This is a genomic window from Limosilactobacillus fastidiosus (assembly GCF_014145505.1).
GTDB lineage: Bacteria > Bacillota > Bacilli > Lactobacillales > Lactobacillaceae > Limosilactobacillus > Limosilactobacillus fastidiosus.
The window spans coordinates 1-57671 of sequence record NZ_JACIUZ010000031.1; the positions used below are offsets into that span (position 1 = coordinate 1).

The 57671-nt window shown below is 39.6% G+C and carries 58 protein-coding genes, 2 tRNA genes and 1 other annotated feature (1 of these 61 running past the window's edge); of the genes, 51 read left to right on the plus strand and 9 right to left on the minus strand.

Going from position 1 to position 57671, the window contains the following annotated elements:
* Together H5R64_RS04210 and H5R64_RS04215 are read left to right on the plus strand one after the other, a co-directional pair.
* Nucleotides 1–1143: glucose-6-phosphate isomerase (locus H5R64_RS04210; RefSeq protein ID WP_182582921.1), on the plus strand; the 1143-nt coding region annotated here is incomplete at its 5' end.
* The gene (locus H5R64_RS04215; protein WP_182580661.1) at nucleotides 1143–1346 is read left to right on the plus strand and encodes a hypothetical protein; all 204 of its coding nucleotides are present in this window, start codon (nucleotides 1143–1145) and stop codon (nucleotides 1344–1346) included. The genes H5R64_RS04210 and H5R64_RS04215, both read left to right, overlap by 1 nt.
* 58 nt (nucleotides 1347–1404) lie before the next feature.
* Here H5R64_RS04215 and H5R64_RS04220 read toward each other — a convergent pair whose 3' ends face one another.
* Entirely contained in the window at nucleotides 1405–2247 is an 843-nt protein-coding gene (locus H5R64_RS04220; protein ID WP_182580660.1) for a DNA-binding domain-containing protein, read from the minus strand.
* A 300-nt stretch (nucleotides 2248–2547) separates the two neighbouring features.
* Between H5R64_RS04220 and argF the strand changes: the two genes are divergently transcribed.
* Nucleotides 2548–3555: an ornithine carbamoyltransferase gene (gene argF, locus H5R64_RS04225; RefSeq protein WP_182580659.1), complete on the plus strand. Its 1008-nt coding sequence runs from the start codon at nucleotides 2548–2550 to the stop codon at nucleotides 3553–3555.
* A 14-nt stretch (nucleotides 3556–3569) separates the two neighbouring features.
* The gene (gene arcC / locus H5R64_RS04230; protein ID WP_182582923.1) at nucleotides 3570–4502 is read left to right on the plus strand and encodes a carbamate kinase; all 933 of its coding nucleotides are present in this window, start codon (nucleotides 3570–3572) and stop codon (nucleotides 4500–4502) included.
* Nucleotides 4503–4606: 104 nt separating this feature from the next.
* Here arcC and H5R64_RS04235 read toward each other — a convergent pair whose 3' ends face one another.
* Together H5R64_RS04235 and H5R64_RS04240 are read right to left on the minus strand one after the other, a co-directional pair.
* Nucleotides 4607–4954, minus strand: coding sequence for a hypothetical protein (locus tag H5R64_RS04235; RefSeq protein WP_182580657.1), 348 nt, complete (start codon nucleotides 4952–4954; stop codon nucleotides 4607–4609).
* Between the two features lie 20 nt (nucleotides 4955–4974).
* The gene (locus H5R64_RS04240) at nucleotides 4975–5889 is read right to left on the minus strand and encodes an EamA family transporter (RefSeq protein ID WP_182580656.1); all 915 of its coding nucleotides are present in this window, start codon (nucleotides 5887–5889) and stop codon (nucleotides 4975–4977) included.
* Between the two features lie 254 nt (nucleotides 5890–6143).
* Here H5R64_RS04240 and H5R64_RS04245 point away from each other — a divergent pair, with 254 nt between their 5' ends.
* From H5R64_RS04245 to H5R64_RS04305, 13 genes are all read left to right on the plus strand, one after another.
* On the plus strand, nucleotides 6144–6599 hold the full coding sequence (locus tag H5R64_RS04245) for a DUF7679 family protein (RefSeq protein WP_182582924.1): 456 nt from the start codon (nucleotides 6144–6146) through the stop codon (nucleotides 6597–6599).
* Nucleotides 6600–6676: 77 nt separating this feature from the next.
* Nucleotides 6677–6749: transfer RNA gene (locus H5R64_RS04250), tRNA-Gln, on the plus strand.
* Between the two features lie 98 nt (nucleotides 6750–6847).
* A complete protein-coding gene (locus H5R64_RS04255; RefSeq protein ID WP_182580654.1) occupies nucleotides 6848–7177 on the plus strand; it encodes a hypothetical protein in 330 nt (109 codons plus the stop codon).
* Between the two features lie 49 nt (nucleotides 7178–7226).
* Nucleotides 7227–7299: transfer RNA gene (locus H5R64_RS04260), tRNA-Glu, on the plus strand.
* A gap of 264 nt (nucleotides 7300–7563) precedes the next feature.
* Complete coding sequence (locus tag H5R64_RS04265; protein WP_182580653.1) at nucleotides 7564–8391, plus strand: hypothetical protein; 828 nt, start codon at nucleotides 7564–7566, stop codon at nucleotides 8389–8391.
* A gap of 156 nt (nucleotides 8392–8547) precedes the next feature.
* Nucleotides 8548–9033 (plus strand): MarR family winged helix-turn-helix transcriptional regulator, encoded by a 486-nt coding sequence (locus H5R64_RS04270; RefSeq protein ID WP_182580652.1) that lies wholly within the window; start codon nucleotides 8548–8550, stop codon nucleotides 9031–9033.
* On the plus strand, nucleotides 9017–10759 hold the full coding sequence (locus H5R64_RS04275; RefSeq protein WP_182580651.1) for an ABC transporter ATP-binding protein: 1743 nt from the start codon (nucleotides 9017–9019) through the stop codon (nucleotides 10757–10759). The genes H5R64_RS04270 and H5R64_RS04275 overlap by 17 nt, the downstream gene beginning before the upstream one ends.
* Entirely contained in the window at nucleotides 10752–12581 is a 1830-nt protein-coding gene (locus tag H5R64_RS04280) for an ABC transporter ATP-binding protein (protein WP_372456593.1), read from the plus strand. Before H5R64_RS04275 ends, H5R64_RS04280 begins: the two co-directional genes overlap by 8 nt.
* A 120-nt stretch (nucleotides 12582–12701) precedes the next feature.
* Nucleotides 12702–13724, plus strand: coding sequence for a serine hydrolase domain-containing protein (locus tag H5R64_RS04285; protein ID WP_182582926.1), 1023 nt, complete (start codon nucleotides 12702–12704; stop codon nucleotides 13722–13724).
* Between the two features lie 228 nt (nucleotides 13725–13952).
* The gene (arcA, locus tag H5R64_RS04290) at nucleotides 13953–15182 is read left to right on the plus strand and encodes an arginine deiminase (RefSeq protein ID WP_182582928.1); all 1230 of its coding nucleotides are present in this window, start codon (nucleotides 13953–13955) and stop codon (nucleotides 15180–15182) included.
* A gap of 135 nt (nucleotides 15183–15317) precedes the next feature.
* Nucleotides 15318–15788, plus strand: a complete 471-nt coding sequence (locus tag H5R64_RS04295; RefSeq protein WP_182580647.1) for an arginine repressor — start codon at nucleotides 15318–15320, stop codon at nucleotides 15786–15788.
* Nucleotides 15789–15800: 12 nt separating this feature from the next.
* The gene (locus H5R64_RS04300) at nucleotides 15801–17222 is read left to right on the plus strand and encodes a basic amino acid/polyamine antiporter (protein ID WP_182580646.1); all 1422 of its coding nucleotides are present in this window, start codon (nucleotides 15801–15803) and stop codon (nucleotides 17220–17222) included.
* A gap of 43 nt (nucleotides 17223–17265) precedes the next feature.
* Entirely contained in the window at nucleotides 17266–18660 is a 1395-nt protein-coding gene (locus H5R64_RS04305; protein ID WP_231797905.1) for an amino acid permease, read from the plus strand.
* A gap of 45 nt (nucleotides 18661–18705) precedes the next feature.
* Here H5R64_RS04305 and H5R64_RS04310 read toward each other — a convergent pair whose 3' ends face one another.
* On the minus strand, nucleotides 18706–19413 hold the full coding sequence (locus tag H5R64_RS04310) for a type 1 glutamine amidotransferase (protein ID WP_182580644.1): 708 nt from the start codon (nucleotides 19411–19413) through the stop codon (nucleotides 18706–18708).
* Nucleotides 19413–20750 carry a Mur ligase family protein gene (locus H5R64_RS04315; RefSeq protein ID WP_182580643.1) on the minus strand — a complete coding sequence of 446 codons (1338 nt, stop codon included), beginning with the start codon at nucleotides 20748–20750 and terminating at the stop codon, nucleotides 19413–19415. The genes H5R64_RS04310 and H5R64_RS04315 overlap by 1 nt, the downstream gene beginning before the upstream one ends.
* Nucleotides 20751–20927: 177 nt before the next feature.
* Here H5R64_RS04315 and H5R64_RS04320 point away from each other — a divergent pair, with 177 nt between their 5' ends.
* The 27 genes from H5R64_RS04320 (at nucleotide 20928) to H5R64_RS04450 (ending at nucleotide 45170) form a co-directional block, all read left to right on the plus strand.
* Nucleotides 20928–21515: a thymidine kinase gene (locus tag H5R64_RS04320; protein ID WP_182580642.1), complete on the plus strand. Its 588-nt coding sequence runs from the start codon at nucleotides 20928–20930 to the stop codon at nucleotides 21513–21515.
* 9 nt (nucleotides 21516–21524) lie between these two features.
* Nucleotides 21525–22607, plus strand: a complete 1083-nt coding sequence (gene prfA, locus H5R64_RS04325) for a peptide chain release factor 1 (RefSeq protein WP_182580663.1) — start codon at nucleotides 21525–21527, stop codon at nucleotides 22605–22607.
* A complete protein-coding gene (gene prmC, locus H5R64_RS04330) occupies nucleotides 22600–23460 on the plus strand; it encodes a peptide chain release factor N(5)-glutamine methyltransferase (protein ID WP_182580641.1) in 861 nt (286 codons plus the stop codon). Before prfA ends, prmC begins: the two co-directional genes overlap by 8 nt.
* Before the next feature lie 5 nt (nucleotides 23461–23465).
* Nucleotides 23466–24485, plus strand: a complete 1020-nt coding sequence (locus H5R64_RS04335) for an L-threonylcarbamoyladenylate synthase (protein ID WP_182580640.1) — start codon at nucleotides 23466–23468, stop codon at nucleotides 24483–24485.
* A 77-nt stretch (nucleotides 24486–24562) separates the two neighbouring features.
* Nucleotides 24563–25198, plus strand: a complete 636-nt coding sequence (upp, locus tag H5R64_RS04340) for a uracil phosphoribosyltransferase (RefSeq protein ID WP_182580639.1) — start codon at nucleotides 24563–24565, stop codon at nucleotides 25196–25198.
* 145 nt (nucleotides 25199–25343) lie between these two features.
* Nucleotides 25344–27071, plus strand: a complete 1728-nt coding sequence (gene ptsP / locus H5R64_RS04345) for a phosphoenolpyruvate--protein phosphotransferase (protein WP_182582930.1) — start codon at nucleotides 25344–25346, stop codon at nucleotides 27069–27071.
* 106 nt (nucleotides 27072–27177) lie between these two features.
* A complete protein-coding gene (locus tag H5R64_RS04350) occupies nucleotides 27178–28287 on the plus strand; it encodes a YibE/F family protein (protein ID WP_182580674.1) in 1110 nt (369 codons plus the stop codon).
* A 1-nt stretch (nucleotide 28288) separates the two neighbouring features.
* Complete coding sequence (locus tag H5R64_RS04355) at nucleotides 28289–29062, plus strand: YibE/F family protein (protein ID WP_182580672.1); 774 nt, start codon at nucleotides 28289–28291, stop codon at nucleotides 29060–29062.
* Nucleotides 29063–29215: 153 nt separating this feature from the next.
* Complete coding sequence (locus tag H5R64_RS04360; RefSeq protein WP_182580671.1) at nucleotides 29216–30517, plus strand: solute carrier family 23 protein; 1302 nt, start codon at nucleotides 29216–29218, stop codon at nucleotides 30515–30517.
* Nucleotides 30518–30876: 359 nt separating this feature from the next.
* Nucleotides 30877–31584: a F0F1 ATP synthase subunit A gene (gene atpB, locus H5R64_RS04365; protein ID WP_182580670.1), complete on the plus strand. Its 708-nt coding sequence runs from the start codon at nucleotides 30877–30879 to the stop codon at nucleotides 31582–31584.
* Between the two features lie 29 nt (nucleotides 31585–31613).
* Complete coding sequence (gene atpE / locus H5R64_RS04370; RefSeq protein ID WP_003666561.1) at nucleotides 31614–31832, plus strand: F0F1 ATP synthase subunit C; 219 nt, start codon at nucleotides 31614–31616, stop codon at nucleotides 31830–31832.
* Nucleotides 31833–31881: 49 nt separating this feature from the next.
* The gene (gene atpF, locus H5R64_RS04375; protein ID WP_182580669.1) at nucleotides 31882–32400 is read left to right on the plus strand and encodes a F0F1 ATP synthase subunit B; all 519 of its coding nucleotides are present in this window, start codon (nucleotides 31882–31884) and stop codon (nucleotides 32398–32400) included.
* Nucleotides 32390–32932 (plus strand): ATP synthase F1 subunit delta, encoded by a 543-nt coding sequence (atpH, locus tag H5R64_RS04380; RefSeq protein WP_182582932.1) that lies wholly within the window; start codon nucleotides 32390–32392, stop codon nucleotides 32930–32932. The genes atpF and atpH overlap by 11 nt, the downstream gene beginning before the upstream one ends.
* Before the next feature lie 29 nt (nucleotides 32933–32961).
* Nucleotides 32962–34497, plus strand: a complete 1536-nt coding sequence (atpA, locus tag H5R64_RS04385; protein ID WP_182580667.1) for a F0F1 ATP synthase subunit alpha — start codon at nucleotides 32962–32964, stop codon at nucleotides 34495–34497.
* A gap of 31 nt (nucleotides 34498–34528) precedes the next feature.
* Nucleotides 34529–35455 (plus strand): F0F1 ATP synthase subunit gamma, encoded by a 927-nt coding sequence (locus tag H5R64_RS04390; protein ID WP_182580666.1) that lies wholly within the window; start codon nucleotides 34529–34531, stop codon nucleotides 35453–35455.
* Between the two features lie 23 nt (nucleotides 35456–35478).
* A complete protein-coding gene (gene atpD, locus H5R64_RS04395; protein ID WP_182580665.1) occupies nucleotides 35479–36903 on the plus strand; it encodes a F0F1 ATP synthase subunit beta in 1425 nt (474 codons plus the stop codon).
* 11 nt (nucleotides 36904–36914) lie between these two features.
* Entirely contained in the window at nucleotides 36915–37343 is a 429-nt protein-coding gene (locus tag H5R64_RS04400) for a F0F1 ATP synthase subunit epsilon (protein ID WP_182580664.1), read from the plus strand.
* Nucleotides 37344–37505: 162 nt separating this feature from the next.
* Nucleotides 37506–37730 carry a DUF1146 family protein gene (locus H5R64_RS04405; RefSeq protein ID WP_220476732.1) on the plus strand — a complete coding sequence of 75 codons (225 nt, stop codon included), beginning with the start codon at nucleotides 37506–37508 and terminating at the stop codon, nucleotides 37728–37730.
* Nucleotides 37731–37748: 18 nt separating this feature from the next.
* Nucleotides 37749–39065, plus strand: a complete 1317-nt coding sequence (murA, locus tag H5R64_RS04410) for a UDP-N-acetylglucosamine 1-carboxyvinyltransferase (RefSeq protein ID WP_182582934.1) — start codon at nucleotides 37749–37751, stop codon at nucleotides 39063–39065.
* A 70-nt stretch (nucleotides 39066–39135) separates the two neighbouring features.
* A complete protein-coding gene (gene mreB / locus H5R64_RS04415; RefSeq protein WP_182582936.1) occupies nucleotides 39136–40140 on the plus strand; it encodes a rod shape-determining protein in 1005 nt (334 codons plus the stop codon).
* Entirely contained in the window at nucleotides 40140–40379 is a 240-nt protein-coding gene (yidD, locus tag H5R64_RS04420) for a membrane protein insertion efficiency factor YidD (protein WP_182580628.1), read from the plus strand. Before mreB ends, yidD begins: the two co-directional genes overlap by 1 nt.
* Nucleotides 40380–40392: 13 nt before the next feature.
* Nucleotides 40393–40617, plus strand: coding sequence for a DUF2969 domain-containing protein (locus tag H5R64_RS04425; RefSeq protein WP_182580627.1), 225 nt, complete (start codon nucleotides 40393–40395; stop codon nucleotides 40615–40617).
* 45 nt (nucleotides 40618–40662) lie between these two features.
* Nucleotides 40663–41859 carry an FtsW/RodA/SpoVE family cell cycle protein gene (locus H5R64_RS04430; RefSeq protein ID WP_182580626.1) on the plus strand — a complete coding sequence of 399 codons (1197 nt, stop codon included), beginning with the start codon at nucleotides 40663–40665 and terminating at the stop codon, nucleotides 41857–41859.
* A 17-nt stretch (nucleotides 41860–41876) separates the two neighbouring features.
* Nucleotides 41877–42176, plus strand: a complete 300-nt coding sequence (locus H5R64_RS04435; RefSeq protein ID WP_182580637.1) for a glycine cleavage system protein H — start codon at nucleotides 41877–41879, stop codon at nucleotides 42174–42176.
* 124 nt (nucleotides 42177–42300) lie between these two features.
* Nucleotides 42301–42542, plus strand: a binding site (T-box leader).
* A 55-nt stretch (nucleotides 42543–42597) separates the two neighbouring features.
* Entirely contained in the window at nucleotides 42598–43650 is a 1053-nt protein-coding gene (locus tag H5R64_RS04440) for a methionine ABC transporter ATP-binding protein (RefSeq protein ID WP_182580625.1), read from the plus strand.
* A 46-nt stretch (nucleotides 43651–43696) separates the two neighbouring features.
* The gene (locus H5R64_RS04445) at nucleotides 43697–44326 is read left to right on the plus strand and encodes a methionine ABC transporter permease (RefSeq protein WP_182580636.1); all 630 of its coding nucleotides are present in this window, start codon (nucleotides 43697–43699) and stop codon (nucleotides 44324–44326) included.
* Between the two features lie 22 nt (nucleotides 44327–44348).
* Entirely contained in the window at nucleotides 44349–45170 is an 822-nt protein-coding gene (locus tag H5R64_RS04450) for a MetQ/NlpA family ABC transporter substrate-binding protein (protein WP_182582938.1), read from the plus strand.
* A 50-nt stretch (nucleotides 45171–45220) separates the two neighbouring features.
* Here H5R64_RS04450 and H5R64_RS04455 read toward each other — a convergent pair whose 3' ends face one another.
* Nucleotides 45221–46426 carry an MFS transporter gene (locus tag H5R64_RS04455; protein WP_182580623.1) on the minus strand — a complete coding sequence of 402 codons (1206 nt, stop codon included), beginning with the start codon at nucleotides 46424–46426 and terminating at the stop codon, nucleotides 45221–45223.
* A 163-nt stretch (nucleotides 46427–46589) separates the two neighbouring features.
* Here H5R64_RS04455 and H5R64_RS04460 point away from each other — a divergent pair, with 163 nt between their 5' ends.
* From H5R64_RS04460 to H5R64_RS04490, 7 genes are all read left to right on the plus strand, one after another.
* Nucleotides 46590–47720, plus strand: a complete 1131-nt coding sequence (locus H5R64_RS04460; RefSeq protein ID WP_182580622.1) for a D-alanine--D-alanine ligase family protein — start codon at nucleotides 46590–46592, stop codon at nucleotides 47718–47720.
* 264 nt (nucleotides 47721–47984) lie between these two features.
* The gene (locus H5R64_RS04465; RefSeq protein ID WP_182580621.1) at nucleotides 47985–48830 is read left to right on the plus strand and encodes a helix-turn-helix domain-containing protein; all 846 of its coding nucleotides are present in this window, start codon (nucleotides 47985–47987) and stop codon (nucleotides 48828–48830) included.
* 425 nt (nucleotides 48831–49255) lie between these two features.
* The gene (locus H5R64_RS04470) at nucleotides 49256–50683 is read left to right on the plus strand and encodes a sugar porter family MFS transporter (RefSeq protein ID WP_182580620.1); all 1428 of its coding nucleotides are present in this window, start codon (nucleotides 49256–49258) and stop codon (nucleotides 50681–50683) included.
* Nucleotides 50683–52302 carry a xylulokinase gene (locus H5R64_RS04475; protein ID WP_182580619.1) on the plus strand — a complete coding sequence of 540 codons (1620 nt, stop codon included), beginning with the start codon at nucleotides 50683–50685 and terminating at the stop codon, nucleotides 52300–52302. Before H5R64_RS04470 ends, H5R64_RS04475 begins: the two co-directional genes overlap by 1 nt.
* Before the next feature lie 9 nt (nucleotides 52303–52311).
* Entirely contained in the window at nucleotides 52312–53040 is a 729-nt protein-coding gene (locus tag H5R64_RS04480; RefSeq protein WP_182580618.1) for an L-ribulose-5-phosphate 4-epimerase, read from the plus strand.
* A gap of 54 nt (nucleotides 53041–53094) precedes the next feature.
* Nucleotides 53095–54516 (plus strand): L-arabinose isomerase, encoded by a 1422-nt coding sequence (gene araA / locus H5R64_RS04485; RefSeq protein ID WP_182582940.1) that lies wholly within the window; start codon nucleotides 53095–53097, stop codon nucleotides 54514–54516.
* 129 nt (nucleotides 54517–54645) lie between these two features.
* Nucleotides 54646–55215, plus strand: coding sequence for a sugar O-acetyltransferase (locus H5R64_RS04490; RefSeq protein WP_182580616.1), 570 nt, complete (start codon nucleotides 54646–54648; stop codon nucleotides 55213–55215).
* A 56-nt stretch (nucleotides 55216–55271) separates the two neighbouring features.
* On the opposite strand, the gene H5R64_RS04495 is transcribed toward H5R64_RS04490, so the two are convergent.
* The 3 genes from H5R64_RS04495 to H5R64_RS04505 form a co-directional block, all read right to left on the minus strand.
* Nucleotides 55272–56114: an aldo/keto reductase gene (locus H5R64_RS04495; RefSeq protein WP_182580615.1), complete on the minus strand. Its 843-nt coding sequence runs from the start codon at nucleotides 56112–56114 to the stop codon at nucleotides 55272–55274.
* 9 nt (nucleotides 56115–56123) lie between these two features.
* Nucleotides 56124–57218 (minus strand): GntR family transcriptional regulator, encoded by a 1095-nt coding sequence (locus H5R64_RS04500; RefSeq protein WP_182580614.1) that lies wholly within the window; start codon nucleotides 57216–57218, stop codon nucleotides 56124–56126.
* 89 nt (nucleotides 57219–57307) lie between these two features.
* On the minus strand, nucleotides 57308–57671 hold the 3' portion of the coding sequence (locus H5R64_RS04505) for a universal stress protein (protein WP_182580613.1). Its footprint extends 122 nt past the window's final position; only the last 364 of its 486 coding nucleotides appear in the window; the start codon falls outside the window, past its right edge — the gene reads right to left on this strand; the stop codon is at nucleotides 57308–57310.

The window sequence follows — 57671 nt, forward strand, 5'->3', positions numbered from 1 at the left end:
TCTGACATCCTAGTTGTTATCGGGATTGGGGGATCTTACCTTGGAGCACGAATGGCCATTGATTTCTTACACAATACCTTCTACCAAGCTCAAAAGGCAGCTGATCGGAAGTTCCCTCTGGTTCTGTTTGCTGGTAACTCTTTGAGTTCGACTTACGTTCATGACTTGATTGAATTGATTGGAGATAAGGATTTCTCTGTGAATATTGTTTCCAAGTCTGGAACCACGACTGAACCTTCAATTGCTTTCCGGATTTTCAAGAACCTCTTAATCAAGAAGTACGGTGAAGAAGAAGCTAATCAGCGGATCTACGCTACTACGGATAAGGCTAAGGGGGCTTTGAAGACCGAAGCGGATGCCCATGGGTACGAAAGTTTCGTTATTCAAGACGGTATCGGTGGTCGTTACTCGGTCCTCTCACCAGTTGGTCTGTTGCCAATTGCCGTTTCGGGCGGGGATATCGATCAATTAATGGCTGGTGCAGCTCAAGCGGAAAAGGACTACACTGATCCAAAGTTGGAAAACAACGAGGCTTACCAATACGCAGCCTATCGGAACATCCTTTACCGGAAGGGCTACGAAACTGAATTGCTTGAAAACTATGAACCAAACATGACCATGTTTGCCGAATGGTGGAAGCAATTAGCTGGTGAATCCGAAGGGAAGGATCACAAGGGCATTTACCCATCCAGTGCTAACTTCACTACGGACTTACACTCTTTGGGTCAATACATCCAAGAAGGTCGCCGTTTCTTGATGGAAACCGTGGTTAAGCTCGATAAGCCCAACTATGACGTGGAAATCCCAAGCGAACCAGATAATCTGGATGGGTTAGGTTACTTGGAAGGCAAGACGATGGACTTTGCGAACACTAAGGCTTACGAAGCGGTAGTCGCCGCTCATACTGCAGGTGGCGTTCCGGTAATGACGGTTCACATTCCAGAAGAAAATGAATACACGCTGGGTTACCTGATCTACTTCTTTGAAGTGGCGATAGCAATATCTGGTTACCTCAACGGGATTAACCCATTTAATCAACCAGGGGTTGAAGCATATAAGGTAAACATGTTTGGACTTCTCGGCAAACCAGGATACGAAGAAGTCGGCAAGAAGTTGCGGGCGGAAATGGACGAGGATAAGTAATGAATCGTCATCAATTAATTAAGCAGCGCCAGCGCGTTCAGTTGCGAGTTGCTGTTTGGTGTGTATTAACAATTTGTTTTGCAATCTTAAATCTAATTAAGGTCTTGCCATTTCTTCAATGGATTGTTTGGTTAGCTGCCTTATATACGTTGATTTTGATTGTAATTTGGATTTGTTTAACGATTCTACTATTCAAAAAATAATTAAAACAGGCTCCAGAGTTCGAAATTTTCGCGCTTGGGAGCCTGCTTTTGTGTTACTTTAATTTTGGACGCTTTCTTGTACTAGTCCATTGAAGAAGTGTTTTACTGAAACTTGACCACCATGGTTGGCCTTACCATTGATGATTTTCATTTCATTATGGACATTCTTATATTCGAAGAGGTTATTAGCATATTCAAGAATAATGTCATTTTCTGGATAATCGAGGCACATGTGAGCAAGGTTATTCAACCCTGTCTTAAGGTCGCGGCGAATCCGCTGGAGAATGATTTTTTTACCATGATCGTCACAACGGAAGATTTCGTGAAAACTAACCTGTTCAAAAGTCACCTCTTGTTCAATCATCACATTAATGATCCGGGTGATATCTTGCGCTCCAGAACCGTTAGTAATTCCCAAAAAACGCATAATTGATTTAACGTTTTCTTTCTCCTTACTCTTAAAGTTGACGTTAATTGTGTTGTGGTTAGCAGCGCCACTGACTAGATCGAGGATTTGTAACATACGATGGGACATATTGATGTTTTCGCCAATGAGCTTGATAATCGTCTTGACCTCAGCAACGTTCAATGGTTTCTCAATACAAAAATCAACACCAGCATTATAAGCATTCGTGCGTCCAGTAGGATCAAAAGCCTGACTAACCATGATAAAGTGAGGGTGATGGTTACTTTGTTGAATCCGTTTAATTAAATCGATTCCATTAATTTGAGAAAGTGATGGATTGACAAACATTACATCAATACTCAGGCGGATAACATCTTCAAACGCTTGCTCAGGATTAAAGGTTGTCCCAACAACTGAATTATTAAAGTCGTTTTCGATAATATCTTTGAGAAGTGATGTAGCGTTATTATCATCATCAACGATGTAGAAATTCATTTTAACACCTCGACTATTTTTGAATCATCTTGAGTTTATTTGAAGCTAAGTGGAAAGTCAATAATAATACAACCAATATTGAATATTAAGAATAGTGATTAATAAAACACTTGTGAAATGTATATTATTAGCTTGAATAATGTTTGAATGATGATGGATCCGCTTTCTTTAAATGTATATTTTAGTTGATTGTGAAAATGAAATTAATTTTTTAATGGATCTTCTTGAAGTAAAATGAGTTTTTTTGAAAGTGCTTACTATCATATATACCGTAAAGAATTTCAAGGAGGAATTTTAATTATGGCATTCAATTTACGTAACCGTAGTTTTTTAACACTTTCAGACTTTAACAAGCGTGAAATGGAATACATGCTTAATCTTGCTGAAGATTTAAAGAAGGCTAAGTACTCTGGTACTGAAGGTAAGAACCTTGAAGGTAAGAACATTGCCTTAATCTTCGAAAAGAGTTCAACCCGTACTCGTTGCTCATTCGAAGTTGGTGCTAAGGATGAAGGTGCACACGTAACTTACCTTGGCCCATCAGGTTCACACATTGGTCACAAGGAATCTGTTAAGGATACTGCCCGTGTTCTTGGTGGTATGTTTGATGGTATTGAATACCGTGGTTTCTCACAACGTAATGTTGAAACTTTGGCTAAGTACTCCGGTGTTCCAGTTTGGAACGGTTTGACTGACGAAGATCACCCAACACAAGTATTGGCTGACTTCTTAACTGCCCATGAAGTATTGAAGAAGCCTTACGAACAAATTAAGTTTGCCTTCGTTGGTGATGGTCAAGACAACGTATCTAACGCTTTGATGTTAGGTGCTGCCGTTATGGGTATGGAATACCACGTTGTAACTCCTAAGGAATTGAACCCAACTAAGGAAGTTCTTGACAAGGCTAATGCTATTGCTGCCGAAACTGGCGCTAAGATCGTTGTTTCAAACGACGTTAAGGAAGGCGTTAAGGGCATGGATGTTATCTATGCTGATGTTTGGGTATCAATGGGTGAATCAGATGACATGTGGGAAAAGCGGATCAAGCTTCTCAAGCCTTACCAAGTTACTAAGGAAGTTATGGACGCTACTGAAAACCCTAACGCTATCTTCGAACACTGTCTTCCAGCATTCCACAACCTTGATACTGAAGTAGGTAAGGAAATCTACAAGAAGTTCGGTCTTAAGGAAATGGAAGTTACTGACGAAGTCTTCGAAAGCAAGCGTTCAGTTGTATTCCGTGAAGCTGAAAACCGGATGCACACTATCAAGGCTGTTATGGTTGCAACCTTAGGTGAACAAAACTAAGGAGGGCGCTTTAAATGGCTAAAGTAGTTGTTGCCTTGGGTGGTAACGCCCTTGGCAAGTCTCCTGAAGAACAATTAAAGTTAGTTAAGAACACTGCTTCTTCTTTAATTGGTTTGATCGAAGCTGGTAATCAAGTTGTTATCAGCCATGGTAATGGGCCTCAAGTAGGTGCCATTAATCTTGGAATGAATTTTGCCGCTGAAAATGGTAAGACCGCAGCCTTCCCATTCCCCGAATGTGGTGCAATGAGTCAAGGTTACATTGGGTACCACTTACAACAAAGCTTTCAAAATGAATTGCACCGTCGTTGGATGAACAAGAATGTAGCAACTATTGTTACTCAAATTGCTGTTGATCCTAAAGACCCTGCATTCCAAAATCCTTCTAAGCCTGTTGGTGACTTTTACACTAAGGAACAAGCCGAACAGATTGAAAAGGAAAAGGGCTACACTTTCAAAGAAGATGCTGGTCGTGGATACCGTCAGGTTGTTCCTTCCCCACTTCCACAAAAGATTATGGAATTGAACAGTATTAAGACCTTGATTGAAAACGGTGATCTTGTTATTGCTGGTGGTGGTGGCGGTGTTCCCGTTATCATGACTGACGATGGCCTCCAAGGTGTTCCAGCGGTTATCGATAAGGATCGCTCTAGCGCCTTGCTCGCTGACAAGATTAATGCTGATACTTTGATCATCTTAACTGCTGTTGACTACGTATACGTAAACTACGGTAAGCCAGATGAAAAGGCTTTGAAGACATTGAATGTTGCCGAAGCTCAAAAGTACATGGATGAAAAGCAATTTGCCGCTGGTAGTATGCTTCCTAAGATTGAAGCTTGCTTATCCTTTGTTAAGGGTCATCCAGAACGAAAAGCTTTGATCACCTCACTTAACGGCTTGGACGATGCACTTGCTGGTAAGGTTGGTACTGTTATCAGTGATAACTAATCAAGAGATGTTTTTCTCAAAAAAAGAACCATTCAGGAATTCCTGAATGGTTCTTTTTTGATCGAATTATGGAGCGAGACAGAAGTCATTTGAGTTATACCCCATTATTCTTCGGGCTTATCGTCTACTTTGACCGTGTAGTTATCGGCTTGGTCTTCATTATACCTAACAAGAAGGATTTGTTGATCCTTATCTTTAATTAAGTTCTCAAGAGATTCATCAGTCTTTAGCTCAGGCTTTTCCTTAATAATTTTATCCAGGACTTCTTTAGAGAAGGAGAACTCTGGCTTGATTGCAGTATCGCCATTTAAGACATCAATTGTTTCATCATAAGAGAGAACTTTTAGTTCACGAGCTGAACGATCAGCATCAGGTTGGTGAAGAACATCTGGGTTATTTTTAAGATCCTCGCGAAAACCATTTTCATCATATGGATAACCATCTTCTGTCATGAATGAATTACCTCCTATTTTTACTTACTAGTATTTTTTTGATGGGGACGAACATTAATTGCACAAACCGCGACAATAACTAAAATTGAACCAATAATATCAGCACCAGTTAGATAAAGGTGGAAGACTAACACCGAACCAACTGTTGCGGAGAGTGGTTCGAAAGCATCCATTAGGCTAAAGGTGGTTGCATCGATATACTTTAGCGAAGTGTTTGCTAAGTAGAAGGGGATGATTGTTCCAATAATCAGGATACTTGCACAATCAATCCAGACGCTTGGAACATTTGGGATTGCGGGTTGTTGGGGATGAATGGCTAAGAGGACGATTCCAGCAAAGAGGAGTCCCCAGGCTGTAACATTAAGGGCAGGAACCCGACCACTCTTTAACATTTTTTGAGGGATTAAGGTGTTCGTTGCTACTCCAATTGCCGAAATGAAGCCCCAAAAGAGGACAGCTGGAGTAACGGCCAAATGATTTAAATGACCGTGAGTAGCAATAATAAAGACCCCTAAGAATGCAATAATCGCGCAAATAATTTCAATTCGTCGTGGTGGTTCGTGCCGGAATACTGCTAAGTAAGCGATGATAAAGAACGGTCCAATAAATTGCAGGATCGTTGCAATTGATGCATTTCCCTTCTGTACAGCCATGAAATAGGCAAACTGAACGGGAACTAAACCAATAACCCCATAGGCGAAGATTACCCAAGTATCATGGAGGTTATGAAAAATTCCAAATGGGTGGTTACCCAATAGCTTACTGATTACAATCATAAGCAATCCACCGAAAATTAGCCGCCACTGGGTTAGCCACAGTGAGGTAATTGATGGACTAACATTAAAAAGTGCCTTGGCAAACAAGCCGGAAATTCCCCAAAAAGTGGTTGCAGTAATTACCATGGCAAGGCCAAGAGCTTTTTTATTTGAATTCATTGATAAATTACCCTTTCCTTAAAATACACACTATTTTATTTTAGCATGAAATATTTAGAGAAAGGCTAATTATTGCGAGAAGAGTTGGACATCCCCACTGCAAATTCAATGATAGCTTTTTTGTAATTCAATGATATTTTGAGTGTGGAGTTGTGCTCTATGATTTGAGATTTTAAACTAACTTTTGCTAAGAAATACCTAGTGGTGGAGAATTGCGGTAAAATGGTAGTAGCGATATTATGAGGGGGATCCATATGGTTAAGGCATTTAAACTCCATGTTAAATTAAGCTGGGGCGAGGAGAGAGATTACCTATTAGCAAATGACGTTGAGCCTGGTTTGGAGCATCGTTATCAAACAAGAGAGAACTGGCAAGAGGTTATGCGGAATGCCTTGATTAATGTTCCGGTTGGCCCATATATTAAGGGAAATCGGGTGCTCCCCCCAATTGCGACGGCTAAAGTAATTGATGTATTTGCTTGTGAGGAGGTAGATCCACAGTTGCAACGGACACGTAGTCAGTTCATTATGGCAGCGGTTTGGCAAAAGCAAACTGATGAGCAGGACTATAATTTTATGCATCATGATTATTCAAGGTGGTCACAGCGACAAATCAAAGCAGATGTTGACCATTGGAATAATGGAACCAAGCATCCTTGGATTAACTTAATGACAAAGTGGCGAATTTGGTTACAAGAACACCGTCATTAGGGTAGTTATTTAAGTTTATTTGCAGAAAATAGTTGACTAATTAATGATCCCCGTGTATATTATTATTGTTATCTTATTGGGCATTCGCCAAACTGGTAAGGCAGTGGACTCTGAATCCATAATTTACTGGTTCGAGACCAGTATGCCCAATTTATTGAGGCCCCGCAGTGTTCGGGGCCTTTTTATTTTATAATGTATAAGTATTTATTTCTTGGTAAAATATTCTGAGAGACTGAGGAGAAGAGAAAATGGCAAGTAATTCTGATTCGATTTATTATGTATTAACCAAGATTAAACATCACCCAGAACTAGTAGTTGGCGAAAAAGCACAATATATTAATACCATTTCGATTTTTATCAAGGATTCATTAAAAATCGCTGATGCTTCTTTTTATTTTCCGGATAATCGTTTAATGGTAAACCGGCTTTCGTATGATTTCGTAGCTAAAAATGGTGATTTGTTAGAAGGATTTTTTGCCAAAACACATGCGGATAAACAAAACTATCACGATGTTTGGGCAACAACTTCGCATGTTCCCCAGTTGAGAGTCTATTTGTTAGAGTTATCGTTTGAATAAATGATTGACAATCAGGACGAAAATCTGTATACTACTCTTGTATTGTTATTGCCCGCTGGTCAAATTGGTTAAGACGTCGCCCTCTCAAGGCGGAGTTACGGGTTCGATCCCCGTGCGGGTGATTTTTTAGTTTTAAATAGTTTTCGATGGCGCTTAAACATTGATATAAAGGTGTTTGAAAACTGACTAAAACTGATTTTTATAAGAAATTGAGTCAAAATAAATCAGTTAGCATGACATAAAAGGGTCCCCTTACTTATTGGGGGCTCTTTTTTATTTTCAGGTTAAACAATTATTTTAATAAAAAGGATTAAGAATCTAGCTCAAACATGTTACACTAAGATAGTGTGATTTTTAAATTTTGAAAAATAAATGGTGTTTTAATTATGAATTTGAAAAATGTACTTATAATTGTTGGGATAATTGCTTTAATTTTGTTGATTATCCAGTATGTTGGTCAAGTTAAGCGGATGCGTCGGGGGGACACGTTTGTTAGCCGTGGACGGGCATTCGTTAACTGGTTGTTGTTGTTTATTATTATTGGAAGTATCGGTGGGACCGTTTATGCGGATCATCACTCAAAGTCGGATTCTGAGGATATAACCGAGACGAAGGCAATCACTAATGATAACGATGAAGAAGCAGACGAGGTCTACATCAACTTCGATAAGAAGAAAGCTCAGTTAAACAGTGATGGTGTTGCGCCGATGAAGATTATTGTTTCACCGAACACAAAGGTGAAGATTGTTGGCCATGATACTGGGAAGGTTTATAAGACCTTTAAGCCAAAGAAGAGCGATGGCCCGGTAACACTTAAGTATGACTTTGAATACGCTGCGAAGTATGATATTATCGCTACTCGTGGTAGCAAGAAGCTTAAGAAGACAATTACGATTAAGGATCAAGATGATAGTTCTTCATCTTCCTCATCTAGTGTTACTAGTTCTAGCTCTTCAAGTTCGTCTAGTTCATCATCTAGTCACAGTTCATCACACTCATCAAGCAGCAGTGCTGATAATAGTGGTAGCAGTAACCGTGGTGGAAATAGTAACTCAGGAACTTCATATAATGGTGGTGGAAGTAGTTACCATGGTGGCTATACTCCATCTCACCAATACACTGGTGGCGGTAATGGTGGTGGTCACTCAAGCAGTAGTGCTCCGATCAGTAACCAGCCAACAATTAGTACGCAACCAACAATTGGTGATCAATAATATTACTAAATAAAACTCAGGAATTCGCGTGGACGAGTTACCTGAGTTTTACTTTTTTAAATTTAAATCTTAATCGTTGCTTTTTCTTATTAAGATCGTTATTATGAAATAGTTATGCACCTAATGATTCTGTACCTAACGATAGGAGATGAAAAGATGATTACTGATAATGAAGTTTTTCCCCGTTTGTTTGGACTGATCAGGCAGATGCACAATTTATCGATGAAAAATGCCAAAACTTCGGGGATGTTTCTTGGTCGAGGACGGATTATTCATATTTTAGCGCTAAGCGATCGTTCTTTATCGCAACGTGAGCTCGCGGATATGGCCAAGGTTAAGCCCGGCTCCTTGAGCGAAGTCCTTGAGCGTCTTGAGCGAGATAACCTTGTTAAACGAGAACGACTTGCTAATGATCGGCGGATAATTCATGTTCGGTTGACGGCCAAGGGAAGAGAAAGCTATGAAAAGATTGTGGAAGAACGACATCGCTTTGGTAGTCAGCTTCTTGCAGGAATTAACCAGAACGACCTGGAAAGTTTTATTAAAGTAATAAATATGATGGGGGAAAATCTTCATCACTACTATGGAGATCAATTACCAAAAGATGGAAAAGAGGGTGAACAATTTGATCAAAATTGCTAAAAATAACCTTGTCAAATGGGCAACGACCTTAGCAGTCCTGTTCTTATTGGTTCAGGTAGCTTGTGACCTATATTTACCAACGATCACGTCTGATCTAGTGAATAAGGGGATTGTTAGACAGGATCTTGGTTATATTTGGCATGCTGGTGTTTTAATGTTAATCATTGCCGGAGTTGGAGTGGTTGCCGCTGCGGGGAACGTTTACTTTGCGGCAACCCAGTCAATGCAAGTTGGTGAAAAGCTGCGGAAACAAATATTTAGCCACGTAATGAAGTTTTCTAGCCGGGATATGAGTAAATTTGGTGATTCATCATTGATTACCCGATCAACAAATGATATCGTGCAGATTCAAAATGTGATGATGCAGGTTTTGCGGATGATGCTTCAATCGCCAATTATGTTAGTTGCTGCCTGTGTTTTGGCGTATGTTCGGGAGCCACGGTTAACAAAGGTTTTCCTAATTAGTTTGCCAATTTTGGCGGTAGTTGTTGGGCTTGTGATGTACTTTGCAGTGCCGTTATTTAAGAGTATCCAGTTTAAAACAGACCGGATTAACCTTATATTCCGTGAAGGACTTACTGGGGTACGGGTAATTCGAGCATTTCGTCAAGATAATCGTGAACAGGAACGATTTAAAAAGGCTAACGCTGACTATACTAATACAGCGATTAAGGCTTTTACATTAGTATCCTTCCTGTTTCCCGTAATGACCTTAATTCTGAGCTTAACTAATGTTGGAATTATCTTGTTAGGGAGTCACTTGATTGCTGATATGACGATGCAAGTCGGTAACCTAATCGCCTTTATGACTTATGCTACTCAAATTATGATTAGCTTTATGATGCTCTCGATGGTCTTCGTATTCGTTCCCCGGGCTTCAGCATCTGCTGCACGGGTAAACGCTGTTTTGGAACATCAACCAAGTGTTGAAGATCTTCCTAAAGCAGAACAAGAACATCTTTTAAAGGATCACCCAGCTTCATTGAGCTTTGATCATGTTAATTTCCGCTATACTGGCGCTGAACGACTAGCGTTAGAGAACCTTAATTTTAAGGTAAAAGCTGGTCAGACTCTAGCGATTATTGGGGGGACTGGTTCTGGAAAATCGACACTGGTGAACTTAATTCCCCGTCTTTTTAATATTGAGAGTGGTGAAATTAAAGTTGATGGGGTACAAATTGAAAAGCTCAGTCAGAAGGAATTGCACTCCGTAATTTCGATTACGCAGCAAAAGGCAATTCTTTTTACGGGAACAATTCGTTCAAACCTTCAATTTGGGAACCCACGTGCAACGGAAAAGGAAATGTGGCACGCTCTGGAGATTGCTAAAGCAGCTGACTTTGTTAAGGAAGCGGGCGGACTAGATGCCAAGGTTGAACAATCAGGAAGTAACTTTTCTGGTGGTCAACGTCAACGGTTAGCGATTGCTCGAACAATTATTAAGCCTGCTTCAATTTACATCTTTGATGACTCATTCTCTGCTCTTGACTTCAAGACTGATGCTGAATTACGGCAAGCCTTGAGGAAAGATCAGCAGGTTCAAAGTGCAGTGAGTGTAATCGTTGCTCAACGGGTTTCAACTGTTGCTGATGCTGATCTAATTATTGTGTTGGATGACGGAAAGGTTGTTGGTCAAGGAACTCATGAGCAATTGATCAAGAATAATCCAGTATATCAAGAAATTGTTTACTCACAAATTGAAAAGGGGGATGATCAGAATGCATAATGGACCACGCGGAAGGTTAAAAAAGGCCCAACACTTTTGGCCAACAACCAAGCGTCTGTTTGCTTACTTGAAGCCGTGGTGGATTGGAGTAACTGTATCAATCATTATGGCGATCGTCTCTGTTATTTTATCAATTCTTGCACCAAAGATTTTAGGTGAAGCCACTACAATTATTTATGATGGAATAATGCGTGGCTATGCTGAGATGAAACACGGGATCCACTTGACAAGCCTCCCAATTGACTTTCACCGGATCTTCCAAATCGGTTTAATCGTTATCTTGTTGTATGTTTTCTCGGGGTTATTTAGTTTTGCCCAACAAATTATCATGACGCGGATTTCTCAGAAGGTTGTGTATAATCTTCGTGAAGATTTGAAAGAAAAAATGGGACGGGTTCCGGTTAAGTTTTATGATACCCATAGCAACGGTGATATTATGAGCCGAATGGTGAATGATATGGATAACATTGCGGGGACACTTCAGCAGAGTTTAATTCAAATTATAACGAGTATTATAACTTTCGTTGGGGTCCTAATCCTGATGATTACGATTAGTTGGAAGTTAACCTTAGTTGCATTGATTACTCTTCCTCTAAGTGCATTGATTGTTGCTTTTGTTGCGCCGACAGCTCAGCGTCTTTTCAGTAATCAACAAGCGGAACTAGGGGAAATTAATGGACAAGTTGAAGAAGTTTATGCTGGTCATACAATTGTAAAAACCTTTAATAAGGAAAAGGACGAAGAAAAAACATTTGCTAAGAAGAACCACAATTATTACGAGGCTGCCTGGAAGGCCCAGTTCTTCTCAATCTTGATTTTTCCACTAATGAACTTTGTCCGGAATTTAGGTTATTTGATGGTTGCTGTTGTGGGAGCAATTGAGGTAATCCATGGACAGATTACTCTTGGTAATGTTCAAGCATTCCTTCAATATACTAATCAGTTTTCACAACCGATTACCCAGATTGCCAACTTAAGTAGTACGATTCAACAAACGATTGCTTCCGCAGAACGGATCTTTGAAGTGCTGGATGCTCCTGAATTACTTCCTTCTGATGCGGATCCCACCCCAATTGATGAAAAACCGTTACCAAAGATTGAGTTTGCTAATGTAGATTTTAGTTATACTGATGAACCATTAATTAAAAACTTTAACCTTAAGGCAATGCCAAACGAGATGGTAGCGATTGTAGGCCCTACTGGTGCTGGAAAGACAACGATTATTAACCTCTTGGAACGGTTTTACGAGGCTAAAGGTGGTAAGATTTATCTCGATGGACAGGATACTAAGTCGATGTCACGGGATAAGTTACGAAGTCATATAGCGATGGTTCTTCAGGACACTTGGCTGTTTACGGGAACGATTTTTGATAACATTAAATATGGGCGAAATAATGCTAGTGATGATGAAGTTTATCGAGCTGCTAAACTGGCTCATGCGGATAATTTTATTCGGGAACTTCCGGATGGGTATAACACCATTTTGGATGAATCAGCTTCTAATATTTCACAGGGGCAACGACAATTATTAACGATTGCCCGTGCTTTCTTGGCGAACCCTGAAATCCTAATTCTTGATGAGGCGACTAGTTCCGTTGATACGCGGACTGAAGAGTTGATCCAAGAAGCAATGGATGAATTACAGAAGGGACGGACAAGCTTTGTTGTTGCTCACCGGTTATCGACAATTCGTAATGCTGATAAGATTATTGTCCTTAATCACGGTCACATCCTTGAAACTGGGAATCATGAATCATTAATGAAGAAGAATGGTTTCTATGCGGATCTTTATAATAGTCAGTTCGTGGGAAATAGTTTATAGGGTAATTAAAAGATATTTAAAGAAAATCGTTCAGTTTTCACTAAGATGACTGGACGATTTTTTGATTGAATTATTATTGCGGTACAATAGGTTGCATTAATAATATGGAGGAAATAATTAATGAAGCAACAGTATCAAAAAACAATTGCTGGCTTAAATGCAATGGTGGATCAGGAAATTGTGCCGGGAATCAGTTATGTTCTCTTTGATCATGATCAGGAATACCGAAAAGTGAAGGGGCTAGCGGAAGTTCGGCCTGACAAGGAACAGTTGCGTGTGGGAATGCAATACGATCTAGCATCCTTGACAAAGGTGATCGGGACAGTGCCGGTAATTGCGATGGCGCTTCAAACAGGTGAATTAACGCTCAATGATCCTGTACAGAAATATTTAGCGGAGTTTAGTGATCCTCGTCCAACGATTCGCCACCTTTTAACCCATACATCAGGAATTTGTGGTTATATTCCCCATCGTGACGAATTATCGGCAACCGAATTAAAACGGGCTTATTTGACACATCAGCACGTTGATGAGAGTTTTAACAGACAAATTAGATATGCAGATGTCAATTTCTTGTACCTCGGCTGGATTGCAGAAAAAATTTTTAAAAAGCCGATCCAACAGTTAATTACCGAGAAAGTATTAGAACCCTTAAAAATGGTGGGGGCCACCTTTAAGCCTTTTCTTCCCAATACGGTTCCTACTGAAATTCAACCGCAGCGGGGGTTGATTCGAGGAGTAGCTCATGATCCAAAAGCTTACATTCTTGGCGAAAAATGTGGTTGTGCTGGATTATTTGCGAGTTTGGATGACCTAGTGATGTATAGCAGGGCATTGATTGAAACCAATCTGAATGACCTATTAGAAGTAAAAATAATTGACCAAATGTTTAAAGATCAAACGTTAATTCCCGGAGAACATAGTCGTTCCCTAGGGTGGAAGTTACTTCATGCAACTAATGATCGTCATTTGATAATTAGTCATACTGGTTTTACGGGAACGTGGTTAATCCTTGATAAGAAGGAAGACCAGGGGATGATTGTCTTAACAAATCGGGTTCATCCGCATGCGAAAAATGATGATTATTTATGGGCGCGAGATCAACTTTTTGCAACGTACCTTCATGAGAAGGAAAACGCTTAATTAATTTCAAAAAACTTTGTGAAATTATTATTCAACTTTATGCAATCTTATTGAACAAAATATGTATTTTACGGAGGTTAATTGCATATAAATTTGTATAATTTTAGTCAAAATTCATCTAGGAGTTTAATTGCACAAATCCGCGTAAAACTGATTTGACAACGGTTTCAAAAGTGACTATTATTATACACGTAATCAAATGAAAGCACACAAAAGGAGTGAGTGTATATGCAAAGCCCAATTCACGTAACGTCTGAAATTGGTAAGCTTAAGACAGTTATGCTTCATCGACCTGGTCATGAAATTGAAAATGTCTACCCAGACATTCTTCACCGCATGCTTGTTGATGACATTCCATATCTGCCAATCGCACAAGAAGAACATGATTACTTTGCTAAGACTTTAAGGGACCAAGGAGTCGAAGTGCTTTACTTCGCTAAATTGGCTGCTGAAGCTTTGGCAGATGATCAAGTAAAGGATGAATTCCTTGAAAAGATGTTGGCAGAATCTGGTCATGCTACTGGTGCTGTTCATGACGCTTTGAAGGAATATTTGCTTAGCATGGATACTCAAGCAATGGTTGACAAGATTATTGCTGGGGTACGGAAGGATGAAATTCAGACTAAGTTCGTTTCACTTGCTGAAATGGCTGAAGATGCTGACTACCCATTCTTCATGGATCCAATGCCAAACGCATACTTCACTCGTGACCCACAAGCCTCAATCGGTGATGGGATTACCATCAACCATATGACGTTTAAGGCTCGTCAACGTGAATCACTGTTCACTGAATACATCATCAAGCACAATCCTCGGTTCGCTAACAAGGGTGTTCATGTATGGCGTGATCGTTACCATGACACTCGGGTTGAAGGTGGGGATGAATTAGTTCTTTCCGACCACGTATTTGCCATTGGTCTTTCACAACGTACTTCAGCAGATGCTATCACTGATATTGCACGGAATTTGTTCAAGGACTCCAACTACGATACTGTGGTTGCTATCCACATTCCACATAACCACGCTATGATGCACCTTGACACGGTCTTCACAATGATTAACTATGATCAATTTACTGTTCATCCGCAAATCATGGATGGTGGTAAGATTGACACTTACATTCTCCACCCAGGTAAGGATGGCGAAATTGAAATTCAACACCGTACAGACCTTCAAAAGGTTCTTGAAGAAGTACAGGATAAGCCAGAAATTGACTTGATTCCTACTGGTAATGGTGACCCAATCGTTGCTCCACGTGAACAATGGAACGATGGTTCTAACACGTTAACAATTGCACCAGGTGAAGTTGTTACATACGACCGTAACTATGTATCTAATGATTTGCTGCGGAAGCACGGAATTCTCGTTCATGAGGTTCGTTCAAGTGAATTGTCTCGTGGTCGTGGTGGTCCACGTTGCATGTCCTGCCCAATTGTACGTGAAGATCTTAAAAACTGATTAGTTTGAAAAGCAGCAGATGCACTTTAAAACTGATTTGAAAGTTCAGTGGTAAGTGTTTTAGCTGCTTTTATTGTACTAAAACAGCATTGTTGTATAATAAAATTGTTAAATTGTAATTAGGGGTGAACGAGGATGAATCGTAAAGCGCGACGAAAGGTGATCGAACAATTAGTTAGTGATCACAAGATCGAGACCCAGGATGAATTGCTGGATTTATTAACCCAACAGGGGATTGATACGACTCAAGCGACGATTTCTCGTGATATTCATGCGCTTAATATTGTTAAGGCTAACGATGGCGATGGTCATACCTATTATGTGCAGCTGCAGCTGAAACCAGAACATGATTTTAGTAGGCTTTATGCGGGAATCCGTGATAATGTTCGAACAATCGAAACCGTGCAATTTATCAATGTTGTAAAGACAGCGTTGAACTCAAGTTACGCAACAATTCTTGGCGGAATGTTTGACGAATTAGATATTCCTGAAGTTGTGGGGACAATTGCGGGTAATGATACGTTAATTATCATTAGCAAGAATAATAGTGATGCACGTGTAATTTACAATTTAATAATGAAACATATTAGCTCACATTTAGACTAAAGGGGTGTAAAGATGGAAAATGAAAAGAAAGGAATCGGTAAGGGTGAATTAATTGCCCTAATCGTTAGTTCCTGTATTGGTACTGGTATCTTTGGTATTACCAGTGATGTTTCAGCCGCTGCTGCACCGGGTCCTGCCTTATTGTCATGGATCTTTGTTGGTATCGGCTTCTTAATGTTAGTTCTGTCACTGAACAACTTATCTGAAAAGCGTCCAGACTTAACGGCTGGGATTTTCTCTTACGCAGGTGCTGGTTTTGGACCAATGGGTGAATTTATTTCTGGTTGGTCATACTGGCTTTCTGCTTGGCTTGGTAACATTGCCTTTGCGACAATGTTGATGAGCTCAATTGGTACTTTCTTCCCAACTTTCAAGGGTGGTCAAAATCTACCATCAATCATTGTTGCAATTGTTTTCTGCTGGCTTTTGACAATCCTTGTTAACAATGGTGTGGAAAGTGCTTCCTTTGTTAATATGATTGGTACCATCTGCAAGGTTTTACCACTTGTTATCTTCATTATTATCATGATAGTTTGCTTCAAGGCCGGAATGTTCACTGCTGACTTCTGGGGCCGTGTTGCTAATAATGCCTCAAAGGGAACCACTACTGGTTCTGTTTGGGAACAAATGAAGGGTACTTTGATGACACTGATTTGGGTATTTATCGGTGTTGAAGGTGCTTCTGTTATGGCCAGCCGTGCTAAGTCATTGACTGCTGCTCGTGAAGCTTCACTTATTAGTTTTGGTCTCTTAGTTGTTATCTATGTATTGATTTCAATCTTGCCTTACGGTGCATTGGATCGGGCACAATTGGCTTCGATGGGTCAACCAGCTATTGGTCATGTCCTTCAAGCTACTGTTGGTACTTGGGGATCAGTTTTGATTAACGTTGGTTTGATTATTTCAACTATTGTTTCATGGTTATCATGGACTATGCTACCAGCTGAAACTACAATGTTGGTTGCCGATGATAAGGCAATGCCGAAGATTTGGGGAAAGGTCAATTCAAGAAACGCACCAACTGCTTCCTTGATGATTACTGCTGTATTGCAAACAATCTTCCTTTTTTCACTTCTTTTCACTGAAAAGGCATATGAATTTGCATACTCACTTTGTTCTGCTGCTATTCTATTCTCCTACTTATTCGTTGGTCTTTACCAAATGAAGTACAGTTCAGCACATAAGGAATGGGGTCAATTCATAATTGGTTTACTTTCAGCCGCATTCATGTTTGCATGTATGTTCTTAGCTGGCTGGCAAGAAGTATTACTTGTTTCCATCAGTTTCATCCCTGGTTTCATTATTTACTACCTTGCTTGCCGTGAAAACGACCGCAAGATGTCAACCGCTGAAAAATGGGTTATGGTATTAATTCTTATTTTGAGTGTTGTTGCTATTTGGCTTGTTGCCAATGGTACAATTGTTGTTGGTTAATGTGTTATAATAATCGAATAAAAAAACAAGTGAGGTGATTAAGGTGAAGGAAAAGAAGTTAAATCTATTCCTCTTAATCACCTTAATTGTTGGAACAATAATCGGCGGTGGTATCTTTAACAGTCCCACCGACCTTATTTTAAAGGCAAACCCATTAGCTGCGTTTATTGCTTGGCTAATTGGTGGAGTTGGGATCTTAATGTTAGCGTTAGTCTTTTACAAGCTAACGATCGTTAAACCTGACCTTAATGGTGGTATTTATACCTATGCAAAAGAAGGTTTTGGTAACTATGTTGGCTTTAATTCCTTTTGGGGTTATTGGTTAGGGGCAATTTTTGGTAATATTGCCTTTATTTCCTTATTTTTCAAAACCTTGAATAGTATGTTGCCATATCCACTATCACCTTTGGGGTGCTTTATCGGTGGCTCGATCATTCTTTGGGTTTACACTTGGATTGGTTGGCGGGGTGTGCGAAAAGTCAGTATCCTAAATGCTGTAATTACCATTACTAAAGTGTTGCCGTTAATTCTTGTAATCATTATTGGAATTGTTTTATTCCAACCACATGTCTTTAGTGTCCCACAATGGTCACATGTATTGGTATCGACTGGTCGACCAGAGAGCCTTTCACACCAAATTGGACAGGCAATGAGTACGATTGTGTGGTGCTTTGTCGGAATCGAAGCAGCGGTTTCAATGTCACGACGGGCGAAAAAACATTCAGAGGTTGGCTTAGCAACGGTGATTAGCTTCGTCATTGTCTGGTGTCTATACGTTCTTGTTTCATTGCTACCAATGGGAATTATTCCGGCACACGAATTGAGTACTTCTTCTGTGCCTTTAGCAACTGTCCTTAGTAAAAGTGTAATTGGCATTTGGGGAGCCTTGATCATCAAAGTGGGATTATTGATTTCTCTTCTGGGAGCCCTGTTAAGTTGGTTCATGATTGGCCCAGAGATTGCTTACGTTACAAGTATGGATGGAGCAATGCCGAAGCCGTTTAGGGAGGTTAATCGGCATAATGTTCCGGGATTTGCCTTAATTGTCTATACTTTAATCATGCAGGTTATTTTAATTGTTTTGCTTTTACCACAATTACAAACTGCATATACAATTGCTTATACGTTAGCTACCACAACAACGTTAGTAGCTTACTTATTGTCCTCCTTGTACGGGCTTAAGTTAGCGTTTAAGGAGTCCTATAGCGCGGGCTTCAAATTAGTTGCTTTGGTTGCTTCAGCATATGCAATCTATACACTATTTGCTACGGGAATTGAATATGCTTTTGCAAGTGCAATTATCTTTGCATTGGGGATTCCGGTTTATTTATTAGCCGCTCCAAAAATGAGAAGGTTTGAAAAAGCGATTGCGTTAGTTATTGGTGTGGCAGGGATCCTTGCTATTGTAATGATTATCCGTGGTGGAATTAATTTTTAATAGCAAAAAGGGACTGGCGAATTTTCGCCAGTCCCTTTTTTGTTATTAAAATGTGGGGTTAACTACTAAGCTTTCTTGTTGACTAAAGTCCTCATCAGGGTACTTGTTGTGGAGTGCAGTGATTAAAAGATGCTTAGCAATTTCACCATTTCGAGTAAGGATCGGACCATGGAAATAGGAGCAATAAACTTCTTTATAGATGGCTCCTTCAGTGTGATCTTGACCATTATTACCGTGACCTGAAATCACTTTTCCAAGTGGTTGTTCGCCTTCTCCTAAGAAGGTCATTCCGTTGTGATTTTCAAAGCCGTGATATTCATCGCCAGTTTGTTCGTTTTTAATAGTGATGTCCCCGATAAAACGGTTATGATCCTGGCTAAGAGTATAATGGGGAAGGATACTTAATCCGGGAATCTTTTCACCATTAGCCCCAACGTAATATTTACCAAGTAATTGGTAACCGCCGCAGATTGCCAGAAGTGGTTTTTGATCATCAATAAACTTCTTAATTCCGGCATGCTTATTTGGTAAGTCCTTTGAAATAACGAATTGTTCATAGTCTTGACCGCCACCAAAAAGAGCAATGTCAAATTTTTTCGGATCAAATTCTTGACCAATACTAATAACCTTGACTTTGATATCAGCATCCATCTGTTTAGCGTAATAACGCAAGGCAATGATATTACCTACGTCACTATACGTGTTTAGGAGATTTCCGTATAAATGTGCAAGATTAAGATGATATTTTGCCATTAGTCCATTCCTCCCTTAATATAGCCCTTTTCAGCGAGTTGCTTTCGTAGCTGAAGAACAGCAGTATAAGTAGCTAGAATATAAACATGTTTTGTTGGCATTTCTTTAATTTTATCAATTACCTGAGTTAAGTCAGGCTCGTTCCACATATTGTCTACTCCCGCCATCTTAAGTCGTGTCGTGATATCCTTGTAACGTTCGCCACCAGTCATATATTGTGGAATATTATGTTTAACCAATTTTTCAAAGTCTCCATCCCATATCCAGCTAGTATCAATTCCGTCCGCGTAATTAGCATTAAGGAGAAAAGCAAAACTAAATGGTTGGGGATCAGTTTCAATCATATCAAGAACTTGGTTAAGACCAACGGGATTCTTAACCAAGATTAATGTAACTTCTTTACCATCTACGTTAATGACTTCTTGACGACCAAAGACTCGTTCATCAGATTCAAAGGCATCTTTGATTTGGGACTGGCTAACCCCAAGAAACCTTCCAAGAGCATAGGCAGCTAAGGCGTTGTAAATATTGTAAAGGCCACCAATGCCAATAGTGTATTGTTCGCCATCGAGTTCAAAGGTTGAACTAGTGGGCGTTAGGCGGTCAATCTTTGTGACAGCATATGTTAATTTAGGCCGCTCAAAGCCACAGTTTGGGCAGAAGTAATCGCCGAGGTTCGCGTAGGTCCGCATTCGATACTTTAAGATATGCTGACATTTGGGACAGAGAAGACCATCCGTATTAGCTGGAGCATCAAATGGCTCCTGGTGTTCATGGTTAAAGCCGTAATAAATAATTGGGTTAGGCAAATCTTGACTATTAAATAGCTGTTCGTCACCGTTAGCGATAATTGTTGCTTTAGGGGCAAGTTTAACCCCGTTAAGAATCTTCTTGTAGGTTGTGTAGATTTCACCGTAGCGATCCATTTGGTCACGGAAAATATTAGTGAAGATAAAAGCAATTGGTGTGATATACTTAGTAACTTTTACCACGTTTGCTTCATCGACTTCAAGAACTGCGAGTCCTTTTTTCTTTGGACGAGGGGCAGTAATAAAGGTGGTAACAATTCCTTGTTCCATGTTAGAACCAGTAGGGTTAGTTAACACCTGATCGTACTTTTCGCGAAGAACCCGAACGCTTAAAGAAGTAGTAAGGGTTTTTCCGTTAGTACCAGTAACAATTACTAAATCATATTTTTTACTGAATGCTTGGAGAATGTTAGGATCAAGCTTTAATGTTAATTTCCCGGGTAATGAACTACCACCATTCATAAAGGTATGGAGAAACCAATAGCTTGAACGACCAGCTGTTTCAGCAAGTGAACTGCGTAATGACATGTATTTAAAATCCTTTCACCGAAATTAGATTACGACTAATTTTAATCTTTAATTAGTTAAAAGAAAAGTGTTTCGGATTAATATTAAGAAACGATTAGTCGTCAGCTAAGTATTTAAATGAAAAATGCTTTCAGATATAATAGGTTTATCTATGTGTATAAAAAAGGAGTGCGAACTGTGGCGCAACTATTTTTTAAGTATGGCGCAATGAATTCTGGAAAATCCATTGATATTCTTAAGGTTGCTCATAACTATGAGGAACAAGGCAAGAAGGTTGTCTTGATGACAAGTGGTGTGGATGACCGATCAGGGATAGGGGTTATCGCAAGTCGGATTGGCCTTTCGCGAAAAGTTCAACCCGTAATGTTAGATACCAATATTTATGATTATGTTCGACAAATGGGTGAAAAGATTTATTGTGTTCTGATTGATGAAGCACAATTCTTAAAGAAAAAACATGTTCTTCAATTGATCAAAATTGTTGATGAACTTCACATTCCGGTAATGACGTTTGGCTTAAAAAATGATTTTAAAAATGAATTATTTGAAGGCTCAAAATATTTACTAATTTATGCTGACAAGATTGAAGAAATGAAGACAATCTGTTGGTTCTGTGGAAAAAAAGCAACGATGAACTTACGGGTTCATGATGGTCAACCGGTTTATGAAGGTAAACAGGTACAGATTGGTGGTAATGAATCATACTATCCGGTTTGTCGTTACCATTATTTCCATCCGGAAATACAGGAAAAGGGAGAGAGATAACCTATGGAAATGGCTGAAATTTTTGATAAGCTGCAGGCTGTGGCAGATCGATATGATGAATTAAACGAATTAATTAGTGATCCTGAAGTTATTGCTGACTCGCAACGGTTTATGAAACTTTCGAAAGAAGAGGGAAGTTTACGGGAAACGGTTGAAAAGTATAACGAATATAAAAAGGTTACGCAGACAATCGCTGATGATGAGGAAATGTTGCGGGAAAGTGATGATCCTGACTTAACGGCATTAACTAAGGATGAATTAAATAACGCTAAGGAACAACAAACTAGGCTAGAAAAGGAATTAGAGATCCTCTTGATTCCTAAAGATCCAAATGATGACAAGAACATTATTATGGAAATTCGGGGAGCTGCCGGTGGTGATGAAGCAAGTCTATTTGCCGCCGATCTTTATAATATGTATCTTCATTATGCAGAAAACCAAGGCTGGAAGGTTGAAGTTGTTGATAAAAGTGAAACCGAAGTTGGTGGCTTTAAGGAAATTGCCTTGATGATCACTGGTGATAAAGTTTATTCAAAGCTAAAGTTTGAAAATGGTGCGCACCGGGTTCAACGAGTTCCTGTTACCGAATCAGCTGGACGAGTTCATACTTCAACGGCGACTGTTGGGGTAATGCCGGAAGCAGAAGACGTTGACGTTGATATCGATCCAAAAGATATTCGGGTTGATGTTTACCGTTCAAGTGGTGCTGGTGGACAGCACGTTAACAAGACGTCATCAGCTGTCCGGATGACCCACCTACCAACAGGAATTGTTGTTGCAATGCAGGATGAACGTTCTCAGCAACAGAACCGTGCCAAAGCAATGCGAATTTTAAAGTCCCGGGTTTACGACTACTACCAACAAAAAGAACAAAGCGCATATGATGCTAAGCGGAAAGATGCTATTGGTACTGGGGATCGATCTGAACGAATTCGAACATATAATTATCCACAAAACCGGGTAACTGATCACCGGATTGGTTTAACATTGAATAAGCTTGATAAGATCGTGTCTGGTGATCTTGATGAAATCATTGAAGCGTTGATTGTGGCCGATCAAACCAAGAAGTTGGAACAATTACGAAATGAGTAGTCAAACTTATTTTGGGGCTCAACGTTGGGCAAAGGAGCAGGTAAGTCAAAGTGAGGTTGATCCGAATGCTCCACAATTTCTTCTTAAGGAACGGCACGGGTGGGATGATACTCACTTATTGGTACATAATCGAGAAGTAATGCCGACTGATGAATGGGAATGGTTTCAGCAAGCAGTTGAGCGGTTGTTAAATAGCGAACCTGCCCAGTATATTGTTGGAAGTGCGCCCTTTTATGGAAGAACATTCATGGTTAATCATAATGTCCTAATTCCAGAAGCTGAAACGGCAGAACTAGTTGATTGGGTTTTAGAAAAAATGCCATCAGAACCATTAAAAGTTCTTGATCTAGGAACGGGAAGTGGTGTAATTGGGATTACGTTGGCTCTCGAACGACCAGCATGGGAAGTGACCCTCAGTGATGTTTCTACAGCGGCACTCAGGGTTGCACAAAAGAATATGGAAAACTTTGAACTAAAGCTAAATCTAGTAAAGAGTGATTTGTTTGCTAATTTAGCTAACGAAAAGTATGATCTGATTGTTACTAATCCACCATATATTGCCATGGATGCTACGGATATGATGGATACTGCTGTTTTGAAGTTTGAGCCAGATTTAGCCCTTTTTGCAGACGAGAATGGTTTAGGCTTTTACCACCGCTTATTCAAAGAAGCGGCTGAACATTTAAATTTACATGGACAATTATTTGGTGAAACTGGTTTTGATCAAGAGAAATCAATTCAGAAATTGTTGAAGCAGGTAGATAGTGCTGCACAAATTGAGCCACGACATGATGTTGCTGGAAAAATGAGGATGATACACGTATGGGATTTTTCAAACGTAGGAGGAAATTAGAAAGAATGGATACAAGGATTTTCCATTTAGATGAAATTAATCAAGCAGCAAAAGCCATTCAAGAAGGCAAACTGGTTGCGTTCCCTACCGAAACTGTCTATGGATTAGGGGCAGACGCAACTAATGAAAAAGCAGTCAAAAATGTTTATTTGGCAAAAGGACGACCAAGTGATAATCCCTTGATTGTTCACGTTGCTTCAGTTGAGATGGTTGAAAAATACGCTAGTGAAATTCCAGAAAATGCGCGGAAGTTGATGACTAAGTTTTGGCCAGGCTCCCTTACTATCATTTTGAACATTAAAAAGGGAGTCCTTTCGAAGACTGTTACGGGTGGCCTTTCAACAGTTGCTTTTCGTTTTCCAGATTGTCAACCAACCCTTGATTTAATTAAGAAAGCGGGAGTTCCAATTGTTGGTCCTTCAGCTAATACGTCGGGGAAGCCCAGTCCGACGACCGCACAGCACGTTTATCATGATCTTCACGGTAAGATCGCGGGGATTATTGATAATGGTCCGACCCGGGTTGGAGTTGAATCAACAGTCCTCGATATGTCGACTAATCAGCCAGTTATTTTGCGACCAGGGGCAGTTACTAAGCACCAAATTGAAGATGTGATTGGTTCGATCGACTTGAATCATCATCATGTTGGTAAAAATGAAACACCGAAAGCACCCGGAATGAAGTACAAGCACTACGCTCCAAATGCGCAGGTTTATATTGTTGACGAGGGGACTGATTGGAAGCAGGTTGTTGACTGGATTAAGCAACAGCCATTCGATGTCGGGATGATGGCAGAAGAAAAGATCCTTCAGCAAGAGAGTTTGCCAATGAACGCTATTCAGTTTTCATTGGGTAAGAATGTTGCTGATGCGAGTGCTCGCTTATTTGACGGGCTTCGTCAATTTGATGACCAGCCTAATGTTAAGGCAATTGTAACCCAAGCTTTCCCGATAAAGGACCTAGGACGGGCATATATGAACCGACTAAATAAATCAGCTGGTGGCGAGCATTTTGCAATAAAATAAAAAAATACCTATTTATTTATTAAAATAGGCCTTTTTTTTGGTAAAATAGGAAAGAAATTTAAAGGAGTGTATTAGGCATGGGTAAATTTGAAGTGATGGATCACCCATTGATTCAACACAAATTAACAATGATTCGGGATAAGAACGTTGGGACTAAAGCTTTCCGTGAAACAGTTAAGGAAATCTCAACATTGATGGCGTATGAAGTTGCTCGCGATATGCCATTGAAGGACGTTGAAGTAGAAACACCAATTGCTAAGACCACTAAGAAGGAATTGGCAGGGAAGAAAGTTGCAATTATTCCAATTCTTCGTGCTGGTATCGGTATGGTTGATGGAATGACGGATCTTATTCCAGCGGCTAAGATTGGTTTTATTGGGATGTACCGTGATGAAGAAACCTTGAAGCCACACGAATACTTCGTTAAGTTACCAAATGATATTACTGAACGGCAACTGTTTATTGTTGATCCGATGTTAGCTACTGGTGGTTCAGCAATTATGGCAATTGAAGCGTTGAAGAAGCGTGGATGTTCCGAAAAGAACATGAAGTTTGCGTGCTTAGTTGCTGCTCCAGAAGGAGTTAAGGCTGTTCGTGAAGCCTACCCAGATGTTGATATTTATGCTGCTGGGCTTGATGATCATTTAAACGAGGATGGTTATATCGTTCCTGGATTAGGTGATGCTGGGGATCGGCTATTCGGTACAAAGTAAGTAATTAAAGAGGCTAAGAAAAACTTAGCCTCTTTGTTATTTTAAAGTTCATTAAACTAACAGTGGTACTGAGAACTGGTCAGTTACAGGAAATTCCCTTATAATAAATATAAACCGTTTTCTTTAAAGAGGGTAAACTGCTAAAATGACATTGAAAATGACAGGGACAGCGGCAAGTAATGGTGTAGGTATCGCACCAGTATATATTGTCGATAAACCAGATTTGAGTTTTGAAAAGCAACGGATTAGTGATTCATCTGCAGAGATTGAGCGATTTAAGAATGCTTTACTGGCAATTAGTGATGATCTTAAAGAACTAAAAGAAGCAGCGACAAAAAAATTGTCAAAAGATGAATTAGCGATCTTTGATGTTCATATTGAAATTTTAAACGATCCTGAAATGTTTAATCAAGTAATCACCCGGATTCGGAGCCAACGGATAAATGCTGAAACCGCTTTTGAAGAAGTTATTTCCCGGGTTATCCGTGAATTTGAATCAATGACGGGAAATAAGTACATGCAGGAACGGGCAACAGATTTTGCAAGTATTCGTGATCAAGTTCTTGCTAAGCTTGAAGGAAAGACCCTTCCTAACTTACGGGCTCTTGATCATCCGGTAATTGTAGTTGCTCATATGATTGGCCCATCAGATACATCCCAGATGAATGCTAAGTTTGTTAAGGGAATTGTGACTGAGGTGGGGGGACGAACAAGTCATGCAGCAATTATGGCTCGTTCTTTGCAAATTCCTGCAATTGTTGGTTGTAAGGGAATTGCCCACCAGGTAGAAAATGGGGAACGGGCAATAGTTGATGGTTTTTCGGGAACAACCATTATTGAGCCAACAACTAATCAAGTTAAGCATTTTCAGCAAATTGCTAGTCAATACGCTGCAGAAAAGCTTGAATGGGCAAAACTAGTTGACAGCCCATCCCTTACTAAGGATGGACAACGATTAACGATTTCCGCTAATATTGGTTCCTCAAATGATATTCCGGCAGCGGTTAATAATGGTGCAGATGAAATTGGCCTTTTTCGGACCGAATTTCTCTATATGAAGAGTGAACACTTACCAACAGAAGAAGAACAGCTGCAAGCATACAAAGAGGCTGTTGAAAGTCTTGGTGGGCGAACATTGGTGGTACGAACGCTTGATATTGGCGGAGATAAACCCTTAACGTTTATGCCACTACCCCATGAGTTAAACCCATTTTTAGGTTACCGGGCAATTCGGATTTCATTAGATCGCCCGCAAATGTTTCGCACCCAGCTTCGGGCTTTGATTCGGGCGTCCCAATTTGGCCGAATTAATATTATGTTCCCAATGATTACCACTCTTGAAGAATTACAAGCAGCTAAAAAGATTTATTATGAAGAGCGAAAAAAGCTTCGTCAAGATTACCCTAAAATTGGTGCAAACATTAAGTTAGGAATTATGATCGAAGTTCCCTTGGCTGCTTTGTATGCTGAAAGGTTGGCTAAGGAAGTTGACTTTTTCAGTATTGGGACAAATGATTTGATTCAATACTGCTTTGCTGCAGATCGGGGGAATGCTTCAGTTTCTTACCTTTATCAACCACTAAATCCCCCATTCTTAAAACTAATTGCCCACATAATCAAGTCGGGTCATCAACATAATACGACGGTTGCTATGTGTGGTGAAATGGCTGGTGATCGGCTTGCATTACCATTGTTAATGGGAATGGGATTAGATGAGTATTCAATGAGTGCTACATCTATTCTCCGCACTCGTTCAATGATGAGGGGGCTTAATATTAAGGAGTGTCAGCAGCTTTATCAACGTGCAGTTACAGAATGTGAAACAGCAACTCAAGTCCATGATTTAGTCGAGAAGTGGTTAATAGCTCATTAAAGAATCATTTAAAGAGGTTGCGATAAATATAAGATTTATCGTGCCACTTTTTTTGCTTTAAATGAATAGTAAGATAAACTATGATTGCAAACATGAGGAAGTGAATATCGTGACGTTCAAATGGTCGCGGCAAAAAACATATCTATTAATTGGAATGGCTATTTGCGGGATATTAGCAATGATTTTTGTTACTCACAATCAGCGGCTTTACCGCCAACCGATTGCTCGAGTTGTTAGAGTGACAAATGGAAAAGCTCAACGAACAGAGGATGAGTTTAAAAACGTTGATCATCAAACCGAACAGCAAATTACTGCAGTGTTGATGAATGGAAAGTATCGGGGGTCAAAAGTAACCATTAAGAACACCTTTAGTGACTCTCAGCCAATGGACCAGCAGTATCATATTGGGGATCAGCTCTTTCTTTCACAACTGGTAAAACATGGCGGTGGTTTAATAGCTAACCCAGCTGGACAAAAACGAGACACGGTAGTTGTTTTCCTTAGTTGGCTTGTTATTACGATCCTCCTTTTAACGATGGGGCGTGCCGGAACGTTTGCCCTAATCAGTGTGGTTTTTGATATCATTTTATTTATGATTGCTCTTGCCCTTGATCTTCATAATCAAGGAAACCATGCTTTATTAATCTTTTCGATCCTCGCTTTGATCTTTACAGCCGTTAGCCTGCTTCTGGTGTTAGGGCCGACGAAAAAGATGCTGGCAACTTTTGGGTCAACCATTGTGGGGACAACGATTGCAATTTTAGTAGGAGTCCTTGTATTATCCTTAACGAATAACCGGGGTGTTTACTATGAGTCAATGCAATATGTTACCCAAGTACCACGGCCGCTATTTATTGCCGAAATCCTGCTCGGTTCTTTAGGAGCAGTAATGGACGAGTCAAGTGATATTGTAGCGACGCTTTTTGAACTAAAACGAATTGATCCTAATGTTTCCCGAATGCAATTATTTATGTCAGGAAAAAGTGTTGGTAAATCAATTATGGGACCGCTTGTGAATGTTCTTTTTTTAATTTTTATGGCCGATACCTTTACCAATAGTTTGCTGTACTTGAAAAATGGAAATAGTTGGGGATATACGTTTAATATGAATATGAGTTTAGGAATGGTGCAGAGTTTAATTAGTGGGATTGGAATCGTTCTTGCCGTTCCAGCCGTTAGTGTATTTGGTTCATTATTATTGGGAAAGAGGAAGTAGAATGAGTTCAATCAATGCTTTAGGATTAGTACTACTTTTTGTAATGTTTCTTATTGGCGGTAAGCAAGGATTCCGGTCATTCGTTAGTTTGTTGCTCAATTTTTGCTTTCTCTTTTTTGGAATTGTTTTAATTGAATTCCATGTTCCCCCAATATTTGTTGCAGTGGTAATTGGGGTAATAATTTTATCAATTACGATCTTCATGGGTGAAGATGACTTACGAACAACGGTAACTGCTTTTTATGCTTCATTAATTGTTTTGACCATTCTTCTCTTTTTAATTTTCTTTATTAGTCACTGGGCAATGGTTCAAGGATTTGGAACAGAAGATAGTGATGATCTAGAAGGAATGTCGATTTTGATCGGGATTAGCTATTTGAAAGTGTCAGTAACGGCTATTGTTCTCAGTACTTTAGGGGCAATAGCTGAAGCCGCAATGGCTATTTCTGCAGGATTAACAGAAATCCTTGAAACTCACCCAGAGATTAGTAATTCACGACTAGTAGAGGGTGGAATGGGAATTGGACAACAGATTATTGGAACCACCCTGAATACTCTGTTTTTTGGTTGTTTTGGTGGTGTCCTTTCATTGTTTATTTGGTTTGCCGGACTTCACTATTCGTTCGGAACAATTATGAATAATAAGATTTTTGTGGCTGAATTAATTGAAGTTTTGATTTCATTCCTTGGTGTACTTCTAACTGTTCCCATTACTTCACTAGTAATGGTTAAGCGACGAAAACAAGTCATTGACAAAACGATAGAAACAAAGTAAACTAACAAACAAATATTAAAACCTTTAAAGGAGGTCCCGTGAGGCCTCAAAGGTGCGCAGAAAATACCCTACAAGATTATTGTAGTAGCATTAAAAGCAGCTTTGAGATCTCACTCGAAGCTGCTTTATTTTCTTAGGGGAGGGAAAGTATTCATGGCTCATCGTGATGATGTCGTTTTAGACGTTAATGAAAAGCCCAAAACAAGTCAGTGGATTGGGCTTTCACTTCAACACATGTTTTCCATGTTCGGTTCCACCGTCTTGGTACCGATTCTGGTTGGGTTAAATCCCGGCATTGCACTTTTTAGTTCTGGTGTTGGTACGTTAATGTACCTATTAATTACTAAGCATAAGATTCCAGCTTATATGGGATCAAGTTTCTCATTTGTTGTTCCAATGATGGCACTCATGAAGACAACAGGGTATCCAGGAATCGCGCAAGGAACAATTGCAGTTGGATGTGTTTATCTAATTGTTGCTTTGGTTGTTAGTTTAATTGGTTCTGACTGGATTGATAAGATTTTACCTCCAATTGTGGTTGGACCAGTTGTTGTTGTAATTGGTCTTTCCTTGGCAAGTACTGCTGCTAAAGATGCAACAATTAATTCTATAACCGGTAAATATGACTTGAAGTTCTTTGCGGTAGCAATGATTACAATGCTTTTAACGATCGCCTTTAACATGTACTTTAAAGGATTTATGGGTTTGATTCCAATCTTGATGGGGATTGTTTTTGGCTATATTGTTGCTTGCCTATTTGGGATAGTTGATTTTGCTCCCGTAGAAAAGGCACATTGGTTTAGCCTTCCTGCATTCCAAATTCCATTTATCAATTATCATCCCCAGTTTTATTGGGGGGCAATCTTGAGCATGGCACCCATTGCCTTTGTAACAATGACAGAACACCTTGGTCATATTATGGTGTTAAATGAGTTGACTGAACGAAACTACTTTAAGAATCCTGGCCTTAGTCATACATTGGCCGGGGATGGGACCGCATCAATTATTGCTGGATTTGTTGGTGGCCCCCCAGTTACCAGTTATGGTGAAAATATTGGTGTGATTGCGATCACCAAGGTTCAATCCGTTTACGTTATTGCTGGGGCAGCAGCCTTTGCGATCTTCTTCAGCTTTATCGGAAAACTTAGTGCGTTGATTGAAACGATTCCAATGCCTGTAATTGGTGGGATTTCCTTCCTGCTCTTTGGGGTAATTGCTTCTAGTGGGTTACGGGTAATGATTGAAGATCAGATTGATTTCAATAAAAAACGGAATTTGATGATTGCTTCAGCGATTCTTGTGATCGGGATTGGGAATGCCTACCTTCAATTAGGGCAATATCAATTCTCTGGTTTAGCAGTTGCTGCCGTCTTAGGAATCCTTTTAAACCTTGTTCTTCCACAGAAAGCTCGGAGCGAAAAAGAAATTGCGGCTAAGGTTAACCAAGCAAAATAAAATCTGAGTAAAGAGACTGGAAATCAATCCAGTCTCTTTAATACTTTAAAGATAAGTAATAATGTAATAGCAAACTAGCAGTTGAAGTGCTGAGAAATCGATATTTTAATAAATTGGTCAAGTTTTCCATTCATGTACGTGGAAGAATGATTAAAAAGCCATACTTGAAAATGAGCAAAAGACTGCTAAAAATAAGGCTTTATTAGCGTTTTGTTCCCCTAAAAAATTAGAAATTTTTTTGAATGTTCCCTCAAATGATGATATATTAATATTCGTATATTGGGCTAGTTCGTATGGTATACGACGTTCATCCAATTTACAGCCAAATTATTGTTATTAAGGAAAGAGGTGAAATATGAATGGGCGGTGATGCTTTTACTTTTAAGTTTCTTGGTTTAACTTTTAATGCGACAAACATTATTTCGGGCCTTGTTATTTATGCGATTGTATTCTTCGTGTTATTTGGCATGTCCCGCAAGATTCAAATGAAGCCTAAAGGGGCGCAAAATGTTTTGGAATGGTTGATTGACTTCACAAATGGAATTGTTCGTAGCCAGATGCCAAATGAAGAGACTGGACATTATAGTTTCTTTGCTTTTGTTCTCTTTGTCTTCATTTTCTTTGCAAACCAATTTGGGTTGATTTTTAACCTTAGTTGGAATAACCAAGAAATTCTTAGAAGTCCAACGGCGGATCCAGTTGTTACTTTAACATTCTCACTGATGGTAATCGTTTTGGCACACTTTGCGGGAATTGCAAACCAAGGCCTTGGTGGTTACTTGAAGGGGTATGTAAAGCCATTTGCATTGATGTTGCCAGTCAATATCATTGAAGAATTGGCTAACTTCTTAACTTTGGGTTTGCGGATCTTTGGTAACATTTTTGCCGGTGAATTGCTATTGAAGTTGGTTGCTGGAGTTGCCTTCTCACATGGTGCTTTGACAATCATTCCAGGATTCTTGCTTGAATTGCTTTGGCAAGGTTTCTCAGTATTTATCGGTTCAATTCAGGCATATGTTTTTGTAACATTAACGACGGTTTATATTTCTCGGAAGGTTTCCGAATAATAATCTATCTCTCAAGGAGGAATTTAAAAATGGCATTAGGAGCAATTGCTGCAGGACTCGCGGCTATGGGTGCCGCTATCGGTGGTGGTATCGGTGATGGTATCTTGATTGGACACACTGTTGACAGTATCGCACGGCAACCAGAATTACAAAGTAGATTACAAGCAACGATGTTTATTGGTGTTGGTTTGATTGAAGCCATGCCTATCATCGCTATTGTTATCGGTTTCCTTGTTATGAACAAGTAATTATTTTGATTAATAATTTTTATTTCACAGAACAAGGAGGTGTCAATAGATGTTTGTGAACAGTGTTTTAGCTGAATCTAATAGCTTATACGTTGGTGATTTGGTATTTTACATCGTTACTTTCATTATTCTGATGCTACTTATCAAGCACTTTGCTTGGAAGCCAGTTACAGATATGATGAAGAAGCGTGCAGATAAGATTGCTAGTGATATTGATAACGCTGCTAAATCACGTGAAAACGCTGAAAAGATGGCTGCTAAACGACAAGCTGAACTCCAGAACTCTCACCAAGAAGCTGCTGACATTATTAATAATGCTAAGAAGTCTGGTGAAGCTCAACGGGCTCAGATTGTTGAAACTGCACAAAATGACGCTCAAGCACTTAAACAACGCGCACAAGAAGATGCTAAACAAGCTCGTCGTGACGCGTTGAATGGTGCAAAGGATGACGTTGCAAACTTATCTATTGAGATTGCTTCCAAACTCATCCATAAAGAATTGAATGCGGATGATCAAAAAGAACTGATTGATTCGTATATTGAAGGGTTGGTAGATCATGAGTCTTGATAAGCAAACAGTTGCAAATCGTTATGCGAAGGCACTGTTCGAGTTGGTCGATGAAAACAATACACTCGATCAAACTTATCAAGAATTGACTGCTTTACGTCAAGTCTTTGAGGACAACGCTGCACTGGCCCCTGTATTATCAGGAGTCCAATTATCAATCAGTGAAAAGAAGTCCCTTATTGATGATTTGAAGAAAGGCTTTTCTCAACCGGTTTCAAATTTAATTCAAATGACTTTTGATTACGGCCGGATTAATGATCTAGTTGCAATCATTGATGAGTTTGAACGACGGTATGACGCTAAAATAAAACGTGTTCATGCTGACGTTGTTACAGCGATCCAACTTGATAAACAACAACGCGATCAACTTAAGGCTAAGCTAGCCCAACGTTTTGGTGCTAAGGAAGTTGTTCTTCATGAACAAGTTGATCCCGAAATTTTGGGCGGAGTTATTGTTCGTCTTAATAATAAGACATTAGATGGTAGCTTAAGTTCAAAAATTAAGCAGATTCGTCGTTTACTAGTTAGATAATAATCTTATTTCGAAGAGGTGAGACCTTTATGAGCATTAAAACTGAGGAAATCAGTTCACTCATCAAGAAGCAACTTGCCAACTATCAAGACAAGGTATCTGTCGAAGAAACGGGTACTGTTACCTATGTTGGTGATGGTGTTGCTCGTGCTGACGGCTTGGAAAATGCCATGGCTGGTGAGTTGCTCGAATTTAGTAACGGTGTTTACGGAATGGCACAAAACCTCGAAAGTAACGATGTTGGTATCGTTATTTTGGGAGATTTCTCTGGCATTCGTGAAGGTGATACCGTTAAGCGGACGGGTCGAATCATGGAAGTCCCCGTCGGCGATGCATTGTTAGGACGGGTTGTTGATTCACTTGGTCGTCCAATTGATGGACTTGGTGAAATCAAGACTGATAAGACACGTCCAATTGAAAAGAAGGCTCCAGGTGTTATGGAGCGAAAGAGTGTTAGTGAACCATTGCAAACTGGTATTAAGGTTATTGATGCTTTAGTACCAATTGGTCGTGGTCAGCGTGAGTTGATCATTGGTGACCGGAAGACTGGTAAGACTGCCATTGCATTGGATACCATCATTAACCAAAAGGGCAAGGACGTTATTTGTATTTACGTTGCAATTGGTCAAAAGGAATCAACTGTTCGTGCGAACGTTGAAACCTTACGTCGTTACGGAGCATTAGACTACACAATTGTTGTTTCAGCTAGTGCTTCTAACCCTGCACCAATGCTTTACATTGCCCCTTATGCTGGTGCTGCAATGGGTGAAGAGTTTATGTACGGTGGTAAGGATGTTCTGATTGTTTATGATGATCTTTCAAAGCAGGCCGATGCCTACCGTGAACTTTCATTAATTCTTCGTCGGCCTCCTGGTCGTGAAGCTTACCCTGGTGATATTTTCTATACTCACTCACGGTTACTGGAACGTGCTGCGCGGTTGTCTGATGATCTTGGTGGCGGTTCAATGACTGCATTACCAATTATTCAAACTCAGGCTGGTGACGTTTCTGCTTACATTCCAACCAACGTTATTTCAATTACTGATGGACAGATTTTCTTGAACGCTGATGAGTTCTATGCAGGTCAACGTCCAGCTATTGATGCTGGTACATCAGTTTCTCGGGTTGGTGGTGATGCCCAGATTAAGGCAATGAAGAAGGTTGCTGGGACATTACGTTTGGATATTGCGTCATATAACGAATTGGCTTCATTTGCCCAATTTGGTTCTGATTTGGATGAAGCAACCCAAGCTAAGTTGTCACGTGGTAAGCACACAATGGAACTTTTGAAGCAGGGCTTGCATCAACCGCAACCTGTTGAACAACAAGTTGTAACCTTGTTTGCCTTATCAAACGGGTTCGTTGATCAAATTCCAGTGGATGATGTTTTACGTTATGAAAGTGAACTTGCTACATTTATGCATGCTAATCACCAAGACCTTTATGACACGATTAAGTCAACTGGTAAATTACCAGAAGGTGACGACTTAAAGAATGCTGTTGCTGATTTTACAAAGTCATTTCAAACCAGCGATGACAAGAAGAAAGCCGCACAAGAAAATTAAGAATGACTAGTCGAAAGGACGGTGAGATTTAGTGCCAGCTTCACTTGCTGCTGTTAAGCATAAGATTGAATCCACGAAGAGCACGCGCCAGATTACTTCTGCCATGCAAATGGTTTCAACTGCAAAATTGAATCAAATTCAACATCATACTCAGACATATGAAGTATATGCTGAGAAGGTTAAGAATATGTTGTCCGATCTGGTTAAATCTCACAACGCATCTGCAGCTAGTGCCAGTCATGACGCCTATGCTGCGTTGTTTGAGAAGCGTCCAGTTAAGAAGACTGGAATTTTAGTTATTACATCTGATCGTGGCTTGGTTGGTAGTTACAATAACAATATTATCAAGCAAACTTTACAATTGATGACGGATAAGAATTTGACCGCTGAAAACACGGTATTCTTAACGGTTGGTAAAACAGGAACTGAATTTTTTAAGAAACGTGGGATGAACGTTGTCTACCAATATTCAGGAATCAGTGATGTACCAACCTTCCGTGAAGTTCATCAAATTGTGAAGACAGCAGTTCAGATGTATGACGATGCCGTATTCGATGAGATGTACCTGGTTTATAGCCACTATGTCAATCGAATTACGTCCCGAGTACGGGTTCATGATGTATTGCCAATTACGGCGGAATCATTGATGGATGATGAGAAAAAATCTGCTGAATCCAATAAGGATGAATCACCAATTACGGCGGAATACGAATTCGAACCTTCGGATACGGAAATTATTGCAGAACTTGTCTCACAATATGCTGAAAGTTTATTGTATGGGGCAATCCTTGATGCGAAGACATCCGAGCATTCTTCAAGTGCTAACGCTATGCGGTCTGCAACTGATAATGCTGATGACATTATTTCATCATTAGAATTGCAATATAACCGTGCTCGTCAAGCTGCGATTACCACTGAAATCACTGAAATTACTGGTGGTATGACAGCACAAGAATAAAATTTAACTGAGGAGGAAACAACATGAGTTCTGGTAAAGTTGTCCAAGTTGTCGGACCAGTTGTTGATATTGAGTTCCCCTTAGATGAAAAACTACCAGAGATTAACGACGCGTTAAAGATCAAGGAAAGTGATGACAAGACTTTGACTACCGAAGTTGCCCTTGAATTGGGTGACGGTGTAGTTCGGACGATTGCCATGGACGGTACTGATGGTCTTCAACGGGGAATGGAAGTCGAAAACACTGGCGCACCTATTAGTGTACCGGTTGGTGACGACACTCTGGGACGTGTTTTCAACGTTTTAGGTGAACCAGTTGATAATGGTCCTAAGTTTGGACCAGATGCAAAGCGGATGCCTATTCACCGTGATGCACCTAAGTATGATGAATTAAATAACAATACTGAAATCCTTGAAACTGGGATTAAGGTTATTGACTTGTTAGCACCATATGTTCGTGGTGGTAAAATTGGGTTATTCGGTGGTGCCGGTGTTGGTAAGACCGTTTTGATTCAGGAATTAATCCACAACATTGCTCAAGGTCACAATGGTATTTCTGTCTTCACAGGTGTTGGTGAACGGACCCGTGAAGGTAACGATATGTACTATGAAATGAAGGCTTCAGGAGTTCTCGAAAAGACTGCTATGGTTTATGGTCAGATGAACGAACCTCCTGGTGCTCGTATGCGGGTTGCCTTAACTGGATTGACTATTGCGGAATACTTCCGTGATGTAAAGGGTCAAGATGTACTATTGTTCATCGATAATATTTTCCGGTTTACTCAGGCTGGTTCAGAAGTTTCTGCCCTCTTGGGACGGATTCCTTCTGCTGTTGGTTACCAGCCAACGTTAGCTACTGAAATGGGTCAATTGCAGGAACGGATTACTTCTACTAAGAAGGGTTCAATTACTTCAATTCAAGCTGTTTATGTTCCAGCCGATGACTACACCGACCCTGCTCCAGCAACGACATTCGCTCACTTGGATGCCACCACTAACTTGGAACGGCGGTTAACGCAAATTGGTATTTACCCAGCCGTTGACCCATTAGCTTCAACTTCTACAGCGTTAACTCCTGAAATTGTTGGTAAGGAACACTATGAAGTTGCTACTGAAGTTCAACATGTTTTGCAACGGTACCATGAATTACAAGATATCATTTCAATCCTTGGGATGGATGAATTATCCGATGATGAAAAGGTTATCGTTGCTCGTGCTCGGCGGATTCAAAACTTCCTATCACAAAGTTTCAGTGTTGCCGAACAATTTACTGGTACGCCAGGTAAGTATGTTCCGTTAAAGGATACTATTAAAGGATTTAAGGGTATTCTTGAGGGTAAGTACGATGACTTACCAGAAGAAGCATTCCGGTTGGTTGGTACAATCGACGATGCTGTTGAAAAAGCTAAGAAAATGAAGGCTGATGCTGCTAAAGAATCTGCAGATTAGGAGGGATAATTATGGCTGATACTAAGTTTAAAGTCACCATTATCACTCCAGATGGTACGGTTTATGATAATGATAATGCCACGATGATTGTTATGAACACTGCTAGTGGTCAAATGGGGATCATGGCTAATCACGTACCTGTATTGGCATCATTATTAATTAGTGAGTTGCGAATCAAGCATGAAGAGGGTACTGACGAAATTGCTGCTGTTAACGGTGGGATCATGCAATTTGATGGTCACACAGCCCTAATTACAGCAGACAGTGCTGAGATGCCAGAAAAGATTGACGTCGAGCGTGCCCAACATGCGGTAGATCGTGCTAAAGAAGAAATTCAGAAGGCAAAGAAAGCTCATAAGCAAAATGATCTCGCTCGGGCTGAGGTTCATTTGAAACGGGCTGTTAACCGTCTGAAAGTTTCTAAGTTCAAACATAAGTAACTGATTTTTAACAAAGTAAAAAGGGTATTTAATGAGCTTTATCTCATTAAATATCCTTTTTTGATTATTAACATAGTCTAAAGGTTGTTAATGATGACTGATCACCGTTGAGTTGGTATGATAAGATTGTAGTTGGTTTTAAAGAAGGTGAAATTGGTGCAAATGTCTGGAATAAAAGCTTTAGTAGAAATAGTTATCCAACTCGGAATGATCTGGTTAACGTTTACCGCAATTCAGGGATTTCGACTTGAACGATTCTTTCGTCAACCACCGAAAACATTACCGTTAGCCATTGTCTTACTTTCTACAGCTATTGGTTACTTATGTGCCAATTTCTTTATTGGATTTATTAATGCGGTTAGCCAACTACCCGGTTTATTGCGTTGATTTAATAAGGAGTAAGTTATGGAAAAGATAATTATTAAGGGTGGTCATCGTTTGTTGGGGCGCGTCGCCGTTGAAGGAGCAAAAAATGCTGTCTTGCCACTTCAAGCAGCTAGTATTCTTGCTTCTACCGGAACTTTTCATTTAACTAATGTTCCGGTATTATCAGATGTCCTAATGATGAATGAATTATTAAAATTCTTAAATATTCGGGTTCAATTTGATCAAGAAAAACATACTATTAATTTGAATGCGAGTTCAAAGCTTTCTTCAGAGGCACCCTTTCAATACGTAAGTAAAATGCGTGCTTCGATGGTGGTAATGGGACCATTGTTAGCAAGAACTGGTTATGCGAAAATTGCGCTCCCTGGTGGTTGTGCGATTGGTTCGCGGCCAATTGATCTTCACCTTAAGGGACTACGCCAGCTTGGGGCGACGATTGAACAACATGATGGATATATTGAAGCACATGCAGATCGCCTAGTTGGGGCAAACATTTACCTCGACTTCCCAAGCGTTGGCGCAACGCAAAATGTTATGATGGCAGCAACTTTAGCTGAGGGAATCACAACGATTGAAAATTGTGCTCGTGAGCCGGAAATTGTTGATTTGGCAAATGCCCTAAATAAAATGGGAGCACGAGTTCATGGTGCTGGAACCGATGTTATTCGTATTCAAGGGGTTAATTTTCTCCATGGTTGTGATTATCGGGTAATGTCTGACCGAATTGAAGCCGGAACATTTATGATTGCTGCTGCTGCGACTAATGGTGATGTGGTCGTTGAGAACGCAGAAAGTAAGTATAATGAACCACTAATTGCTAAGCTACAGGATATGGGAGTGACGGTAGTTGATCAAGATGACGGGATCCGTGTTCTTGGTACCTCAGTCTTGCTACCATCAGCGGTCCAAACAGCGCCTTATCCTGGTTTTCCAACTGATTTACAGCCACAGATGACCGTTCTACAATTATTAGCAAACGGGACAAGTACAATGAATGAAACGGTCTTTGAGAAAAGATTTATGCATCTTGAAGAATTACGGCGGATGAATGCTGATTATCAAATCAAAAACTCGACTGCGGCATTAAGTGGTCCAACTAAATTTAGTGGGGCAGAAGTTGCTGCCACCGATTTACGTGCTGGAGCTGCTTTAGTAATCGCTGGATTAGTTGCTCAAGGAATTACTCAAGTACGAAATTTGAAATACCTTGACCGAGGATATTATCATTTTCATCAAAAATTAGCCCAGCTCGGTGCGCAAATTGACCGAATTAATATTGATGACCAGATCGAACTAAAGCCAGAGGAAACCGTCAACCATACCGAACGTAGTTAGTATTTTTCAATTATGTGGTATAATTACCAACGTTATTATAATGATTTGGCCGGAAGGAGAAATTACATAAATGGCAAAGGATATCGGAATCGATTTAGGAACTGCAAACGTCCTAATTTATGTTCAAGGCAAGGGAATCGTCTTGAACGAACCTTCAGTTGTTGCGATTGATACGCAAACTAATAAAGTTTTAGCTGTTGGCTCAGAAGCATATCGAATGGTTGGACGGACGCCAAGTAATATTCGGGCTATTCGTCCATTGAAGAATGGTGTTATTTCCGACTTCGATGTTACCCAAGAAATGCTTTCGTACTTTATCGGCAAATTAAGCGTTAAGGGCTTTATGTCTAAACCAGATATTATGATCTGTGCCCCTACAAACATTACTGAAATTGAACGAAAAGCGATTATTCAAGCAGCTGAGCAGTCCGGTGGGGGTAAGGTTTACCTTGAATACGAGCCTAAGGTAGCCGCAATCGGTGCTGGTCTTGATATCTTTAAGCCACGCGGTAGTATGGTGATTGACATGGGTGGTGGTACCAGTGATATTGCTATCCTTTCCTTAGGTGATATTGTTGCTAGTCAATCTATTCGGATGGCTGGTGATAAGTTGAATAATGATATTACTGCTTATATTAAGGATCACCACGGCTTAATTATTGGTGAACATACTGCCGAACAAATTAAGATGGAAATTGGGACAGCCTTACCTGTTGACGAACCACAGAAGATGGAGGTCCGTGGTCGTGATGTTGCTACTGGAATGCCCAAGCAAATCACCACTGATGAAAACGAGATCGAAGAGGCAATTCACGGGACACTTGAACAAATCGTTAAAGCAACGGTTAGCGTTTTAGAAACAATCCCACCTGAGTTGGCTAGTGATATTATTGATCGTGGTATCATGTTAACGGGGGGAACTTCCCTTCTTAAAGGAATCGATCAACTCTTTAGTGATCAATTAAAAGTTCCCGTTGTCGTTTCTCAGGATCCTCTTGATAATGTTGCCAAGGGTGCTGGTGAAATGCTTGAACGGATGCAAAAGACCGATAACAGTAAAAAGAGTAAGAAGTAATGGTTAAGCTCGTAAGTCGAATGATTCTATGGTATCAACGAAACATATCGGCAAAGCGACCACTTAAAATTTGTCGGTATTATCCCTCTTGTTCAGAATATACGTTGGAAGCAATTCAACGTTTTGGAATGAAGGGGATATTACTTGGAATTGTAAGGCTATTGCGGTGTCAACCATTTGCGCGGGGTGGCTATGATCCAGTTCCAGCAAAATTTACTTTCCATCGAGTTATGAAATAATAAAGGTGAAAAAGTGGCAAGAAAAGATAAAAAAATTGAAGTTAATGTAAAAGATATTGAACGTCGCCATCAACCAGTTCAACAAGTTTTTATTGGTAAACGATTGGTTGGTGAAGTATTGGCAGATGGTAATCGTTTTAAGGCTCTCCTAACTGCTGACGAAAGTGAATTTTATGTTCACTCCCAAGAAGAGGGACTTGAAGTCGTATTACAGCAGTATCATTTACATCAAGGATAATGCGATGCAGTAGCGTTGCCCAAATCTCAAAAAAGGAGTTAAAGAATGCAACGTTCTCAAAGTGATGATGAAAGCCGAATTGATTGGGGAATTATATTCTGTGTCTTGCTATTAGCATTAATTGGTTTAGCGTCAATTTATGTGGCTGCTGTCCATGATACTGGTGGTTCGACGAGTGTGATGCGGCAAGTAGTGAGTCAGTTGATTTGGTATATTATTGGGATAATTCTAGTTGTTGTAATTATGCAGTTCGATTCTGAACAACTATGGAAGGTTGCACCACTAGCGTACTGGGTTGGAATATTTTTGATGTTTGCGATTCTAGTGTTCTATAGTCGCGCATACTATGCTAATACGGGAGCTAAAAGTTGGTTTGCAATTGGTCCATTCACGTTTCAGCCATCGGAAATCATGAAACCGGCTTATATTTTAATGATGGGGCGGGTAATTACAACTCATAATAATCGGTATAATGTTCATACCGTTAGATCTGATTGGCGATTAATTGGGACGATGTTCCTCTGGTTATTACCAATTTTAATTTCATTGAAGTTACAAAATGATTTTGGGACAGGACTTGTCTTCTTTGCAATTTTCAGCGGGATGGTTCTTGTTTCAGGTGTTACATGGCGGATCATTGCGCCAACTGCGATTGCGTTGGCTGTAATTGGAGGTTCGGCATTAGCAATGGTTACTAGTTCGATTGGACGGACAATTCTGGAGCATGTTGGTTTCCAGGCTTACCAATTTGACCGTGTTGATACTTGGCTTCATCCGGAACAAGATACCAGTAACCAGGGATACCAACTATGGCAAAGTATTAAGGCAGTTGGTTCAGGTGGTATTACCGGGACCGGATTCAATAATTCCAAGGTTTATGTACCTGTTCGTGAATCTGATATGATTTTCTCTGTTATTGGTGAAAACTTTGGCTTTATTGGAAGTGCATTGCTAATTTTGCTTTATCTGTTATTAATCTACCTCATGATCCGGGTTACGTTTGATACCAGGAACGAATTCTATGCATATATTTCGACTGGTGTTATTATGATGATTTTATTCCACGTTTTTGAAAATATTGGGATGAATATTGGATTACTACCACTAACAGGGATTCCGTTACCATTTATCAGCGCTGGAGGCTCCTCACTAATTGGTAATTTAATTGGAATCGGGATGGTAATGTCGATGAGATATCACCATCACTCTTACATGTTTAGTAGTAATAAGGAATTCAGGTAAGTGGGGTGTTATGGAAGATGGTTGCTGAAAGTTATTTTTGGGTAAAAAAACAAGATAATGGTAATGTTCGGATTGGATTAAATGATAGTGGACGTGATGATCTAGGCCAAATTGGTTTTATTGATGTTCCTGCGACGGGGACAAAGTTAATTAATGGTGGTAAGTTTATCGCGGTTGAAGCTGAAAAGGCTGTTACTGATCTTGATAGTCCAGTCGATGGCGAAATTGTTACGGTAAATCAAAAGGCAATTGATCAGCCAGAACTCCTTGATTCAAGTGATGAAAGGGATAACTGGATTGTTGAAGTAAAGGCATAGAGATTAAAAGTAAATAAAAAAGACGTAGCCTGAGAATTTCGGTTACGTTTTTTTTAATTTAATTAGAATTTAGTGTTGACAATGAAAAGTTAACTTTGTATTATAATAGCAATTGAATTATTAGAATACTATTTGAAAAGATGAGTAGATACTAATTAATCACTCAGAGAGTTCTTGATTGGTGAAAGAGAATTGATTAGTTGTATTGAAGATGGTCTTTGAGTAAAGTGTGTTAGTGAGTCAAATGATAAGCTAATGTTGGTTACTGCCCATTATCGCAGTTAAGTGTTAGATGACACTTTTTGAGATGGTTACTGTGAGGTAATCATGAACTGCGGTGGTACCACGAAACCTTTCGTCCGTTTAATAGTTAAACTATTAAACGAATGGAAGGTTTTTTAATGAAAAGGAGGAAGAGTAATTGATTCGGTTTAAAGATGTCTCAAAAACATATGATAGTAAGGAAGGTCCCGTAAAAGCAATTAAGGATGTTAACTTAACGATTCCTGACGGAAAGATTTACGGTATTATTGGTTATTCTGGAGCCGGGAAAAGTACTCTAATCCGGATGATTAATGGCCTTGAAACACCCACTACTGGTTCGGTTACCGTTAATGGTAAAGAAATTAGTCAGTTAAAAGGGGAATCGTTACGAAACGCTCGTCTAAAGATTGGAATGATTTTCCAACATTTTGATCTGCTCTGGTCACGGACGGTTTTGGAAAATGTTGAATTTCCGTTAGAACTTTCAAAAGAAGGAAGCAAGGAAGAACGACGGCAAAAGGCTGAAGAACTAATTAAGCTAGTTGGCCTTCAAGGAAAGGAAAAAGCTTACCCTTCAGAATTGTCTGGTGGACAAAAGCAACGAGTTGGGATTGCTCGTGCGTTAGCGAATGACCCCCAAATCCTCCTTTCTGATGAGGCAACTAGTGCTCTTGATCCGAAGACAACTGATGAAGTGTTAGATTTATTGGTTGATATTAATCGCCGATTAGGATTGACGATTGTTGTAATTACTCATGAAATGCACGTTATCCGCAAAATTTGTGATCACGTTGCGGTTCTTGATGCCGGTACAATTGTTGAAGAGGGACCAGTATTAGACGTCTTTAAGCATCCTCAACAGGCAATTACTAAGCGGTTTGTTAACCAAGAAACTTCTACTGGTTCTGCGGATGATACGCAAGCAGTTGTTGAACAACTCCTTGAATCTCATCCCGACGGTGTGATCGTAAAATTAACATTCCATGGTGACCAAGCCAAGTTGCCAATTGTTTCCGAAATGCTGCGTCAATTCCCTGAAACAAATATGAGCATCATTGAGGGAAATATTCACCAGACACAGGAAGGTGCAATTGGCTCCTTGTACATTCAATTAACGGTGGATAGTGATAAGCAAGAACAAATTAAGGGCGCATTAGAGTACTTGAAAACGATGAGAGTAGAGACAGAGGTGATTAGTCGTGAACAATAGTGGATTTGCTTCATTCTTTGAATTTAATAATGTTGATTGGCCGAAAATGGGACAAGCAACTTGGGAAACAATTTGGATGACAGTAGTTTCCATGATTGTGGTTGCAATTTTGGGAATTATCCTTGGTTTAATTCTCTTTGAAACTCAGCATAGTAATTCAATTGTGGCCAAAATTATTAATTGGATTGTTGCTGCTTTGGTAAACATCTTTCGGTCAATCCCATTTATTATCTTAATTGTCCTCTTGCTTCCGGCAACCCAGACACTTGTTGGTACGATTATGGGACCACGAGCCGCCTTACCGTCATTGATTATCTCGGCAGCACCGTTCTATGCTCGCCTTGTTCAAATTGCCTTTGATGATTTGGACCATGGTGTTATTGAAGCCGCTAAGGCAATGGGAGCCACACGCTGGCAAATTGTCACTAAAGTGTTAATCCCAGAAAGTTCACCAGCGTTGGTTTCAGGGATTACGGTTACTACCATTTCATTAATTGGTTACACTGCTATGGCTGGTGCAATTGGTGCTGGTGGTCTAGGTAATCTTGCTTACTTAGATGGTTTTCAAGCAAATAACAATGCAGTTACAATGATGGCTACAATTATTATTGTCGTGATTGTCTTTGTCTTCCAGTTTTTGGGGGACACTGTTGTAAAGAAAATAGATAAACGTTAATTAGAATCAGGAGGGAATAATTATGAAGAAAAAATGGTTAGCAGCAATTACAACATTAGCATTAGGAGTATTAGTTCTTACCGGTTGTGGGAAGCAAAAGGAAGAAACACTTACTGTGGGTGCTTCAGCAACACCACAAGCGGAGATCTTGAAGCACGTTCAGCCTCAATTAAAGAAGGAGGGGGTTGACTTAAAGATTAAGACTTTCCAAGACTATGTATTACCAAACAAGGAATTAGCAAGTGGTGATTTGGATGCCAACTACTTCCAACACAAGCCATTCTTAGATAACTGGAACAAGAAAAACCACGGAACTTTAGTTAGTGCCGGTAATGTTCACCTTGAACCACTTGGGTTTTACTCCAAGAAGTACAAAAAGTTATCTGACTTACCAGATGGCTCCACGATCTTAGTTTCAAATAACGTTGCGGATTATGGACGGGTACTTCAAATCTTAAAGGATGCCGGATTAATTACTTTGAAGCCGGGTACTAAGATTGAATCAGCTAACTTTGATGATATTCAAACTAACAAGAAGAACCTGAAGTTTAAGACGGATCTTGAACCAAAATTGATGACGCAATTCTACAAGCGTGGTGAAGGGGCTGCCGTTGTTATTAACGCTAACTACGCGGTTCAAGCAGGCTTGAATCCAAAGAAGGATGCAATTGCCCTTGAAAAGAATACCTCCCCTTATGCCAACTTGATCGCGGTTCAAAAGAAGAATAAGAATAATCCAGCAATTAAGAAGTTGGTAAAAGCTCTTCAATCCAAGTCAACACAACAGTGGATCAATAACCACTACAACGGTGGTGTTGTAGCTGTTTACCCCAATGGTAAATAGGGTAATTAAAAATCCAGTAATCGCTTTCGAGCGGTTGCTGGATTTTTTATCTAGTCAAGTGAATTAATAACATTGAGCTTAAAAAGAATAAGGTTAAGGACAACGATTACAGCAGTGATGATAAAGACCATACTGTAACTTGAGGCTCCCGCAATTGCGGAACCAAGTAATGGGCCCAAAATGTTTCCAATATACATCGCACTCTGGTTCCAAGAAAAGATTCGTCCAGTAATCATTGCCGGAGAATTTTTAGTAAGGAGTGTTTGCACCTGAGGGAAAAGGCAAGCATCGGTGAAACCAACAAGGAATCGTAGGCTCCCTAACTCAACGGTATTTTGCACAAAGGCGGTAAGAAAGAAGAGAATGATTGCACCAACAAAACCAGCGACAATTATTTTTTGCGTTCCAATCCGGTCACCGATTGCCCCGAAACGTGAAGCAGTAATAAAGGTTGCAATCCCGGGAAGAGCAGCGATTACTCCGGAAATAAAAACGACATTCCCTTGATGATGCATTAATTGACTAACGTAAAGGGAGACAATTGGGTTAATCGAATTATTTGCAGCTTGAATAATTAGGGTAGTTAAAAGAAGACCAAAAATTAATCGAGGTTCTTTGAGAGCGGTAATAACGCCACGAGAACTTTCGAGCTTCTTACTGGTTACAGGTTTAAAATCATCTTCGTGAACGAAGAAAAGGCAAAGGAGAAAAGCAATGAGGAGGAGTAAACCAGTAATAAAGAAGGTGACACGATAACTAAAGGCTGAAGCAAGGGCACCACCGATAAATGGCCCTAAAAGATTACCAGCTGTAAAAGAGGAGGCCATGGTTCCTAGTGCTTGACCCGATTTCTTTTTTGGTGTTTCTGTAGCAATAAGGGCGTTAGAGTTTGAAACAAAGCCAGCAAAAAATCCCTGAACCATCCGGAGAATAAATAATTGCCAGACATTGGTAACAATTCCCATTGCCGCCAAGACAATTGCCATTCCAAATGAAGCACGGAGGATCATTAATTTACGTCCCTTTTTATCTGCTAGTTTCCCCCACAATGGTGAAGTAAATGCGGAAACAAAGTAAATCCCTGAGAAAACTAACCCAGCCCACATATTTAATTTTTGGTGAGAAAAGTGGCCTAAGGTATTAATATAAAGTGGAAGAAAAGGCATTACCTCTGAAAAGGCGATTCCGGCAATGAAAACAGCAACTGCGAGAACTCGTAAGTTACGTTTCCAAATTGATGCTTTAGTTTGTACCATACGATAACTCCTTTAATTTGAAAAAATTGTTTCTATTATAGCGCAATGTCCTAGTAAGGTTAAATATCAAAGTTCGTGATTAGGAGCTTGGAAGGAAAATTAATCCATGTTATACTAAAGTTTCTGGAAAAACGGTAAAAAATTAAATAAGGTGGTACACTCAATGACTAAAAAGTTAAATATCGCATTGTTATTTGGTGGTAACTCATCTGAGCATGATGTTTCAAAACGTTCGGCGCATAATATTTACGACGCCCTTGATAAGGAAAAGTATGATGTTAGTTTGTTTATGTTTACTAAGGATGGGGTCCTTCTTGGTAATAGCGCATCACAACGAATCTTTAATGGTGATGATGAAGACCAAGTTGTTAAAGAAGAATATCAAAAGATGGATTTAAGTCAGCCGTTGGCTCCGATCATGGCATTAAACGAAATGAAGTCAATTGACCTCTTCTTCCCGGTAATTCATGGTAATTTGGGGGAAGATGGAACTGTTCAGGGATTATTTAAACTTTTAAGAAAGCCATATGTTGGCTCAAACATTGCAGCAAGTGCGATGTCCTTTGATAAGGATTTAACCAAGAAGATTCTTACGGAAGCTGGTATTCGGAATACTCCTTATGTAGTAGTTACTCCTGAAAATCGGGCAGAATTCCCATGGAATAAGGTTGAAGAACAGATTGGTGATTTGGCCTTTGTTAAACCTGCTAAGCAAGGCTCTTCTGTCGGAATTCATAAAGTAACTAACGCTGAAGAATACGAAAAAGCGTTGGATGATGCTTTTTCGTATGACTATAAGGTTCTTGTAGAACAAGGAATTGATCATCCACAAGAAGTAGAAATCTCAATTCTTGGTAACGAACATCCAATTGCTTCGAAGCTTGGTGCAGTCCGAGTTCCTGAAGGTGATTCGTTCTACAACTATGAAAATAAGTTTGTAGATGCTAGTGGGGTTGTTTTTGAATTGCCCGTAAAATTACCAGAATACTTAACTGAAGAAATTACTTCGATGGCTTTGAAAGCATACAAGGTCTTGGGAATGAAGGGAATGGCTCGGATTGACTTCTTAGTTGATTCTAACAATGTCCCATACCTTGGTGAACCAAATACTTTGCCAGGTTTTACTAATATTAGCTTGTATCCACAAATGTGGGAAGTTTCCGGAATTGGTTACTCAGACCTAATTGACCGACTAATTCAACTTGGTTTGGAAGAGTTTGATCGTAATAGTAAGATTAAATATGATTTCCAAAAGCTCGGTGATGAAAAAGTAGGAACAAAGAAGTTTAATTAAAATTAAATGAAGGAAATTTAATTTATAACATTTATTTCATACTCATATTTATTAAAAATGTCTATTAATTAGAAGCTAATCATGTAAAGTAGAAGGACTGGTAAAAAAAGCGTTTTACCAGTCCTTTTTAGTACGAATTTTTTAGCACAAATTAATAATTAGTGCTAAAATGGATAAGGATATTTTCAACTATGGTTTGTAGATCATTTGATCTTTCCAATAATTTTAGTCATATTATTAAATAAGTTGAGGAAGGGAAGAAAAATGAAACTCCGAGGAGACGTCTTAAAGAAAATTCGCCGCAAAAGAGGTTTATCACAGACTGCATTGGCAGAAGGTATCTGTACTCAGGCAACAATTAGCTTAATGGAAAAGCAAAATCGGTTGCCTAAAATGAATATTCTGACTGCAATTTGTGAACGCCTAAACATCCCCACAGAAAGAATCGTGGAGAATAACGGAAACGGCATTAATGACCAATTTAATATCATTGTAAACGATTTAGTTAGTGGAAAACTTGAAAGTGCTACTGAAGCATTGGACAAGATTCCGGTAAAGAAGCTAGAGAGTGACTTTGATAAGCAACGTTACTACTACTTAATGGGAATGGTTCAAGTTAATTCTGATAAGATTGATGAAGCTATTTTTAACTTTGAGTTAGTATTAACACAATTCGCAACGACTAGTGCCAATATTTACCTTGCAATGACCACTGCAGGGATGGCACTTGCTTACTACAAGCGTAATGATCCAGAACGGGCTCAACGATTAACAGAACGTGCCGTTCGTTTGATCGATAATAAAAAGTTAATCGGTAGTTTACACCAGTGGGCATCAATTTATTGCCAACTTGGTCAACTTTACGGTGACTTAGGTAACTACAAAGAGTCAAAGGAAATTGTTAACCGGGGGATTGAACTGTGTCGCCAACATGATTCTTTGTTTATTCTTGATGAACTTTACCTTATTCGGGGGAAAGATGAGTTAGCATTGGGTGAAAGAGAACAAGCTAAGGAATCTCTGGAAATCGCCCGGAGCATTAGTTTGGCTCGTCGTGAATCCTTTATTAAGGATGAGATTACGGCTGAGTTAGCCAAGCTTAAAGACTAAATATTAATTTAATGAGAAGAGAGATCAAGGAGACTTGATCTCTCTTTTTTAATTTGATAATTAGAAAACTAATATTCTATTGCTGAAAAGCGTAAGGATGAAATTATTTATACCTTCATCCTTATGCTTTTTTTATATTACTGTTTTGGAAATAATTAATTACCAACTAGATATTATTTTATTTTTAAATACCAGATATTAGTCCGTATAAATTTTTTGAAATATTTTTTGACATAAATTCACAAATAGACAATTAGCGTCATTATTGGCTTTTATATGCAAGATATCAAAGCAGATTCACAAAGTTAGTATTACCGTTTTAATAAAAGTTATTGATTTGTCCGTACAAATGATGTAGTATAAACATCGTTCAATGGATGCGCTTTCATGAATTGAGTTAAAGTTTTGTCAATATAGAAAAGGGGATGCAAGTACGGATGAAAGCGAATAAAAAAATTTCAAGTGCATTCATCTACTTCTTTGGTTCGTTTGGTGGAATCCTGTTTGGATATGATATCGGGGTAATGACAGGAGCCCTACCTTTCTTGGAAGCCGATTGGCACTTACAAAACGCTGCCGGATTAGTCGGGTGGATTACCTCTGCCGTAATGTTTGGTGCCATTTTTGGTGGTGCCGTTGCTGGACAATTATCTGATAAGTTTGGTCGGCGGAAGATGATCCTAATGTCATCAATTATTTTCATGATTTTCTCAATTTTATCTGGTGTTTCTCCCGATATGGGTGAAGCAAGTTCTTATTACCTAATTGCAGTTCGGATGTTCTTAGGTTTGGCTGTTGGTGCTGCTTCTGCTTTAGTTCCAGCTTATATGTCTGAAATGGCACCTGCCCAAGCTCGTGGACGGTTATCTGGTTTGAACCAGACGATGATTGTTTCGGGGATGCTGTTGTCTTACGTGGTTGACTTCTTGCTAAAGGATCTTCCAGGGGAATGGGCATGGCGTTTAATGTTAGGGTTAGCCGCTGTTCCTGCATTGATTCTATTTTTGGGAGTTCTCCGGTTACCAGAATCACCACGATTCCTATTACGTCAAGGGGATGAAGCTGCTGCACGCCGGGTTCTCACCTTTATTCGAAAGGATCCAAGGGAAATCGATTCCGAACTTCGCAGTATTAAAGAGACTGCAAAGGATGAAGAACAAGCAAATGCTAAGACTTCTTGGTCAACGCTCTTCAGTTCTAAGTATCGTTATTTAGTAATTGCCGGTGTTGGTGTTGCTGCTTTTCAACAATTCCAAGGTGCAAATGCAATCTTTTACTACATTCCATTGATTGTCCAAAAGGCAACTGGTAAAGCTGCTGCATCTAACTTGATGTGGCCAATTATTCAAGGGATCATCCTCGTTATTGGTTCATTAGTCTACATGTGGATTGCTGAAAAGTTTAATCGTCGGGCATTATTAATGCTTGGTGGGACAGTCATGGGTCTCTCATTCATCCTACCAGCCATCTTAAACTGGATGCTGCCTAACATGAATCCAATGACAATTGTTGTTTTCCTATGTATCTATGTCGCATTCTACTCATTCACTTGGGCACCATTAACTTGGGTCTTAGTTGGTGAAATTTTCCCATTAGCTATTCGTGGGCGTGCTTCGGGATTGGCTTCATCCTTTAACTGGATCGGTTCATGGTTAGTTGGGTTGATTTTCCCAATTATGACTGCAAATATGCCTCAAGAAGCTGTTTTCGCAATCTTCGGTGTGATTTGTCTTCTTGGTGTAATCTTCATTAAGACCCGAGTACCCGAAACGCGTGGCCACACCCTTGAAGAAATTGAAGCTCAAGGAACTAAGCATGACGCAAAGAACCCTGAAATAGGGAGGGAGATTTAATGAACTTACGTGAAACAGCAACGCAAATTGAAAATGGGAAAGCTTCTTTAGGGATCGAATTAGGTTCCACACGAATTAAGGCGGTTCTGATTAATACAGAATTTGAAACTATTTCTTCAGGTAGTTATACCTGGGAAAACCAATTCAAAGATGGTATTTGGACATATCCCCTCGAACAAGTATGGGAAGGAATCCAAGCTGCTTATTCTAAAATCAAAGCAGATGTTCAAAGTCGTTACCATGTTAGCTTGACTAGCATTGCTTCGATTGGAGTTAGTGCAATGATGCACGGTTACCTTCCGTTTGATAAGAATAACCAACTTCTTGTTCCATTTAGAACATGGCGGAACAATATTACAGAAGAATCTGCTGATAAATTAACAAAGTTGTTTAACTTTAATATTCCGCAACGGTGGAGTATTGCTCATCTTTATCAAGCAATTCTAAATGATGAATCACACGTTAAGAATGTTGAGTTTATTACAACCTTAGCTGGTTATGTTCATTGGCAATTGTCTGGTGAAAAGGTTCTAGGAATTGGGGATGCGTCAGGAGTGTTCCCAATTGATGACCAAACACATACTTACCGTCAAGACTTTCTAACAAAATTTAGTGAATTACCAGAAGTAGCAAAGTATTCATGGAATATTGAGGATATTTTACCCAAAGTAATCATTGCGGGCCACACTGCTGGTAGGTTAACTGATGAAGGAGCAAAACTTCTTGATCCTAATGGAACACTTACTTCTGGAAGTTTAATGGCGCCCCCAGAAGGGGATGCTGGTACTGGAATGGTTGGAACGAATAGTGTGCGTAAGCGGACCGGTAATATTTCTGTTGGAACATCAGCTTTTTCCATGAATGTTTTAGATAAACCTCTTAAAAAGGTCCACCGTGATATTGACATTGTTACGACGCCAACAGGTGACCCAGTTGCGATGGTTCACGTCAATAACTGTTCTTCAGATATTAATGCTTGGGTGGGGTTATTCCGTGACTTTGCTGATGCAATCGGAGCTAAAATTGACACAAACACTTTATACGAAACACTATTTGATTCAACAGTTCATTCAGATCCCGATGCTGGTGGGTTAATTAACTATAGTTACCTCTCCGGTGAAAACATCACCAAGATTCAACAGGGGCGACCACTCTTTGTTCGGACGTCAAATAGCAAGATGAACCTTGCTAACTTCTTCCTTACTCAACTTTATGCAGCATTTGCGCCGTTAAAGATCGGAATGGATATTTTATTAAATGAAGAGCATGTTCAAACGGATGTCATGATTGCCCAGGGAGGTCTCTTTGGAACTCCTGTTATTGGCCAACAAATCTTATCAAATGCTTTGAATATTCCAATTACGATTATGAATACTGCTAGCGAGGGTGGACCATGGGGAATGGCTGTACTTGCTAAGTATGCTGAAACAGGTGCTAAGAAGTCACTAGCTGATTTCTTGGATGGTGAGGTTTTCCGCAATCCTGAAAGCATGACTTTGGTACCAGAACCTGCTGGTGTAAAGGGATATAAAAGCTTTATCAAGCGTTATCAAACTGGGTTGCCAGTAGAAGCGCTTGCCGGTAAGGACATTAGCGAACATGAAAGTAAGAAAGGATAGATATAAGAGATGCTTGAAAAATTAAAGCAAGAAGTATACGAAGCAAATATGAAGCTTCCTAAGTTGGGGTTAGTTACTTTTACTTGGGGAAATGTTTCTGGAATTGACCGTGATAAAGGCCTCTTCGTTATTAAGCCTTCTGGAGTTCCATATGAAGATTTAAAACCGGAAGACATGGTTGTTGTTAACCTCGATGGTGAGGTTGTTGAAGGAAACTTAAATCCATCTAGTGATACTCCCACCCACACTTATCTTTATAATCATTTTCCAAAAATTGGAGGAATTGTTCATACTCACTCACCATGGGCAGTATCCTTTGCTGCAGCTCGGTTGGATGTACCAGCAATGAACACTACGCATGCTGATACTTTCTACACTGATGTTCCAGCAGCAGATGCATTAACCAAGGAAGAAATTGAGGAAGACTACGAAGGAAATACTGGTAAAGTAATTGTTCGTTCTTTCAAGGAACGGGGCTTAGACTATGAAGCTACTCCAGCAGCCTTGGTTATGCAACATGGACCATTTACCTGGGGACCAACTCCTGATAAGGCAGTTTACAATGCCAAGGTCCTTGAAGTAGTAGCCGAAGAAGACTACCACGCAATGCAATTGACACATCGGGACTTGCATTTGCCACAATATCTACTTGATAAGCACTATTACAGAAAGCATGGCGCAAATGCATACTATGGACAAAATAATGCTCATTCAAAGGACCATGCTACACGTGCTTAATTAACTTGGTAATTATATTACAAAAATTTTTGATACAAGAAGGAGTGTTATCTTATGATGAATAAAGATTACGAATTTTGGTTTGTGACTGGTAGCCAATTCCTTTATGGGGAAGATCAATTAAAATCAGTTGCTAATGATGCAGAAGATATTGTTAATAAGTTAAACGAAAGTGGTAAGTTACCATACAGGATTGTCTTTAAAGGTGTAATGACAACCGCTGAAGGAATCACTAAGTTTATGAAGGAAGCTAACTACAATGATAAGGTAGCTGGTGTTATGACTTGGATGCACACATTCTCACCTGCTAAGAACTGGATTCATGGTACAAAGTTACTTCAAAAGCCCCTTCTTCACTTGGCAACTCAATACTTAAATAAGATTCCATACGATACTATTGATTTTGATTACATGAACTTAAACCAATCAGCTCACGGTGACCGTGAATATGCTTACATTAATGCTCGCCTTCAAAAGCATAACAAGATTGTTTACGGCTTCTGGGGTGACGAAGATGTCCAAGAAGAAATTGCTGACTGGCAAAACGTGGCCGTTGCCTACAACGAAAGCTTCAAGATTAAGATCGTTCGTTTCGGAGATACAATGCGTAATGTTGCTGTTACTGAAGGTGACAAGGTTGAAGCGCAAATGTTCTTAGGTTGGACTGTTGATTACTGGCCAGTAAGTGAACTTGTTAGCTACGTTGATGCTGTTAGCGAAGAAGACATTGATGCTGCCTACAAGGACCTGGAAAGTAAATACGAGATGGTTCAAGGTGATAACACGAAGGAACACTATGAACACTCAGTTCGTTACCAACTTCGTGAATACTTAGCCTTAAAGAAGTTCATGGATGAAAAAGGCTACACTGGTTTCACCACTAACTTCGAAGACTTGCATGGCCTTGAAGAATTGCCTGGTTTAGCCGCTCAATTATTAATGCGTGACGGTTACGGATTTGGTGCTGAAGGTGACTGGAAGTCTGCTGGGATGGATCGTCTTCTTAAGATTGCCGCCGATAATGTTGCCACTGCCTTTATGGAAGACTACACTCTTGACTTACGCCATGATCACGAAGCTATTCTTGGTTCACACATGCTTGAAGTTGACCCAACCATTGCGTCAGATAAGCCACGGGTTGAAGTTCACCCATTAGACATTGGTGGTAAAGATGATCCTGCACGTCTTGTATTTACTGGTCGTGAAGGTAAGGCCGTTGATGTTACTCTTTCATACTTTAACGACGGTTACAAGGTAATTGGTTACTCTGTTGATTGTCACAAGCCTGAAGCAGAAACCCCACATCTTCCAGTTGCTAAACAATTATGGACACCAACTGTTGGCTTAAAGGAAGGGGCTAAGCGTTGGATGCTCGCTGGTGGTGGTCACCACACTATCTTGAGTTTCAGCTTGAAGCCACAGCAAATCAAGGACCTCTTCGGTATGCTTGATGTTAAAGTTGACTTCATTGAATAGTAGATATGCTTCACTGAATAAAGAAAATCTTTAACAATTTAGAAAGAAAAATGGTTATACTCGGCAGTTTAATAACTGAGGATAACCATTTTTTTATGAAAGGTTTGATTTTGTAAACGAGGGGATAAAATGAAAACAGAAAAAGAAAAAATGTTGAATGGGGAAGTTTTTGATGTCTATAATTCTCAATTAGTTCATGAACGTTATTATGCACGAAAATTAGTAGAGCGATTTAACGCCTTGGGGGAAGTGAATCCAGAGGCGAGTAAAGAGATCATTCGCCAGTTATTTGGTCATGTGGGAGAAAACTACGAGGTTCATGCACAGTTTAAGTGCGACTATGGTTATAACATTTATGTTGGTGATGATTTTTTTGCTAACTATGATTGCGTAATGTTAGATGTTAGTCCAATTAAAATTGGTAAGCACTGCCTACTGGGTCCCCGTGTTCAACTCTACACGGTCAATCATCCTTTAGATCCCAAGTTGCGCCGTAATGGGGCATACGGACAAGGTAAGGAGATTACCATTGGTGATGATGTTTGGATTGGGGGTGGAGCCATTATTTGTCCCGGGGTAACCTTAGGGAATAATGTAATTGTTGGTGCCGGAAGTGTGGTTACAAAATCTTATGGTAATAATGTAATCATTGCTGGAAATCCGGCACAGGTAATTAAAGAAAACCCATATAAGGAATAGAAAAGGTAGAGATCAAGAAAAATTCTTAGTCTCTACCTTTTTTAGTGGATAACATTCTAATATTTTAAATTATATTCGTAAACTAAGGCTGGTTCTTTACCAACCCGGGTAAAATTATGTAATTCATTAATTACGTTTATTTCTTGCTCGCTAAGTTGGAAGTTGTAGATATCGATATTTTGTTTAATCCGTGCTTCATGGATCGACTTTGGAATGAAGGCAACACCACTTTGTAATTGCCAGCGCAAAACAATTTGGGCTGAGGACTTTTGGTGCTTTTTAGCAATTTTTTCTAAAAGGGGGTTATTAAGGATAGTTCCTCTTCCAAGGGGACTCCAAGCTTGAGTAACAATTTGGTGGGCACGATCGTATTTGATTAACGGAAGTTGGTTCAAATGGGGATGCCGTTCAATTTGGTTAACTACCGGCATTTCGTGAGCCTGGGTTGCTAAGTATTGGAGATGAATCATTTGATAATTACTAACACCGATTGAGCGGGTTAGCCCTTCCTTCTTTAATTCTTCTAGTGCAGCCCATGTGTCAAAGAAAGCTCGTTCAATTGGCCAGTGGATTAACAGTAGATTAACATAGTCAAGTTGGAGTTTTTTGAGTGAATCTTTAACTGAAGCAATGGTTTGTGTATAGCCTTGATTTGGTTCAGAAACCTTTGTAGTGATAAATAATTCTTCCCGAGGGAGAGCTAACTCAGTTAAGGCATTACCAATTTCTGCTTCATTTTTGTATAGTTGTGCAGTATCGAAGAGGCGATATCCAGCATCATAGGCATATTTAATTGAAGAAGTGATGGTACTTTGATCAGTGATCTTATACATTCCAAATCCCTCTTGAGGCATTGTTTGACCATCAGCAAGCGTTAAAAGATTAACTGATTTTTTCATTATTGATAATTACTCCTTTGAGTGTAGTGGTGCAATAGTGGTTGATTGGCGTTTAATGATTTCAGGTGAATAATATTTAACTTTTTCGACTGTTTGACCATTAATCATCTTGAGGATCATCTTACCAGCATCTTCTCCTAACTTTCTTTTGGGGTGGACGGCGGTTGTTAAGTTTGGTGAGATGATTGCAGCCATATCATAGTTATCAAAGCCGACAACTGAAATATCCTCTGGGACACGAATACCATTTTTTTGTAAGTGACGAATTACCAGTGTGGCAAGTTGATCATTATAGCAGGCGATTGCGGTAATAGTTGGATTTCCTTTAAGCATAAGCTCTACTTTATTGATGATCCCTTCAATTGGATCACTGGATTGGTACATAATTGTATTAGCTTTAGTTGTAGGTACTTCCTCATCCTGATAAGCTTTGATCATTCCAGACATGCGATCGACTCCCTGCTGATCGTTAATTTGAAAAACACCGAGAATGTTGGTATGTCCTAATTCAAAAAGATAGCGAATTAAATCCTCTTCCGCTTCTTTATCACGAGTAAGGAGTGCAGGAAAATTAAATCCTGGGTAAGTAGAGTGGAACAAGATTGTCGGAATTTGGTAGTTTTCAACCTGTTGGTAAAGATCGAGGTTTGGATTAGGCATGGCGCTTTCTGTTGGCTCAATGATCAATCCGGCAATTTTTAGATCTAACATGTTTAAAATTGTTTGTCGTTCCCGTTCATGATTATTGAGTGTATTTCCGACAATTAATGAATAACCCTTATCGGCAACGACACTGTCAATCCCAGAAATAATTGAAGGAAAGATGTAATCAGCCATGTGGGTACTGATTACACCGATAACTTTATTTTTTTCGATATCAGTCCAGTCTTTTTGCCAATCTTGGACAAACATTCCGCCACCTTGAATACGATAAATATAGTGTTCATTTTCAAGATCACCAACGGCACGGCGAATCGTATAGCGAGAAACGTTAAAGCGTTTCATTAATTCACTTTCGGTTGGTAATTTAGCATTAATTTGATATTTACCGTCAATAATTTCGTTACGGAGAGTTTGTTTAACTGTTTCGTATTTCACTTCCAATGGCTGCTACTCCAATCTTTTCCTTATCTAAAATAAAAGGCCCTATAACTAATTTGATTATAGGACCAAAAACCGTTAAATTGGTTAACTTATTTTTTCTTTTTGTCAATTTCGATTAGCTTGTTATCTAAATCAGTCCGTACGACTAAAACATCACAGATGGCTGTCCGGGTAACAAATTCGGTGACAGAACCGATTAGGATTCGTTCAACGGCGTTTAAACCAGTGGCACCAATCATAATAAGGTCAGCATTCATTTCCTTAGGTACATCACGGGCAATGATTGTCTTTGGCGCACCATATTCAATTGAGTAGTTAATATTCTTAACGCCTTTTTCTTTAGCGTAATCGATGTATTTATCGAGAGTCTTCTTTGCAGTTTCGGTAACTTGTTCAACCATTGAGCTATCAAAACTAGAAATATTTTGGAATGCTCGAGTATCTACGACGTGT

Excerpts from the sequence above, each read along its gene's own strand:
- H5R64_RS04490 (WP_182580616.1), top strand. The coding sequence starts at position 54,646 with ATGAAAACAGAAAAAGAAAAAATGTTGAATGGGGAAGTTTTTGATGTC.
- H5R64_RS04235 (WP_182580657.1), bottom strand. The coding sequence starts at position 4,954 with ATGACAGAAGATGGTTATCCATATGATGAAAATGGTTTTCGCGAGGAT.
- yidD (WP_182580628.1), top strand. The coding sequence starts at position 40,140 with ATGGTTAAGCTCGTAAGTCGAATGATTCTATGGTATCAACGAAACATA.
- ptsP (WP_182582930.1), top strand. The coding sequence starts at position 25,344 with ATGACATTGAAAATGACAGGGACAGCGGCAAGTAATGGTGTAGGTATC.
- atpB (WP_182580670.1), top strand. The coding sequence starts at position 30,877 with ATGGGCGGTGATGCTTTTACTTTTAAGTTTCTTGGTTTAACTTTTAAT.
- H5R64_RS04280 (WP_372456593.1), top strand. The coding sequence starts at position 10,752 with ATGCATAATGGACCACGCGGAAGGTTAAAAAAGGCCCAACACTTTTGG.
- H5R64_RS04315 (WP_182580643.1), bottom strand. The coding sequence starts at position 20,750 with ATGTCATTACGCAGTTCACTTGCTGAAACAGCTGGTCGTTCAAGCTAT.
- H5R64_RS04465 (WP_182580621.1), top strand. The coding sequence starts at position 47,985 with ATGAAACTCCGAGGAGACGTCTTAAAGAAAATTCGCCGCAAAAGAGGT.
- H5R64_RS04430 (WP_182580626.1), top strand. The coding sequence starts at position 40,663 with ATGCAACGTTCTCAAAGTGATGATGAAAGCCGAATTGATTGGGGAATT.
- atpF (WP_182580669.1), top strand. The coding sequence starts at position 31,882 with ATGTTTGTGAACAGTGTTTTAGCTGAATCTAATAGCTTATACGTTGGT.
- mreB (WP_182582936.1), top strand. The coding sequence starts at position 39,136 with ATGGCAAAGGATATCGGAATCGATTTAGGAACTGCAAACGTCCTAATT.
- prmC (WP_182580641.1), top strand. The coding sequence starts at position 22,600 with ATGAGTAGTCAAACTTATTTTGGGGCTCAACGTTGGGCAAAGGAGCAG.
- H5R64_RS04300 (WP_182580646.1), top strand. The coding sequence starts at position 15,801 with ATGGAAAATGAAAAGAAAGGAATCGGTAAGGGTGAATTAATTGCCCTA.
- H5R64_RS04270 (WP_182580652.1), top strand. The coding sequence starts at position 8,548 with ATGATTACTGATAATGAAGTTTTTCCCCGTTTGTTTGGACTGATCAGG.
- atpA (WP_182580667.1), top strand. The coding sequence starts at position 32,962 with ATGAGCATTAAAACTGAGGAAATCAGTTCACTCATCAAGAAGCAACTT.
- H5R64_RS04460 (WP_182580622.1), top strand. The coding sequence starts at position 46,590 with ATGACTAAAAAGTTAAATATCGCATTGTTATTTGGTGGTAACTCATCT.
- H5R64_RS04265 (WP_182580653.1), top strand. The coding sequence starts at position 7,564 with ATGAATTTGAAAAATGTACTTATAATTGTTGGGATAATTGCTTTAATT.
- murA (WP_182582934.1), top strand. The coding sequence starts at position 37,749 with ATGGAAAAGATAATTATTAAGGGTGGTCATCGTTTGTTGGGGCGCGTC.
- araA (WP_182582940.1), top strand. The coding sequence starts at position 53,095 with ATGATGAATAAAGATTACGAATTTTGGTTTGTGACTGGTAGCCAATTC.
- H5R64_RS04240 (WP_182580656.1), bottom strand. The coding sequence starts at position 5,889 with ATGAATTCAAATAAAAAAGCTCTTGGCCTTGCCATGGTAATTACTGCA.
- H5R64_RS04295 (WP_182580647.1), top strand. The coding sequence starts at position 15,318 with ATGAATCGTAAAGCGCGACGAAAGGTGATCGAACAATTAGTTAGTGAT.
- H5R64_RS04255 (WP_182580654.1), top strand. The coding sequence starts at position 6,848 with ATGGCAAGTAATTCTGATTCGATTTATTATGTATTAACCAAGATTAAA.
- argF (WP_182580659.1), top strand. The coding sequence starts at position 2,548 with ATGGCATTCAATTTACGTAACCGTAGTTTTTTAACACTTTCAGACTTT.
- H5R64_RS04495 (WP_182580615.1), bottom strand. The coding sequence starts at position 56,114 with ATGAAAAAATCAGTTAATCTTTTAACGCTTGCTGATGGTCAAACAATG.
- arcA (WP_182582928.1), top strand. The coding sequence starts at position 13,953 with ATGCAAAGCCCAATTCACGTAACGTCTGAAATTGGTAAGCTTAAGACA.
- H5R64_RS04360 (WP_182580671.1), top strand. The coding sequence starts at position 29,216 with ATGGCTCATCGTGATGATGTCGTTTTAGACGTTAATGAAAAGCCCAAA.
- H5R64_RS04450 (WP_182582938.1), top strand. The coding sequence starts at position 44,349 with ATGAAGAAAAAATGGTTAGCAGCAATTACAACATTAGCATTAGGAGTA.
- atpH (WP_182582932.1), top strand. The coding sequence starts at position 32,390 with ATGAGTCTTGATAAGCAAACAGTTGCAAATCGTTATGCGAAGGCACTG.
- H5R64_RS04475 (WP_182580619.1), top strand. The coding sequence starts at position 50,683 with ATGAACTTACGTGAAACAGCAACGCAAATTGAAAATGGGAAAGCTTCT.
- upp (WP_182580639.1), top strand. The coding sequence starts at position 24,563 with ATGGGTAAATTTGAAGTGATGGATCACCCATTGATTCAACACAAATTA.
- H5R64_RS04355 (WP_182580672.1), top strand. The coding sequence starts at position 28,289 with ATGAGTTCAATCAATGCTTTAGGATTAGTACTACTTTTTGTAATGTTT.
- atpE (WP_003666561.1), top strand. The coding sequence starts at position 31,614 with ATGGCATTAGGAGCAATTGCTGCAGGACTCGCGGCTATGGGTGCCGCT.
- H5R64_RS04335 (WP_182580640.1), top strand. The coding sequence starts at position 23,466 with ATGGATACAAGGATTTTCCATTTAGATGAAATTAATCAAGCAGCAAAA.
- H5R64_RS04220 (WP_182580660.1), bottom strand. The coding sequence starts at position 2,247 with ATGAATTTCTACATCGTTGATGATGATAATAACGCTACATCACTTCTC.
- arcC (WP_182582923.1), top strand. The coding sequence starts at position 3,570 with ATGGCTAAAGTAGTTGTTGCCTTGGGTGGTAACGCCCTTGGCAAGTCT.
- H5R64_RS04405 (WP_220476732.1), top strand. The coding sequence starts at position 37,506 with ATGTCTGGAATAAAAGCTTTAGTAGAAATAGTTATCCAACTCGGAATG.
- prfA (WP_182580663.1), top strand. The coding sequence starts at position 21,525 with ATGGCTGAAATTTTTGATAAGCTGCAGGCTGTGGCAGATCGATATGAT.
- H5R64_RS04400 (WP_182580664.1), top strand. The coding sequence starts at position 36,915 with ATGGCTGATACTAAGTTTAAAGTCACCATTATCACTCCAGATGGTACG.
- H5R64_RS04480 (WP_182580618.1), top strand. The coding sequence starts at position 52,312 with ATGCTTGAAAAATTAAAGCAAGAAGTATACGAAGCAAATATGAAGCTT.
- H5R64_RS04285 (WP_182582926.1), top strand. The coding sequence starts at position 12,702 with ATGAAGCAACAGTATCAAAAAACAATTGCTGGCTTAAATGCAATGGTG.
- H5R64_RS04215 (WP_182580661.1), top strand. The coding sequence starts at position 1,143 with ATGAATCGTCATCAATTAATTAAGCAGCGCCAGCGCGTTCAGTTGCGA.
- H5R64_RS04245 (WP_182582924.1), top strand. The coding sequence starts at position 6,144 with ATGGTTAAGGCATTTAAACTCCATGTTAAATTAAGCTGGGGCGAGGAG.
- H5R64_RS04310 (WP_182580644.1), bottom strand. The coding sequence starts at position 19,413 with ATGGCAAAATATCATCTTAATCTTGCACATTTATACGGAAATCTCCTA.
- atpD (WP_182580665.1), top strand. The coding sequence starts at position 35,479 with ATGAGTTCTGGTAAAGTTGTCCAAGTTGTCGGACCAGTTGTTGATATT.
- H5R64_RS04455 (WP_182580623.1), bottom strand. The coding sequence starts at position 46,426 with ATGGTACAAACTAAAGCATCAATTTGGAAACGTAACTTACGAGTTCTC.
- H5R64_RS04435 (WP_182580637.1), top strand. The coding sequence starts at position 41,877 with ATGGTTGCTGAAAGTTATTTTTGGGTAAAAAAACAAGATAATGGTAAT.
- H5R64_RS04445 (WP_182580636.1), top strand. The coding sequence starts at position 43,697 with ATGGGACAAGCAACTTGGGAAACAATTTGGATGACAGTAGTTTCCATG.
- H5R64_RS04470 (WP_182580620.1), top strand. The coding sequence starts at position 49,256 with ATGCAAGTACGGATGAAAGCGAATAAAAAAATTTCAAGTGCATTCATC.